This is a genomic window from Fluviicola taffensis DSM 16823 (genome assembly GCF_943372375.1).
Taxonomy (GTDB): domain Bacteria; phylum Bacteroidota; class Bacteroidia; order Flavobacteriales_D; family Crocinitomicaceae; genus Fluviicola; species Fluviicola taffensis_A.
The window spans coordinates 1-57,671 of sequence record NZ_CALRYJ010000009.1 but is presented as its reverse complement, the minus strand read 5'-3'; the positions used below and the strand labels follow the sequence as shown (position 1 = coordinate 57,671).

Annotated in this window: 55 protein-coding genes and 1 tRNA gene (1 of these 56 running past the window's edge); 40 read left to right on the top strand and 16 right to left on the bottom strand. The window is 40.5% G+C overall.

Annotated features, from left to right (window positions below):
• On the top strand, positions 1-292 hold the final stretch of the coding sequence (locus AAG807_RS13340; RefSeq protein ID WP_341904788.1) for an HD domain-containing protein. 965 nt of this gene lie to the left of the window's left edge; 292 of the gene's 1,257 nt are visible here — the last part of the coding sequence; its start codon lies beyond the left edge, outside the window; its stop codon occupies positions 290-292.
• 601 nt (positions 293-893) lie between these two features.
• A complete protein-coding gene (locus AAG807_RS13335; RefSeq protein ID WP_341904787.1) occupies positions 894-1,436 on the top strand; it encodes an SRPBCC family protein in 543 nt (180 codons plus the stop codon).
• Between the two features lie 57 nt (positions 1,437-1,493).
• Here AAG807_RS13335 and AAG807_RS13330 read toward each other — a convergent pair whose 3' ends face one another.
• Together AAG807_RS13330 and AAG807_RS13325 are read right to left on the bottom strand one after the other, a co-directional pair.
• Positions 1,494-1,871, bottom strand: a complete 378-nt coding sequence (locus tag AAG807_RS13330) for a GxxExxY protein (protein WP_341904784.1) — start codon at positions 1,869-1,871, stop codon at positions 1,494-1,496.
• 141 nt (positions 1,872-2,012) lie between these two features.
• A complete protein-coding gene (locus AAG807_RS13325; RefSeq protein WP_341904781.1) occupies positions 2,013-3,752 on the bottom strand; it encodes a T9SS type A sorting domain-containing protein in 1,740 nt (579 codons plus the stop codon).
• Positions 3,753-4,658: 906 nt separating this feature from the next.
• Between AAG807_RS13325 and AAG807_RS13320 the strand changes: the two genes are divergently transcribed.
• The 6 genes from AAG807_RS13320 to AAG807_RS13295 all read left to right on the top strand — a co-directional run bounded on the left by AAG807_RS13320 (position 4,659) and on the right by AAG807_RS13295 (position 9,215).
• Entirely contained in the window at positions 4,659-5,201 is a 543-nt protein-coding gene (locus AAG807_RS13320) for a hypothetical protein (protein ID WP_341904779.1), read from the top strand.
• A gap of 146 nt (positions 5,202-5,347) precedes the next feature.
• Positions 5,348-6,334, top strand: a complete 987-nt coding sequence (locus AAG807_RS13315; protein WP_341904776.1) for a hypothetical protein — start codon at positions 5,348-5,350, stop codon at positions 6,332-6,334.
• An 85-nt stretch (positions 6,335-6,419) separates the two neighbouring features.
• The gene (locus tag AAG807_RS13310; RefSeq protein WP_341904773.1) at positions 6,420-6,746 is read left to right on the top strand and encodes a hypothetical protein; all 327 of its coding nucleotides are present in this window, start codon (positions 6,420-6,422) and stop codon (positions 6,744-6,746) included.
• Positions 6,747-6,828: 82 nt separating this feature from the next.
• Positions 6,829-7,353 (top strand): hypothetical protein, encoded by a 525-nt coding sequence (locus AAG807_RS13305; protein WP_341904771.1) that lies wholly within the window; start codon positions 6,829-6,831, stop codon positions 7,351-7,353.
• Positions 7,350-8,252 carry an IS3 family transposase gene (locus AAG807_RS13300; protein ID WP_341904769.1) on the top strand — a complete coding sequence of 301 codons (903 nt, stop codon included), beginning with the start codon at positions 7,350-7,352 and terminating at the stop codon, positions 8,250-8,252. The genes AAG807_RS13305 and AAG807_RS13300 overlap by 4 nt, the downstream gene beginning before the upstream one ends.
• A gap of 498 nt (positions 8,253-8,750) precedes the next feature.
• A complete protein-coding gene (locus tag AAG807_RS13295; protein WP_341904766.1) occupies positions 8,751-9,215 on the top strand; it encodes a hypothetical protein in 465 nt (154 codons plus the stop codon).
• An 84-nt stretch (positions 9,216-9,299) separates the two neighbouring features.
• Here AAG807_RS13295 and AAG807_RS13290 read toward each other — a convergent pair whose 3' ends face one another.
• Complete coding sequence (locus AAG807_RS13290) at positions 9,300-10,766, bottom strand: T9SS type A sorting domain-containing protein (RefSeq protein WP_341904763.1); 1,467 nt, start codon at positions 10,764-10,766, stop codon at positions 9,300-9,302.
• Between the two features lie 20 nt (positions 10,767-10,786).
• Positions 10,787-11,242, bottom strand: a complete 456-nt coding sequence (locus AAG807_RS13285; RefSeq protein WP_341904761.1) for a hypothetical protein — start codon at positions 11,240-11,242, stop codon at positions 10,787-10,789.
• Positions 11,243-11,538: 296 nt separating this feature from the next.
• Here AAG807_RS13285 and AAG807_RS13280 point away from each other — a divergent pair, with 296 nt between their 5' ends.
• The 16 genes from AAG807_RS13280 to AAG807_RS13205 all read left to right on the top strand — a co-directional run bounded on the left by AAG807_RS13280 (position 11,539) and on the right by AAG807_RS13205 (position 25,185).
• A complete protein-coding gene (locus tag AAG807_RS13280; RefSeq protein ID WP_341904758.1) occupies positions 11,539-12,120 on the top strand; it encodes a hypothetical protein in 582 nt (193 codons plus the stop codon).
• 279 nt (positions 12,121-12,399) lie between these two features.
• A complete protein-coding gene (locus AAG807_RS13275; protein WP_341904754.1) occupies positions 12,400-12,990 on the top strand; it encodes a hypothetical protein in 591 nt (196 codons plus the stop codon).
• A 191-nt stretch (positions 12,991-13,181) separates the two neighbouring features.
• On the top strand, positions 13,182-13,718 hold the full coding sequence (locus AAG807_RS13270; protein ID WP_341904751.1) for a hypothetical protein: 537 nt from the start codon (positions 13,182-13,184) through the stop codon (positions 13,716-13,718).
• Between the two features lie 126 nt (positions 13,719-13,844).
• Entirely contained in the window at positions 13,845-14,207 is a 363-nt protein-coding gene (locus tag AAG807_RS13265; protein WP_341904747.1) for a DUF4180 domain-containing protein, read from the top strand.
• Positions 14,208-14,319: 112 nt separating this feature from the next.
• Positions 14,320-15,102 carry a hypothetical protein gene (locus AAG807_RS13260; RefSeq protein ID WP_341904744.1) on the top strand — a complete coding sequence of 261 codons (783 nt, stop codon included), beginning with the start codon at positions 14,320-14,322 and terminating at the stop codon, positions 15,100-15,102.
• Between the two features lie 21 nt (positions 15,103-15,123).
• A complete protein-coding gene (locus AAG807_RS13255; protein ID WP_341904741.1) occupies positions 15,124-17,133 on the top strand; it encodes a T9SS type A sorting domain-containing protein in 2,010 nt (669 codons plus the stop codon).
• Positions 17,134-17,185: 52 nt separating this feature from the next.
• Positions 17,186-17,392 (top strand): DUF4180 domain-containing protein, encoded by a 207-nt coding sequence (locus AAG807_RS13250; RefSeq protein ID WP_341904738.1) that lies wholly within the window; start codon positions 17,186-17,188, stop codon positions 17,390-17,392.
• A gap of 25 nt (positions 17,393-17,417) precedes the next feature.
• Positions 17,418-17,876 (top strand): hypothetical protein, encoded by a 459-nt coding sequence (locus tag AAG807_RS13245; RefSeq protein WP_341904735.1) that lies wholly within the window; start codon positions 17,418-17,420, stop codon positions 17,874-17,876.
• A complete protein-coding gene (locus AAG807_RS13240; protein ID WP_341904732.1) occupies positions 17,873-18,418 on the top strand; it encodes a hypothetical protein in 546 nt (181 codons plus the stop codon). The genes AAG807_RS13245 and AAG807_RS13240 overlap by 4 nt, the downstream gene beginning before the upstream one ends.
• Positions 18,419-18,431: 13 nt before the next feature.
• Entirely contained in the window at positions 18,432-19,190 is a 759-nt protein-coding gene (locus AAG807_RS13235; RefSeq protein ID WP_341904729.1) for a hypothetical protein, read from the top strand.
• Positions 19,191-19,265: 75 nt separating this feature from the next.
• Entirely contained in the window at positions 19,266-20,237 is a 972-nt protein-coding gene (locus tag AAG807_RS13230; RefSeq protein WP_341904726.1) for a hypothetical protein, read from the top strand.
• 28 nt (positions 20,238-20,265) lie between these two features.
• Positions 20,266-20,856, top strand: a complete 591-nt coding sequence (locus tag AAG807_RS13225; RefSeq protein ID WP_341904724.1) for a hypothetical protein — start codon at positions 20,266-20,268, stop codon at positions 20,854-20,856.
• A gap of 26 nt (positions 20,857-20,882) precedes the next feature.
• Positions 20,883-21,368 (top strand): hypothetical protein, encoded by a 486-nt coding sequence (locus tag AAG807_RS13220; protein ID WP_341904721.1) that lies wholly within the window; start codon positions 20,883-20,885, stop codon positions 21,366-21,368.
• 221 nt (positions 21,369-21,589) lie between these two features.
• Positions 21,590-23,404, top strand: coding sequence for a serine hydrolase (locus AAG807_RS13215; protein WP_341904720.1), 1,815 nt, complete (start codon positions 21,590-21,592; stop codon positions 23,402-23,404).
• A 1-nt stretch (position 23,405) separates the two neighbouring features.
• Complete coding sequence (locus AAG807_RS13210; RefSeq protein ID WP_341904717.1) at positions 23,406-24,215, top strand: hypothetical protein; 810 nt, start codon at positions 23,406-23,408, stop codon at positions 24,213-24,215.
• Between the two features lie 166 nt (positions 24,216-24,381).
• Complete coding sequence (locus AAG807_RS13205; RefSeq protein ID WP_341904715.1) at positions 24,382-25,185, top strand: DUF3050 domain-containing protein; 804 nt, start codon at positions 24,382-24,384, stop codon at positions 25,183-25,185.
• Positions 25,186-25,254: 69 nt separating this feature from the next.
• Here AAG807_RS13205 and AAG807_RS13200 read toward each other — a convergent pair whose 3' ends face one another.
• The 6 genes from AAG807_RS13200 to bioB all read right to left on the bottom strand — a co-directional run bounded on the left by AAG807_RS13200 (position 25,255) and on the right by bioB (position 33,836).
• Positions 25,255-28,317, bottom strand: a complete 3,063-nt coding sequence (locus AAG807_RS13200) for an efflux RND transporter permease subunit (protein ID WP_341904713.1) — start codon at positions 28,315-28,317, stop codon at positions 25,255-25,257.
• A gap of 93 nt (positions 28,318-28,410) precedes the next feature.
• Positions 28,411-29,454 carry an efflux RND transporter periplasmic adaptor subunit gene (locus AAG807_RS13195; protein ID WP_341904710.1) on the bottom strand — a complete coding sequence of 348 codons (1,044 nt, stop codon included), beginning with the start codon at positions 29,452-29,454 and terminating at the stop codon, positions 28,411-28,413.
• A gap of 11 nt (positions 29,455-29,465) precedes the next feature.
• Positions 29,466-30,815, bottom strand: coding sequence for a TolC family protein (locus tag AAG807_RS13190; protein WP_341904707.1), 1,350 nt, complete (start codon positions 30,813-30,815; stop codon positions 29,466-29,468).
• Between the two features lie 49 nt (positions 30,816-30,864).
• A complete protein-coding gene (locus AAG807_RS13185; protein ID WP_341904705.1) occupies positions 30,865-31,485 on the bottom strand; it encodes a TetR/AcrR family transcriptional regulator in 621 nt (206 codons plus the stop codon).
• A 158-nt stretch (positions 31,486-31,643) separates the two neighbouring features.
• A complete protein-coding gene (locus AAG807_RS13180; protein ID WP_341904703.1) occupies positions 31,644-32,732 on the bottom strand; it encodes an 8-amino-7-oxononanoate synthase in 1,089 nt (362 codons plus the stop codon).
• 9 nt (positions 32,733-32,741) lie between these two features.
• Positions 32,742-33,836 carry a biotin synthase BioB gene (bioB, locus tag AAG807_RS13175; RefSeq protein ID WP_341904701.1) on the bottom strand — a complete coding sequence of 365 codons (1,095 nt, stop codon included), beginning with the start codon at positions 33,834-33,836 and terminating at the stop codon, positions 32,742-32,744.
• Positions 33,837-34,011: 175 nt separating this feature from the next.
• Here bioB and AAG807_RS13170 point away from each other — a divergent pair, with 175 nt between their 5' ends.
• Positions 34,012-34,608, top strand: a complete 597-nt coding sequence (locus AAG807_RS13170) for a hypothetical protein (RefSeq protein ID WP_341904699.1) — start codon at positions 34,012-34,014, stop codon at positions 34,606-34,608.
• Positions 34,609-34,682: 74 nt separating this feature from the next.
• Positions 34,683-35,168, top strand: coding sequence for a GNAT family N-acetyltransferase (locus tag AAG807_RS13165; RefSeq protein ID WP_341904696.1), 486 nt, complete (start codon positions 34,683-34,685; stop codon positions 35,166-35,168).
• Between the two features lie 48 nt (positions 35,169-35,216).
• Here the strand turns inward: AAG807_RS13165 and ispF are convergent, their stop codons facing one another.
• From ispF to porU, 3 genes are read right to left on the bottom strand one after another with little or no spacing between them, the layout of a single operon-like run.
• Positions 35,217-35,699 carry a 2-C-methyl-D-erythritol 2,4-cyclodiphosphate synthase gene (gene ispF / locus AAG807_RS13160; protein ID WP_341904693.1) on the bottom strand — a complete coding sequence of 161 codons (483 nt, stop codon included), beginning with the start codon at positions 35,697-35,699 and terminating at the stop codon, positions 35,217-35,219.
• A 4-nt stretch (positions 35,700-35,703) separates the two neighbouring features.
• Positions 35,704-36,972 carry a type IX secretion system outer membrane channel protein PorV gene (gene porV, locus AAG807_RS13155; RefSeq protein WP_341904690.1) on the bottom strand — a complete coding sequence of 423 codons (1,269 nt, stop codon included), beginning with the start codon at positions 36,970-36,972 and terminating at the stop codon, positions 35,704-35,706.
• Between the two features lie 60 nt (positions 36,973-37,032).
• On the bottom strand, positions 37,033-40,902 hold the full coding sequence (gene porU / locus AAG807_RS13150) for a type IX secretion system sortase PorU (RefSeq protein WP_341904687.1): 3,870 nt from the start codon (positions 40,900-40,902) through the stop codon (positions 37,033-37,035).
• A 156-nt stretch (positions 40,903-41,058) separates the two neighbouring features.
• On the opposite strand from porU, the gene AAG807_RS13145 reads away from it, so the two are divergent.
• From AAG807_RS13145 to murF, 3 genes are all read left to right on the top strand, one after another.
• Positions 41,059-42,024 (top strand): type IX secretion system membrane protein PorP/SprF, encoded by a 966-nt coding sequence (locus tag AAG807_RS13145; RefSeq protein ID WP_341904684.1) that lies wholly within the window; start codon positions 41,059-41,061, stop codon positions 42,022-42,024.
• An 82-nt stretch (positions 42,025-42,106) separates the two neighbouring features.
• Positions 42,107-44,119, top strand: a complete 2,013-nt coding sequence (locus tag AAG807_RS13140) for an SUMF1/EgtB/PvdO family nonheme iron enzyme (RefSeq protein ID WP_341904682.1) — start codon at positions 42,107-42,109, stop codon at positions 44,117-44,119.
• Between the two features lie 57 nt (positions 44,120-44,176).
• Positions 44,177-45,460: a UDP-N-acetylmuramoyl-tripeptide--D-alanyl-D-alanine ligase gene (gene murF, locus AAG807_RS13135; RefSeq protein WP_341904679.1), complete on the top strand. Its 1,284-nt coding sequence runs from the start codon at positions 44,177-44,179 to the stop codon at positions 45,458-45,460.
• Between the two features lie 68 nt (positions 45,461-45,528).
• Here murF and AAG807_RS13130 read toward each other — a convergent pair whose 3' ends face one another.
• Positions 45,529-46,650 carry an acyl-CoA dehydrogenase family protein gene (locus AAG807_RS13130; RefSeq protein WP_341904677.1) on the bottom strand — a complete coding sequence of 374 codons (1,122 nt, stop codon included), beginning with the start codon at positions 46,648-46,650 and terminating at the stop codon, positions 45,529-45,531.
• A 71-nt stretch (positions 46,651-46,721) separates the two neighbouring features.
• On the opposite strand from AAG807_RS13130, the gene AAG807_RS13125 reads away from it, so the two are divergent.
• The 11 genes from AAG807_RS13125 (at position 46,722) to AAG807_RS13075 (ending at position 56,130) form a co-directional block, all read left to right on the top strand.
• Positions 46,722-47,792, top strand: coding sequence for an anhydro-N-acetylmuramic acid kinase (locus AAG807_RS13125; RefSeq protein ID WP_341904675.1), 1,071 nt, complete (start codon positions 46,722-46,724; stop codon positions 47,790-47,792).
• Positions 47,793-47,905: 113 nt separating this feature from the next.
• Complete coding sequence (locus tag AAG807_RS13120) at positions 47,906-49,135, top strand: Glu/Leu/Phe/Val dehydrogenase dimerization domain-containing protein (RefSeq protein WP_341904672.1); 1,230 nt, start codon at positions 47,906-47,908, stop codon at positions 49,133-49,135.
• Between the two features lie 86 nt (positions 49,136-49,221).
• On the top strand, positions 49,222-50,424 hold the full coding sequence (gene nhaA / locus AAG807_RS13115) for a Na+/H+ antiporter NhaA (RefSeq protein ID WP_341904669.1): 1,203 nt from the start codon (positions 49,222-49,224) through the stop codon (positions 50,422-50,424).
• Between the two features lie 174 nt (positions 50,425-50,598).
• The gene (locus AAG807_RS13110) at positions 50,599-51,336 is read left to right on the top strand and encodes a MotA/TolQ/ExbB proton channel family protein (RefSeq protein ID WP_341904667.1); all 738 of its coding nucleotides are present in this window, start codon (positions 50,599-50,601) and stop codon (positions 51,334-51,336) included.
• Positions 51,327-51,722: a biopolymer transporter ExbD gene (locus AAG807_RS13105; protein WP_341904665.1), complete on the top strand. Its 396-nt coding sequence runs from the start codon at positions 51,327-51,329 to the stop codon at positions 51,720-51,722. Before AAG807_RS13110 ends, AAG807_RS13105 begins: the two co-directional genes overlap by 10 nt.
• Before the next feature lie 17 nt (positions 51,723-51,739).
• Complete coding sequence (locus AAG807_RS13100; RefSeq protein WP_341904662.1) at positions 51,740-52,486, top strand: hypothetical protein; 747 nt, start codon at positions 51,740-51,742, stop codon at positions 52,484-52,486.
• A gap of 93 nt (positions 52,487-52,579) precedes the next feature.
• The gene (locus tag AAG807_RS13095) at positions 52,580-53,353 is read left to right on the top strand and encodes a hypothetical protein (protein ID WP_341904659.1); all 774 of its coding nucleotides are present in this window, start codon (positions 52,580-52,582) and stop codon (positions 53,351-53,353) included.
• Between the two features lie 77 nt (positions 53,354-53,430).
• On the top strand, positions 53,431-54,378 hold the full coding sequence (locus AAG807_RS13090; RefSeq protein WP_341904656.1) for a hypothetical protein: 948 nt from the start codon (positions 53,431-53,433) through the stop codon (positions 54,376-54,378).
• Complete coding sequence (locus AAG807_RS13085) at positions 54,296-55,627, top strand: folylpolyglutamate synthase/dihydrofolate synthase family protein (protein ID WP_341904654.1); 1,332 nt, start codon at positions 54,296-54,298, stop codon at positions 55,625-55,627. Before AAG807_RS13090 ends, AAG807_RS13085 begins: the two co-directional genes overlap by 83 nt.
• 58 nt (positions 55,628-55,685) lie before the next feature.
• Positions 55,686-55,763, top strand: a tRNA-Val gene (locus tag AAG807_RS13080).
• 67 nt (positions 55,764-55,830) lie between these two features.
• Complete coding sequence (locus AAG807_RS13075; RefSeq protein WP_341904651.1) at positions 55,831-56,130, top strand: GIY-YIG nuclease family protein; 300 nt, start codon at positions 55,831-55,833, stop codon at positions 56,128-56,130.
• 151 nt (positions 56,131-56,281) lie between these two features.
• Here the strand turns inward: AAG807_RS13075 and AAG807_RS13070 are convergent, their stop codons facing one another.
• Together AAG807_RS13070 and AAG807_RS13065 are read right to left on the bottom strand one after the other, a co-directional pair.
• A complete protein-coding gene (locus AAG807_RS13070) occupies positions 56,282-57,235 on the bottom strand; it encodes a transposase (RefSeq protein ID WP_341905060.1) in 954 nt (317 codons plus the stop codon).
• Between the two features lie 19 nt (positions 57,236-57,254).
• Positions 57,255-57,608 carry a transposase gene (locus tag AAG807_RS13065; RefSeq protein WP_341904648.1) on the bottom strand — a complete coding sequence of 118 codons (354 nt, stop codon included), beginning with the start codon at positions 57,606-57,608 and terminating at the stop codon, positions 57,255-57,257.
• Positions 57,609-57,671: the final 63 nt, after the last annotated feature.

Sequence of the window (57,671 nt, the reverse complement as noted above, 5' to 3'; positions counted from 1 at the left end):
CAACCTGCACAAAGTGGAAATCGCCAAGGAACCTTTCAGTCCGGATCGCATTCTCATGGAAAAAGAATTGGTGCGCACACAGTACCAGCTCAATGACGAGGAAATCGAGTACTTCGTCTATTCCGAATTGCTTTCAAATAATGCATACAGTCAGGTGAAACAGACCATTAACCTACTGATGAAGGACGGACAGACGATTGACGTTTCCAAAGCTTCAGACAACCTGAATATCTCTGCATTGGCGCAACCCGTGGAGAAATATTGTTTGTGTTATCCGGTTACAAGGCACTAGAATCAACCGTATTGTTTGACCACGAGGAACACAAAGAGCACAAGGAATTATTTTAATATTTACAAGTTAAGCTCTTCAAAAAACTTCGTGTGCTTCGTGTATTCTTTGTGGTTAATAAAGTTTGTGTTATCCTGTTGCAAGGCACTAGAATCACCCGTATTGTTTGACCACGAGGAACACAAAGAGCACAAGGAATTATTTTATCATTCACAAACTGAGCTCTTCAAAAAACTTCGTGTGCTTCGTGTCCTTTGTGGTTAATAAAGTTTGTGGTATCCTGTTACAAGGCACTAGAATCAACCGTATTATTTGACCACGAGGAACACAAAGAGCACAAGGAAATATTTTATTATTTACAAGTTAAGCTCTTCAAAAAACTTCGTGTGCTTCGCACTTTGTGGTTAATAAAGTTTGTGTTATCCTGTTGTAGGTACTAGAAATTTAATTGGAATGTTTAACTCTCTGTGAAATGGACAATTGCTATTAATAATGCTGAATACACATGTATTTTACTACTATGTTCTTGTGCCCTCGTGCCCTTGTGGTTGGAATGTTTTGTAGATTGAACGGAAATACTCATTTTTACTAAAATTCAAAGCTTATGATGATTCTATGGATTATTCTTGGGGCGATTGGTGGATTGATTGTCCTTGTATTGCTTATTGCTGCTTTTAGCAAGAAAGATTTCGCAGTGGAACGCTCCATCGCAGTCAACAAACCACTACCTGAAACATATGATTTCCTGACTTCACTTGAAAAGCAGAACCAATGGAGTAAATGGGCTAAAACGGATCCGAACATGAAACAAAGCTACATCGGAACGGACAAAACGGTTGGATTCATCTCGAAATGGGAAAGCCAGCACAAACAAGTCGGTGAAGGAGAACAGGAGATCATGAAATTAATCCCGAATCAACGCATTGAAAACGAATTGCGTTTCATGAAACCGATGAAAAGTTTTGCAAACGCTTACTTTACAGTTGCCAGTGAAGGTGACAGCCATACCCGCGTTGCCTGGGGATTCAAAAGCAGAACTCCGTGGCCGTTCAATGCTTTCTTGCTGTTCTTCAACATGGAAAATGCCATTGGAAAAGATTTCGAAGAAGGATTGGGGAATATGAAGAAGATGATCGAGGCGGAGTAATTCCGCTTTTTTAATTTTCACCGCAAAGGACGCGAAGGCGCAAAGTTTTTAAAGTAGCTATAGATTATTGACTACTCTTTGAAGACCATGCTTTAAACGAACTTCATTAAAGTTAATCAGCAAACCCAATTTCAAATTCGTCAATTTCAAATAGGTTAGTGTTTGCGCTACATGCACATCACAGAGTTCCTTTACTGCTTTAAGCTCTACTATTACCTTATCCTGAACAATCAAGTCTAATCTAAGCCCTGTTTCAAGAAAGATCTTTTTATACTTCAACGGAAGATCTACTTGTCTTTCTACTTTTAAACCAATCTCCTTAAGTTCATAATACAAGCACGTTTCGTAAACACTTTCAAGAAGTCCAGGACCCAATTGTGTATGAACCTCAATAGCTGCTCCAATAATAATTGATGATAATTCGTTTTCTGTCATTTTGAATAGTTATTAGTTACTATTCTTAAGATAAGAAGAATTTTTGACAAAAAACTCAACTCTGAGATACAGTGGAAGCGAAATTCAGTTCATATCCTTTGCGCTCTTACACTCTTTGCGGTTTAATTTCAAACACTGCTTTTACTCTTTGATTAGTGCCTTATGCATTGAAACTCCATCTTTCTCCAACTCCACAAAGTAAACCCCGTTCTGTAAATCACTTAACGGAATCGTGACTTGATTGGTCGTTGAAAAATCAATTGATTGCGTTCGGACCACTTCTCCTGAAACACTCAAAATACGCAGATCAACTCGTCCCAATTCCAATCCGTTTTCATAACGCACCGCAATGCTTTCTGTTGCCGGATTCGGGAAAAGAGAAAATTCCGTTTCAGCAAACAATTCCGCTAAAGAGGTCGTATTCGAAAAAATCGTGGATTGCACACTTGTGTTACATCCGTTCTGATCCGTCACCACACAGGTATACGTTCCTGCACACAAATTAGTCGCCGTGGAAGTAGTCTGATTCAACGGATCATTCCATTGGTAGGAATAAGGTGCTGCACCTCCTGAAACAACCACAAAAGTTTGTCCGTTGCACGTTCCATAATCCATTCCGTCGAAAGCATTCACATTCAATACGCTTGTAGCCGGCACTTCGAAACAAACCTGGTCCGTCAATCCGTTGTTATCCGTAACAGTCACACAATAACTTCCTCCCGGCAGGTTATTCACGGTAGCCGTTGTCTGTGAACCCGCATTCGCACCCCACTGATAGGAATAGGGAGCCTGACCTAGATTGGGCAGGACAGTGACACTCGTTCCACCAGTCTGACAAGCGCCTCCGCTCATCGTCAGCGTCAGGTTCAATCCGTTATTCGTCGGGATGGTAGCCGTCATATCCAGTTTCACCGGTAAATGGTCGGAAGAATAATACAGTGCGCGCACCACCGAATCGGGATACTGGGAATTGGTCCCGGAAAGGATGCTTTGATTGTAATGGTTTCCGTCGTTGCCGATTGCCTTGTAAGAAGCTGTGTTGTATTGCAGGAGATTCGCCCCGTTTAATACATTCTGCGAAACGATGATGTGATCGAATCGGTCGTCCAATCCGCCCGTAACACCACAATCTGTGGAACCGCTTACTCGTGGAGATTGCGTATGAATGGCAGCAAAAGAACTATTCGTCGTCCAGTTTCCCGGCATATTCAAAGGATCTTTCAAAAAATTGGTTCCGCCACTCACCAGGTTCTGGTAGCCAACTTCGGTGCTTCGATAAGTATTCAAATCGCCACACACGAACAAGTGACGTCCTTGGGGTCTTCCGTCCAAAACACTTCGCAACAAAGCTGTTTGAGCCGCACGATCCGTCAGATCTGCATTCGCACTCCCCGCTTTCAAATGACACATGAACACTTCAATGAAACAGGTGTCGTGGTGTTGTGGCAAGGTATTGTCGTTCAGGTACAAGATGTAGTGATTGATATCGCGAATCCCTGTGGGAATTTTGCGTTGCTCTTTCAAAGTCAGCTTAGCTGAATTGTAGAACAACATGTTTTGCAGGTCTCCACCGTCGGAATTCACCACAAAAGCCGCACGTTGGTAATGCGTTGTCCCGAATACGTTCAATGCGCGTCTCAGGATACTGTCGCAACCCGCTTCCGTTTGGATCTCACACCCCACAAAAATATCGGGCTTCAGGTATTGCATCGTCTTGCGCAAAGAATCCGACCGGTTGGGAAGGTTGACATTCCCCGAACCGCAATCGTTTCTTCCGTTGGGGAAGTTCAAGAGGTTGTAGGAAACAATGCGAAGCGGAACGGTTTGTGCTGAAGCAGCGATTCCAAATACCATCCAAAGAGCAAACAAAGCGTATTTCATGGTACAAAATTACAACGGAAAAGCGGTCGAAACCAGTATTAAACAAGCAAATATTGGGTAAATCGGTTTAGTTGACACGCTTTTTTATCTCCCGCTGATTGCGCAGAGGACGCGGATTAAAGTCTCCCCCTTTGGAGCCTGCCTGTTTGCAGTCAGACAGGGGGGATTAAGGGGGAGGATATTCAAAATCATGCCTCCCACGGAAGAACACAGACGAACAACGCTTGCGCCGTAGCTTGTGCCGCCGCTAAAGCTTTGGCGACATGCGGTCAGCGAAGGAACACGGATGAACGCAGTTTATTTTTACCGCAATGGAAGAGCGCAAAGTTTTGGTAATCATCTTTGCGCCTCCGCGTCCTTTGCGGTTAATTCATCCTTCTTGTAGGTTCACTTCGCCACACTTGCCCCCCTTCCTCGTTTCACTTGTGGGTGTATCCGCGAATGGTCACTACCCTATTTCGGCTTACTTTCAAGTCGCCCATGAATGCTTGTGGGGTTATCTTCTCTTGGTTGTGGATTAGCTTCCCCCTTGGGAGGGGGACTGAGGGGGAGGAAGATGGGACTCATCTCTCACTTGTAGGGTTACACACGAATGCTTGCAGTTCTTCTCCTCGTTAGTTGTTGGGGCATCTCTTTCCGGTTGCACCCCGAACTTCTCTTACTTGCGGGATCACACAAAAGTGGTTACAGGGCTATCAATCATTAGTTGTGCGGCTTACTTACTTTACTGAGAACCTTGTTTTTGAATTTTTCATTTTGCATTTTGAATTCTTCTAACTACTTTGTGCACCTATAACTGAAACACTATTTAACTGATGAGCGCAAATTCCCTGGAAAATTATTGGATTGTTAGTTGTAGATTGGTTTTCGGATTATTTCAATCTTATCTATAAATATCAAACTACTATGAAAAATTTTATTTTATTCCTTACAACCTATTCTCTATTATTTTCATGTTCCCCATCTCCGGAGAAAATTCAGGAAGATATTAATAAGAAATACTTAGATCAAGCTCAAACTTATATTCAAAGTAAAATTGACAAGGCAAATAAAGATGAAGATGTCACTATAGATAGTTTTAGCAACTTGGAAATTGACTCTACGATTATTTTATCCTCTCAAATGGTAGAGCGGATTAAGATGCAACCACTTTGGGAAAAATACAATCTGGAAAAAGAGTATTTTGATAAACTTTTAGAAATCAACAAAAGATTTGCTACTGCACCGGATAAAATGACTATTGCCTCAAGAGATAAATGTCAGGAAATAATCGACAGCTTGCAACGTTGGGAAAACAGAGCTAATTCTTTATCCAAAAAAGATACCATGGGGTTTGCAGTTCAATTTGAATATGATTTAAAACAATCTGATGGCGTTTCATTGAAAAATCGTCAATATATCATCTACTTTGACAAAAACCATGACATTAATGGAGATTGGAATGATTAGATCAAAGACTACAAAGCACTAAACTGAAACACTATTACTGATGAGCACAATTCCCTGGAAGTTTATTGGATTGAGTTGTGGATTGGTTTTCGGTGTGAAAAATAAATAATGAAAAATTTGTTTTTGTACAAGTTAAAAACACATTTATGATTGATAACAAACCACTTGAAGAACAAGCTGAAAATTATATAAAATCGCAATTACTAAAATTTGATTTCAATGTTCTAAAACCTTCTTTTGATAAAAAGGGAAGTGACTTAATAATTGTTGATAATATTGAGAAACAAAATATTAGATTAATAAAAGTACAAAGCAAAGGAAGAAAAATAAGTACAAAATCTACTAATGTAAAAATTCCGAAAACTTATGTCCAAGATGATTTCATTTTGTTTATTTACACGATTGATAATCATAAAAACGAAGCATGTTTTTTGTTTCTGCCAGATGATATGAAACAATGGAAACTTAATGGTAGTGATTTCGTTTTATCCTTCAACGAGAATAAAGTCCTAACAAAATATTTTAAGGATAAATTGTTAAATCAAATTTTGGCAAACCAAATAAAGCAGTTGTTGTCCAAGACTGAAATCATGGAATATACTTCTATTATTATAGACGGTATTTTCTTAGAAAAAGCAATAATTACAACCACTCAGACTTTTCAAAAAATATGGCCAGATAAGAATCTTATCAAACCAAAATTGAATGAAATAATTGAGATTATTTTGAGTCAATATGACCGTTTTAAATCTGAGAAAAAAGGTATCAATTGTTATCTAATTATTAGCGATTCATTTAATCTTGAAAATTATGTAACAATAGATACCTCAAAACAAACGTTCAATACATCCAATGGGAATCAAGTTAGGACTTTCATAAATAGGACTAATGAGATAATTGCATTTGAAGTAATTGAACAGATTGAAAGATTAGTCAATAATCATAACTTAATTTTAGTTGCTGATGATATCATTTATGAATCTGAATTGAATAGATTTAAAGACAATGGTACTGAGATGATACTTATCAAAATGAATGGGGATTGTGGAAGTAATATGTTTGTTCATTACAAATGGGGAGATATAATGTATTCAATCGGAATAGCAATAGGATTAGAAAAACATGAATTATAGATTTCTCGCCTAAGCTGAGCAAGCAACCTGTCCCGACGCTTTGGGATCTTGCTCGTGCTTGTTAGAATTTCCTTAACTTTCCCTCATGTTCTTCAACCTCTTCAAAAAGCCAAAAGAAATCAAACCTCATCACAGGGAAGAATTGCTGCGGATTATTGAAATGGTCAAATCCACTGTTCATCCGGAAACGGAATTGATCTATTCCTATTTTGAAAGTGTGGACGAATTATTGAAGGAACTCGATGAGTTATCAGAAGAAGTTAAAAAGGGAGAACTGAACTCTTTAAATACGCTCTCCATGCACTTTGCTCCCACTTCCGGTTTTCAGGAATTATCCATGCAAAACGGCTGGTCGAAAGAATACTTGAAATTGGCAGATCAATTTGATAGTATTCACAATAAGTACAAGTAGAACAACTTGCTACTATTCTAGCGCGAGCAAATTGTGCTGAATATGTCTCGTCCTAGAATAGCTATACACAAAAACAAAGTGTATGGAAAAAGGAGAAAAACAAAAAGTAGTTAGTCGATATTCTCGAAAAACTATTTTAGAAGCAGTTCATTTAGTAGAATCAGGAGTCTTGCGCCGCGAAATAATTACGCGTTTTGGATGTGCGGAAGTTACTCTTGGAGAATGGATGAAGACTTATGGTTCACAAACTTACCATCAAAATAAGCGCAGGGTTTATTCTAAAACAGAGAAGCGATCCATTGTAAATGCTGTTAGAAATGGGATGAGTCTACAGGAGGTTCAGATAGCTTATGGGTTAAAATCTACAAAGCTTATTGGTTCTTGGGTTCGTCAATTTGAATCAGAAAAGTTCGATCTTTGTGTATCAGAAGAAGTGATGGCAAAGAAAAAGAAAGAGCAGGAACCCGATGATGTAGCAGCGCTGCGTCGAGAACTTGAGCTTGCCAAACTCAAGATCGAGGCTTTGAACACACTCATCGATGTTGCAGAGGACCATTTAAAGATCGATATCAGAAAAAAGTCTGGTGCCGGGCGGTCCTCGAAATGAAACGGAACCATCCCCGTTTGGGGATTGGTCTTCTGTGTCGACTGCTTGGCAAAACGCGCCATGCCTATTATGATCATTTATGGCGAAAAGACAATACGATTATTAAGGAAGATATTGTATTGCAACTGGTTCACGAGTTTCGTTCTTCACTCCCCAAGCTTGGAACAAGGAAACTGCATCACATGCTTGAGCCCCTACTCAAAGAACACAATATTGCTATTGGCAGGGATTATCTTTTTGATCTGCTACAGGATCACAAACTACTTATTCGTCAGCGGAGACGAAAGGTGATTACGACCAACTCACGACACTGGATGAAGAAATACTCCAATCTTGTTAGAGACTTAAAAATCACCCGCCCCGAACAAGTGTGGGTCAGCGACATCACTTACATCCGAATGGTGAACCAATGGGGCTACTTAAGCCTGATAACGGATGCTTGTTCGCGCAAGATTATGGGGTGGTGCTTCCGTCCCGACATGGAAGCAAAGGGCTGTATAGAGGCACTGGAAATGGCTTTTAAGAACAGGATCTACAACGAGCCATTGATCCATCATTCTGACCGTGGTTCGCAATACTGCTCGAAGAACTACGTTGGAATGCTTATTAAAAACAACGTGGCTATCAGCATGACAGAGAATGGAGATCCGTATGAAAATGCACTGGCAGAACGCATCAACGGCATCCTCAAAGCGGAGTTTAATCTTTACAACAGTCAGGCTGGCTTCGAGCAAACAAAATTGTTAATACAAAAAAGTATCAATGCTTATAATCAGCTCAGGCCACACAGTAGTTGTGACTTTCTTACTCCCGATAAGGCACATTTACGAGAAGAACAATTACCCAAAAGGTGGAAGAACTATCGTAAAACTTTTAACTTTGACAAACAGCTTGTATAGCTCCATCGGGACTAACAATTACAACTGTATAATAACATCAGGATTTAATTAATAACCTGTATAGTTATTTTAGGACGGGTCAATACAACTGTATAATAACATCAGGATGAGACACACCCCACAGATCAAGTATAGATAGAGCATGGATAAAGCATGGATAGAGCGTCTTTTGTACTAATTTTTAACATCTCAACTTTCGATGACAAATTAATGCAGCTTATACAAATCTAAATCGGCGATTTGGTGAACAAGATCGGGCACCTGTGCAGAAAATGACGGAAAATTTCTCATCCTGTTTGAGGAGGAACGACGAGTTTTATGAGAAATTTCGTCATAACCTGCTAACAGGTCGATTGGTTTACCCACGCCTAGACCTTTTTGGCTCCACCTTTTTGTGGCAATGACAAAAAGGTGGAAATTATGCTGAGAAGGTTTTTTATAAATTTGCAGAGGATATAATCATCCTGCACTTTCTTAATAAAATCCTAAATTAGCCCCATGCAACGCGTATTCATCCTTTTTTTGCTCATTTCCCTTTACAGCTGTAAGTCCGACAAGGAAAAGAACCTTCTAAAAGAAGAATCCGTTAAAGAGATCTCACTGGAAAAAACCAACTGGTACAGTCAATTCTACCATTATAGTAATTTCTATCATTTCGGGATGGATGGACGCGGGTATTCGGATGACGGTCAAACTGCCTGGAGCTGCCCGATTGATTGGAAGTCCAAACATATTCCCGGAAACAAGATTCTCTATGGTGGAAAGGAAAAATTCCGTTACGAAATCAAAAAGGACACTTTGACCATCAACTATCTCAATCAGGACCTAAACAGCCGCGTTTTCATTTACCGCAAAAAATATGGGAACTGGATAGCATTGAATAGTTATACTTATGGATCTGAAGTGTTGAAACAGGGAAAGCGTAAGGAGTTTTTTGATGAACGTTTCGAAATTCAAAAATAATTCATCAATAAAAATCTTCGTGTGCTTTGTGCTCTTAGTGGTAAATAAAAACCACGTAGAGCACCAATAACCACACCTTCCCAACTATTCAATCACCAACAAAGAAGCACTCGACTTTCCTAATTCGTCCGTACAACGGATAAAATAAGTTCCATGACTTACCGCACGGCAATCCACATTCACCCCACCTTCCAGGTAATCGAAAGGTACTGCCTGCACTCTTCCGACCTGATCGATCAATTCCACTGAAGTGATTTTAATGTGATCGTTTTCAGTAACAAAAGCAAATGCCTTCGTCGGATTGGGCGAGATTTGGTATTTATTGGTCATGGAATGGTTCACCGAACGAATCTGGCTAAATTCATACTGACCATTGTTATCCACCTGCATCAACCGGTAATAGTTGATCCCTTCAACCGGAGACTGGTCTGTAAACGAATAATTGTGTGCCTCCGAACTGGTTCCTGCACCTTCAATTAAACCCAGTGTTTCCCAAACCAAACCATCTTCCGAACGCTGAACAGCAAAATAATCATTGTTTGTCTCGTTTTCGGTCGTCCAACTTAAACGGATCTCATTTCCGGCAGATACCGCATCCCAGGCAGAAAATCCAACGGGTAAAACAATCGCACAATTCGTGGTCGCTGTTCCACCTGCATTTGTCACACTGATATTTTGAACCGTGTTGGCGTAATTCGTCACCAACAACACATAAACTTGTCCTGCAACCGTTCCTGCAATATTCACTTGTTCTACAGCTGCGGAGGAATAAGAACAATCAGAAGGAGCTGCATACGAATTACAAGCAGCAGTTCCAGCCGCAACACTCGCAAACGGTCCCCAGATAGCAAAATCCACATCCGAACCTGCTGTAATATCTACTGTTAACGTTCCCGGAGTAGCAATTTCCAGGTAATACCAACTTGGATTCGGTGAGGTAAACAAACATCCGTAACTATTACCCGGATTCACCGTACTTGCGTCAGCTCCACCCGTATTTGCCGTAAAAATGATCGGAGAACCCGAACAAATCGGAGTCTGAACAGTACAAGTGGTATTCCCTCCCGGCGGAGCAGCCACAGAAACACACAAATCAAAGGTTCCTGTTCCACCACCATATTGCCAAAAACGAATGAGATAGGTAGCACCCGGAGTCAAACTCGCGGAGCTAATTTGTGGCATTAATCCCACATCATCATCACTACAACTGATCTCCGTGAAGCTTCCACAAGTTCCGGAATACAAAGCCATTACCCCATCTGATATGGATCCTGCCTGCGTCTGAATCAAAACGGATCCCGAGGCCGGAGCAGTGAATTGGTACCAAACATCCGGTCCCATGGAACCACAAGATGGCGTTCCTCCGTTAGCAGCATTGGTTTGTGCAGTTGCACCGGCAGTTGTACTGGCAGTGAATGTACAACTGGCACCAACGGCGATAGAAGGAGCCGAGAGGACACCGGCTGTACACGGAGTATTGGATTGACCGTAAGTGAATTTTAGAGAAATTAGAGTGTAAGCTAGTAGTACAAGTAATTTTCTTGCTTTCATGAGTTGTAGTATTTGACGTATTAATGTGGGTAGTTCGCGATATCTTCTACTGTTAAATATTCTCCGATTAAAATCAGAGCTTCATAAGATTGATACATGGCCCGACGCTCTTCGGTCATGGTTTGAAATTCACTTTGCTTAATGATCTTAACATCCGGATGGAAAGCGCGCCAATTTTTGATCAGTTGTGCATCTTCCTCTTTGATTGTAGTCTCTTGGGAAACTTCCACCGACTTTTCAAGCCGATCGTAAGCCATTAAGTCATCGAAAGTCAGTTTATCTTTATAGATAATCACTTGATCTTTTAATTTGGCCTTGAAATCAGAACTGAGTTGATTGTAGTTTGCCTCAGAGAAAATAGGAACCGAAGGATGAGTAGAAACCCAGGTGACAATTCGGGAGTCATGTTGTCCAAACACTTCATTATAAGAAGTTTGGAGACACAAAACACACGCAAGTAGTATGTACTTCTTCATTCGCAAGAGCTGTTATGTCATTAATGTAGTGTGACCAAATTGCTAAGATTATTTTAAACGGATTTCGCCTTTCGAATATTTACCAAGAAACATTTTTCAAAATGGACTTCAAAGCGATTTTATTTTCTTTCAATACCTGTTTAAAGAAGATTTTCGTTCTGAAATCCCATAAGTTTCACTTTCCCGGTGGTCCATCTAAAACCGCTACGCGAAAGCAATTACTCAGCTAAGATGCAAGACTACAAAGCTTACAAAGGAAAATTCCTTAACTTAGATCATTCAATAAAAATCCTGCAATGCACATCAAACTTGTTTCAATCGCACTTCTTTCAATCAGCATCCTTTCCTGTACCCCAAATGAATCGACCGAAGAAGCCAAAGCGGCCGAGCGGGCAGAATTATTGAAGGATCCCGAAGGTGTCAAACAAACGAAGCCCGATCTGTTGGCAACTGTCCCTTTCAAAAAAGTACCGGTTGTTGATTCCACCAATTTCGACAATTTCAATGGGGAGGATAAACTTTCAAAAAAGCTCGTATCCAAATTACAGTTGAAAAGCATCGATCCGAACTATCAAAACTTTCATTCGAGATACCGCATCGCACTTTCAACCGATATCGACTTGCTGGTAGTAACATTGGCGGCAGAGAATGAACTAAAGACTTTTTTGATTTCCTACCGAAAAGATGATTACGAACTGATTGACAAAGTGATGATCTCGTATGACGAAATAGCAGAATCTGCATTCCGATCTGTTGGGAAAATCACCAACGATGGAATTGTGGTCACGAATTACAATTATATGGGTGAAGAACCGGTTGTTGATGTGAAGAAATACCGCATCGATAAAACCACCGGCAAGTTCCTGTTAAAGAGCTAAAGCTCCGAACAATTCCCCTCTATTTTTTTACCACTAAGGACACGAAGATCACGAGGATAGTATAACTATTATTTGAACACACCCAGAAAACATTTCTTCGTGCTCCTTGTGCTCTTTGTGGTTAACATCGAATCCTGCAAAGTAATTAAACCGCGAAGCACACCAAGACCACGAGTAAATAATTCATACAATGCGTGAAAAGAAAAAAACCTCGTGTCCTTTGTGTTCCTTGTGGTTAAAATAAAATCGTGAAAACCGCAAAGTAATTAAATTAGAAGCATGCAAAAAGAACTTCATCCCTGGAACTGGTTTGCACCGGAGAACAGCAAAGCCCTGATCGTCGGAACCTTTCCTCCTACTACCCGAAACTGGTCTTTCGATTTCTTTTATCCGAATAAGAACAACCAATTCTGGAAAGTCATTTCGCGGATCGCTGGAGCAGAATTGCACTATCCAACCGGAGAACTGGCGGTTGAAGAACGGAAAAACCTCTTGCGGAAATTACACGTAGCCGTCACCGACATGGGACTGCACATTTTGCGAAGCGACAACAGTTCGTTGGATGAAAACCTGAGCGTGGTAGAATACATGAACATCTTTCAGATCCTGGACGAGAACCCGACTATCCGGAAAATCATCTTCACCAGCAGCTCGGGTAAGGAAAGCGCAGCACGGTGGTTCAATCAATTTCTGGCAACCAGGGAAATCACCCACCGATTCCCAACCGGGAAGAAACCACTCAAAAGTTCCATGGAATACCAGGGAAGAACGATCGAACTCGTGGTTCTTTATTCGACTTCACCCAGAGCAGCGAACCGGATTTCATTGGAGGATTTGGTGGAACTTTACAAAAACGAGATCCTTTTATAACACTCTTTTCGCACGCTGATCACGCAGATTCACGCAGATTCACGCAGAAAAAAATAGGTTTCTTAATTTTAACAATAACAACATCTATGGAAATCTATAAATCTGCGTGCTTATTTTAATCGGGGTTAGCAGATTAGCATGGAGAACTTTATTTAATTTTATCCTTTTACATTTGTGAGATAAACTAACCGATGAAAAACCTCAAAGAACGTATCTTAGCCTTTGCCCTCATCAGCTCTTTTGCATTGAGCTTTTTAGGTTATGTACTGATTCGAGGTGCATTACGCAGTTTTGACAATTATGTGAGTTATATCATGCTTGCAATCGGGATAGTTTGTATTCTTCTGTTTGTGATTGTTTTGTTGATAGCCCTTCGTTATTCCAGGAAAAAAAAGAAAAGCGATGAACAGGAGAAATTAAACATCCTACAATACGGAACACCATTCAAAATTGACCTGGATTCCATTCGGATCAAAAGCAATAAATGGGAAGACTCGCATTTTGTGCAAAGTTTGGGAGGTGATATCGAATTCAAGAAGGAAAACATCCAGACTATCCTCGAGTTTGAAGTGGAATTGAATGGGGAAAAGAAACAATTCCAGTGGTCCTCGCACCTGGAACCTAAAAGCCTGGAAATGTATTTTGCTATTCAGAAGGAAACAAACCTCTACCTGGATCCCGCAGATCATTCGAATTTCTATCTGGATTTGAGGTTTATTGAAAACTAAGATACTTTTACAAAAAAACTTTTCTCCCGCTGATTACGCAGATTCACGCAGAAGTATTTTTTGAATCTTACAGTAACCAATAATCTGCGAAATCCGCGCCATCTGCGGGCAAAAAAAAAGAAACGCATGTATATCGAATCACACATTATCAACAATATCCAAATAGCAGAAATCACTTCTGAGGAAATCCTCATCGAAAAGGAAGAAGACGGATTGGATCTGCTCGGGAATCTCTATTACCAGGGTTTCGACCGCATCATCGTTTACGAAAAGAACATCGCTCCGGCTTTCTTCGACCTGAAGAACGGAATGGCCGGTGAGATCCTTCAGAAATTCTCCAATTACCGCGTCCGTTTGGCAATCGTGGGAGATTTCTCCGCATACACGGGTAAAAGCATCACCGATTTCATGTATGAAAGCAACCAGGGGAAACAGGTAAACTTTTTGAAGTCGCTGGAAGAAGCGCTGGGGAAATTAGCAATTGATTAGTATGATCCCCGGAAAGCCAATAAATGGGATTAAAAGGAAGTCATAGAAAAATTGCGCCATTTACAAAAAAAATGTATTTTCACATTATTGAAATCACTTAAATCTATTCATTATGTTCAAAAACACCTTAACAATTTTCTTGTTGACATTAGCTGTTTCATCAATAAGAGCGCAACCCTACAACCAGTTTAACACCAGTTACGGTTACATCCAACTTGGTCCCATGAATACGGATTGGGCTCACATTTACACCGATCGTTCCAAGTTTATTCTAAACAAACCGATCTACAGTTATGACGGAACTTTTGCTTCCTACAATACAAGCAATTTGAACTTTCAAACCAACTTGACATCGCGAATGACCATCCTTAACAGTAATGGAAATGTGGGTATCGGATTGACAACACCAGCCCAAAAACTTCATGTAAACGGAGATGGTCGTTTTGACGGGAAACTCTATGTGATTACGAATCCTGCAGCTGATTGGGATTACGGTCTTGCTGTAAGTGCTAACCGAGATAAAACCAAAGTACTTACTGTTACTCGTGCTCAAACTGGAGCCGACCTGTTTGTTGTTTGGGGCAACGGTGTGGTCAATACTAAAACCCTCTATTCCGAAGAGATTGAAGTTCGATCAGATGCTATTGGAAGCTATTGGCCGGATTATGTTTTTAAATCCGATTATAAGCTAACTCCAATCAAAGAAGTTGAATCTTACATCAAAGAGCATTCTCACCTTCCTGATGTTCCTTCGCAAGCCGAAATCAGTAAAAACGGTATCAATGTGGCAGAAATGGATGCAATTCTCTTGAGAAAAGTGGAAGAGCTTACCTTGTATATTATTAAGCTTGAAAAAGAAGTTGAAGCTTTAAAGGAAGCTAATCAACAGAAATAAGTCCAATTAATCTTCTGACTCATGAAATTATGGACTTTTTTGGTGACCACTCTGCTAATCACCACCAACTCAATATCGCAGACTGCTCAATCTAATGAGTATGTTTCTATTAAAGGGAAAAAATTCGAATTGAATGCTCAACCCTTTTTTCCTCTAACTATAAATTATGCCGTGGATATTGTTCATGACAATAGCAACAACCTTTTTATCGCTCCTCACAATGGTTATCGGGATCCTATCGGTTATTCCGGAACAAATCAAGCACAGTGTTTCCAATCTGTTCTCAATGACTTCATTACGATTAAAAACTTGGGATTTAATTCTATAAGACTCGTAGGTCTTGGATTTGGAGCTGCAAAACCATGGTATGAGACAAACAATTCTACCTATCCTGCAATTGTCAGTTATGACATTAACCTGAATAATGCGTTGATGACTCCTACCAATGCACCGTATACAGAATTATTCGGGTTGATTCAACAGGTACTTGATGCAGCAGAACAGGCAGACATAAAGGTAGAATTACTGGTTGGATCAAAAGATTTTGATTACGACCCTATATTACCTTTGTACACCAGTTATTTAGCCTCTGTTGCAACTCACTTTGCTGATAATGCAACGTTATTTGCTTACGACTTTTTTAACGAACCGCTGTATTTTGCGTCTCCATCAAATAACAAGACTCAGGTATGCGAAATCGTAAAATCCTGGAACAATGCCATTAAAAATCATTGTAATCAATTAACAACGATAGGTTTAGGAACATCCTCAGAAGTCTTTAAATGGGATCCGGGAATGTTAAACCTTGATTTTCTTTCCTTTCATCTCTACACGCAATTCACTAGTAGTCTGGATGACGTCAAACGTCAGATCAAGTGGATTGGCGAAACTTCAAAAATCCCTTGGGTTATCGGTGAGACGGGCTTTTCAGCAAGTGACGACCCTAATCTTCCTGGAATGGGAACACTTGCTTTCCAAAAGACATTCGCAAAAACAACGATGGAAATGGTTCGTGATTGCGGCGGTGCAGGATACTCTTGGTGGCAATACGCTGATATTGGATGGGGAGCTCCAAATAGTGCTTTTGGAATTATTGACAGACATGGTAATCTAAAGCCTGTAAGCACAGAATTTGCACTGTTTGATCCATTTACTATTGGAACAAGTTGTGCTATGTCAACAAATTACTATTCTGTTCCTGCAACCGGATCCTATATTCTGGACGGATATATTTTAAGAAGTGGGTCCTATCCAATACCAAATGCTTTGATATTAGGTCGCGATGCAAATTGGAATATCGTAGCAGAAGGATATTCTCGTTCTAGTGGTGCTTTTAGATTATTTTCCAATACTCCTGTAACACAAATAGATGTTGCTTCACCCAGAGGATTTCCGAAACATGTATCCAGTGTATATAATAATATGCAAATCTTTCTTACCCAGTACGCTCCTTCCTTTGATTTGACATTGAACACGGGTGGAACAATTGTAACCAATGCTTATGAACACATTCAGGCTGATAACAGTATAACCGTGTCTTCATTGACAATACAAGGAAATGGCACGTCTGGTGGGCTGTTAGATATGAATGCAGCAAATGCAGTTCGCCTGAATTCAGGTTTTATTGCTCAAAAGGGATCACGAGTGCATATATACAACAAGCCGGCAATACCAGAATGTAACTACTTTGTAGGAAGTAATATTCCACCATACGTTCAACCCAACAATAAGGTGGAGCAACCGTATTGGGGATGGATCTCAGAAGAAAACAATTTATCTCTTGAAGAGAGTGAATTCAAGGATGTCACTATTAGCCCGAATCCAAACAATGGAGTTTTTCAAGTCTCAACAAATGGAGACGTTACTATTGAGAAAATTACGATTGTAAATAACTTGGGACAAACTGCACTTGTTTTGAATAATCCGGGAAACATTTCGGAAATCGATATTTCCAGATTTGAATCAGGAGTATACACAGTACTGATTGTTTCTTCAAGTAGTGTATTTAAATCAAAGATCATTAAGAATTAAATTTGACTACATACCAAAAAACTCTCCGTGTAAATACGGAGAGTTTTTTGGTATGGCTTTCTTCGACCTGAAGAACGGAATGGCCGGTGAGATCCTTCAGAAATTCTCCAATTACCGCGTTCGTTTGGCAATCGTGGGAGATTTCTCCGCATACACAGGTAAAAGTATCACCGATTTCATGTATGAAAGCAACCAGGGGAAACAGGTAAACTTTTTGAAGTCGCTGGAAGAAGCGCTGGGGAAATTGTCCATTGGGTAAATTCTTAATTTAGTAAACTTAAATCATGACTAAGGAAATAAAATATATCGAATTGAAATCTGGATTTTCAGATAATGGTCCGGCATGGATCGCTGAAGTGGAATTTTCCAAATCCGGGCAAACGGTTTATTTCAACGATATGGCATTGAAAAAACTGAAGAACACCGGCATCAATTCGAATCACTTTGACATTGAAACTGGAGATGAATATTGGATTTCCGGAGTAAAGCGAAACGGTCAAGACAGGCATTGGGCTGGCGGCGGAAAAATCATGCTGGATGAAGAAATTGTAGCCGATTACCTCAAACTAGTCGATTTCACAATCATCAATGACAGACATTTTGAACGGATTCAATTGAACAAGAAGTTTGACAAATCGCGCTTTAACGAACTGGAAAACTCCACACTGGAAGGACAGCCCGGAATCACACATTATTCTCAATGGTATTGGGACAATAACCGAAGAAAATTAATCTGCGAATGAAAAGAGAATGGAATAGAAAACGGGTGGATTTAATTATCTTGTTAATCTACATAATCCTTTTTTCGATGGCAATGCACATTGCAGGATCATTCAACAGAAAGCATCACGATCAAACACCGATTGCAGATAAATTAATGAATCCTTTCCATTACCTCATGTCCCTGGTATTAACATTGATCTTCCTGTCACCGTTCTCATTCTACTTTAAGAAAGTTCCAAAAAGATTGGCAATTGATGCAGAATCAGGGAAATTGCAAATCAAAAAACGCAGCAGTACAAAACCCCTCAATTTTGATCTCAACCGCATTACTTACTATTCAGAAAGCACAAAGTTCTTTTGCATTTTAGAAATTTACAGCGAAGTAACCACTTCCCGCGGAATCACCATGAACAAACGTTTCACATCCATAGTAGTGCCTGCATTTGGTTTTTCCTGGAACAGAAAGGTAATCAAAGAGATTACAGAGTACCTGAAAGAACTCCACGTACAGGTAGAAGAAAATCCTCAAAAAAGGACGATCTGGGAACATATTTACAATTGAGTAAATTCATGTTATGAAATCAATTTACTACCTCCTTATCGTTTTAATTAGCTGCTCTTGTTCAGGCGAACCGAAAGAAGTTCAGACCAAAGAAAAGACCGAAAAACCAACTTCTGAAATTCGGAATGAGAAAATCTCTTCCAAACCGGAAGAACTCCAAATCCATTCAACGAAATACTGTATTGTACCTATTGACGAAACCTCGGAAGATGAATCATTGCAAGCATTTGTTTCCAAATTAAAAGGTATTGTCAAACGAAAAGACTTAGCTGGGCTTTTGAACTGTCTGGATACCGGAATTGTAGTGAGTTGGGGAGGTGGAATGCACGGTGTGGAAACTTTCCTGGAAGAATGGAAACTGAATAAACAACCGAAAAAATCACCTCTCTGGGTTAAAATGAAACACCTTCTTGAATTAGGAGGGGCATGGGAAGATGACAAAAAAGAATTTCGATTCCCTTATGCACAATGCGACCGTTTTTTCCAAAACATGGAGTTTGATTTTGACTGGTATGTAACGGCTGTCTGTATTTCATCTAAAACCAATGTCTATCAAAGACCACTTCCAAATGCAGAAAAGACAGCGTTACTTTCTTATGAGGTTGTTCAAATCCTGGATCGTGGAGCTGATTTTATTAAAATCCAAACCATCGATAAAAAAGTGACCGGTTTTGTAAAAAAAGAGCAACTTGTCCTTTCCGCAGATTCTTACCCCATTCTGGAAAAAACAAACGGCGAATGGAAAATTGTCAGTTTTGCACCTTATGATTGAAAAAAGATCAAACCATAAAAACCAATATCATTTTCTTATTTTTACCAAGTATTTTAAACAACCAACTGAATAAATATGAAAATTAGTTTATCCTTAACTACCGCTATCCTCATCTGTTTCACTTCAATTGCACAAGAAAAAATCACTTACAAACACTGTAATTGTGTGGATGAGATTGAAACATTGAGTCCCAAACCCAACGGAAAATACACCCGTACCTGCGATTCAAAAGTCGTTGAAACCGGAATTTTTCTAAACGGACAAAAAGACGGAGCGTGGAAATCTTATAGCACAGAAGGAACTTTGATCAAAATGATTCACTATTCCAATGGTATATTGAACGGTGACGTACTTTTCAATTATAACAACGGTAAAAAGAAACTCTCAGGAAGTTTTACAAACGGTTTAAAAAACGGTCCTTGGGCATTTTACTCCGACGAAAGCAAACTCCAATGGGATGCTACATACGACCAGGGAAAACCAATTGGTATCACCAATGTCTATGACAGAAAAGGGAAAAAGCCTGTTATTTCTTTCAATTTCGATACAGATTCGTACATTAGAAACGATCCGAATTTCTCACTTCATGACAAAGAACCTAGCATTGCACAAGAAGCCACTTCTGGAGGTTGGTTCGTGTTATTAGTTCCTAAACCAACTGGAAAAACTGACAATCAAGAAAATACAGATTCCCAATTATTCATGAGCATGTTGGAAATCCCTTCAGAATATTTCAACACTTATTTCAAAGGACAATACAATATTCATGTATCATTTGAAAATTACGGTGTAAAAACTCTTTCTGCAGAGCGCGGAATGCCGACGAAGGAAAATATTCCGGTTTTTGCATTCCCTGTAATGACAAATGATCCTGACCAACTAAGTAGAATTGAACCGCAGGAGTTTTCACTGTTCTTACTTGACTCCAAAATAAAAGAAGCTTTCTCTATGATCCAGCCATGGCAGATCAAAAATGGTGACCTTGATTTCGTGTTCATCTACGTTATTAATGAAATAGGTGGAAGAGAAGCATTCGATAAAGAATAACCGAGGATTGGAATATCATTACTAACTGATGACCAAACAATGGATTTCTTCCAATAAAGATTCTGTTCTCATTTTCGAGGATCTACTCTATTATGGAGAATTGGAAAAAATGGACAACGGTGAGATTTTGGATCAGCAAGAGATCTTAAGTAAACTCGATTCCATTCCCCTATCCTATTTGAAATTGATTGAGATTGACCATAACAAAAAGACATCGACATTGATGTATGGCAAAAATTCCGATCTGACCGTTTTCATTCAATGGGAAAATCCGGTTTTCATAAAAGAGTTCCAGGAGTTCATGTTAAAACAATTTCCCGGATCATGGATTCTTCCTCAGGAACAAAAAGTAAGTTCCACGACTAAAAAACCTATGATTGCAATGGTTGTGATTCCTATCGTTTATTTTATTGCTTTGGCTATAGGAACGGATCACGTTTATTCTTCTTCAAACTCAAGAAAAGGAGGAGAAGCACTTATTGCCTTACTGCAGGCTCTTGCATCTATGGGAGTTTTCAATTTAACGTTATTATTTGGCAGCCTTTTTCTTATTGCACTTTTCGCATTATTCAGAGCAAGGAAAAAGAGTTCCCATATTACAATCATTCAATTAAATTAAAATTTCGAAAATTTTGACTATATTGAATGATGAGGAAAAGTCATATCATCCCCATCTGTTATTTCGTCACTGCTCTGATTTTTGGTGGATTTGCCTGGTTAGAACAAACCGAAGGTCTGGATATCGTTTTTAATGAGACCTATGTCGTTGTTCCAAAAAGCGTTCTTTGGTTGGTCCTTGGAGGTCTCTTTGTTTTTTTCGCACTGATTGCCCTAACCTTTGAGCTCTACCGAAAACCGATGAACAAGTACCTTTTTGCGACTCATTTTTTATTGACAACCGTCAGTTTGGTGATCCTCTATCATTCTACCCAACATCAGGAAATGCCACCGGCAGCAACTGCCGATTACAGCGTGATCGATGACATCCAAAATCAAGATCAACCGGAAGAAGCGATCGATTGGATTACTTATGCATTTTACATGATTGCGGGCGCACAGATCATTTTCGTATTGAATATCATTGCTTCCATTATCAGAAGCCGGAGACAGTCATTACAGGATCCGAAATAACTTTTAACCACTAATTACACGAAGAGCACAAAGTTCTTATGTAACACGTGCTGGTGATTCCAAAATATCCGGGGTTCTCTCAAGAAGGTGACTAAATTCACATCTGTGAGAAAGAAAACAATGCCTCGTGTGCCTTGTGCTCTTCGTGGTAGGTTTTAACCACTAAGTACATAGGAGCAAGAAGTTTTTCTTACATTTACTTTCAGATTAAAATGTAGATAATGAAACAGATCCTTACCCTTTTGCTGACCGCTACCCTGGTCTCTCCTGCAATTTCCCAATCAAAAGAAAAGAAACCGGACTTTGCCAAGCGACTTTCAGGTGTGGAGAAAGAATTGAATCAGGTACTTGCAGACCAAAAAGTGGCCGGTTATTCAGTTGCCATTGTTTACAAGGACCAAATCATCTACTCGAAAGGTTTCGGATACCGCGATCTGGAAAATAAAAAACCGGTTACTCCGAATACCTTGTTTGCAATCGGTTCATCCAGTAAGGCATTCACTGCTGCCATCCTCGGTCAGCTGGAAAAAGAAGGAAAACTGAAACTGGACGATCTGGCTACGACTCATCTGCCTCAATTGACTTTCAAATACGATTACATGAATACCGGAATCACGATTCGCGACATGATGTGTCACCGTACCGGACTTTCCCGTTTTGACTATTCCTGGTACCTTTTCAATACAAGTAACCGGGATAGTTTGATTCAGCGTGTGAAATACATGGAACCAAACGTAAAGCTTCGTGAAAAATGGCAATACAACAACTGGATGTTCCTCGCTCAGGGAATGATTGCAGAGAAAATTACGGAGAAAAGCTGGGAAGACAACATACGGGAGCGTTTTTTCATTCCACTAAAAATGACACACAGCAACACCGATATCAAAACTACTGAAAAAGATGCGGATGCTTCTCTTCCATATACTGTTGATGAAGACTTTAAAATCAAAAAAGTTCCTTATTACAACATCAATGGAATGGGACCTGCAGGAAGCATCAACTCCTGTGCAAACGACATGGGAAATTGGGTTTCTGCTTGGATTATGGGAGGTCAATTCAACGGAACTGAAATTATTCCCGGCTCTTATCTCAGAGAAGCTTCCAGTTCTCAAATGGTGGTTGCGGGCGGACAACCAAGAACCCATGCCGACATTCAATTCAGCAATTACGGATTGGGTTGGTTCCTGGAATCATACCGCGGACATTTTTTGGTAGAACATGGCGGTAATATCGATGGATTCTCTGCAAACGTGGCATTCTATCCTACCGATTCAATCGGAATTGTGGTTTTGACCAACCAAAACGGTTCTGCTGCAACAAGTATTGTACGCAACATCTTATCGGATAAATTATTTGCATTGAACCCTATTCCATGGAATGCCGATGTGAAAAAACAGAAGGAAGAAGCAATGAAAATGGCTAAAAAAGCAGAGAAAACAGAAGATAGTTTGCAAGTGAAGAATACCCATCCTTCTCACCCATTGGCTGATTATGCCGGTCTATACGGAAATCATGCTTTTTCAGAGTTTACGATTACCTTCAAAAATGACACACTCTTTACTTTCATCGGAGGAGAAAAAGCTTGGCTAAAACACTACCATTACGATGTATTCGAATTGAAGTCATTGGAAAAAAACGAGCATTCCGACGGAATCGATGAAAATCATTTCTTAATTAACTTCGGAACTGCAAGCAATGGAAAAATTGAGTCGGTTTCCATGGAAATGGACGAACCGGATAAAGAAACGATTTTTACCCGTCAGGCAATCAAAGTAAATCTTTCAGGCAATGATCTGAACAAATATGTCGGTGAATATGATTTGGAAGGTCAGACCGTGAAAATCTACCTCAAAGGAACAACTTTGATGTTGTTGGTTCCGGGACAGCCGGACTATGAGACGGTTTCTGTAGGAAACGACACCTTCAATCTGGCCATTGCAAAAGGGTACAGTATCCAATTTAAGGTTGAAGATGGCAAAGCAAAAACAGTCACTTTCATTCAACCGAATGGAAATTTCACGGCGAAACGCAAATAAGATGATTCGACTCCCTGCTGTCATATTCCTTTTTTTCCTAAGTGGAAATCAATGGGTTTCTGCTCAGGAAACAAAGATGGAACAATACGAACAGGAACTCGTTCAGATTTCTGAAAAAGTGGATGCTGCACGCTACGGAGATAGTGATTCACTCACATACTACAGCGATCTATTTTCGCACAAACTCTATTCCTTGCTTTCACGCGTATATGGAACCATGAAGTATCCTTTCAATCTTTTGAAAGAAGAACACGTTTGTGACATTTCAACTTCCAAAGACGGATTGTTCCGCATCTATAGCTGGGATACGCAAACAGGAGGAACCATGCACTTTTTCAAAACCATTTATCAATACAAGGTCAATGGAGAAGTCCGCACGAAAATGTGCGAATTGAACGAAGGGGATCCTGGTTGTTTTTACTCTGAAATTTTCACCCTGAAAGCCAAAAAGAAGACCTATTACCTGGGAATTGCGAATGGAATCTATTCTACTAAGGACGTCAGTCAATCCATTCAGGCATTTGAATTGACAAATACCGGGGTAAACGACACCATCCAGCTGATGAAAACTCCTGATGGAATGAAGAATTCACTCGACCTTTCCTACGATTTTTTCAGTGTGGTTGATCGTCCTGAACGACCGGTCGCTGTAATCAGGTACGACGAAAAGAAAAAGATCATTTCGATTTCCCTGATCAATGAGAAAGGAGAAATCGTGCCGGGTTATCAATACTATGTGTTCAACGGAACCGGTTTTGAGCCGAAATTGACTGAAACGAAAGGAAAATCTAAAGGCACTCAATCAAACTAACTCCACATCTTTTTTCAATGGATATTCAACTCATTTCCTCTTTATTTTAAGGGGAATTTTTAGCTTTACAACGAGTATTATACTGAAGAAAAATGACAAAAGAACTTTGGCTTAATTTGCCTGCAAAAGCAAACTAATTCTAGTTGAACTAACATAAAATGAACTTATGACTCAAGAAATCAAAAAAATCCAAGTAGGCTTGGAAAAAGTCCGTGAAGAAGTAGTTCACCATCCGAGCTACCATGCCATTCAATCCATTGAAGACATCCGTATTTTTATGGAACACCATATTTATGCGGTTTGGGACTTCATGTCGCTTTTGAAAGCCCTCCAAAATCAATTGACTTGCACACAGGTTCCCTGGTTCCCGGTGGGTTCTGCCGAAGTACGTTACCTCATCAATGAAATCGTTTGTGGTGAGGAATCCGATCTGGCTTCGGAAGAAGATGTGAAAAACGGAGACGGAATTCGCAAAAGTCACTTTGAATTGTACCTCGAGGCGATGGAACAAACCGGAGCTTCAAGTGCAGGGATTGATGCCTTATTCAGCCTGATCCAACAAGGTAAATCAGTTGAAGAAGCCATTGAGTTGGTTTCCATTCCGGAATCTGCCAAACGTTTCCTTCGTTTCACATTTGAAGTGATCGCAACGAAAAAACCGCATCTGATTGCAGCTGTATTCACTTTTGGAAGAGAAGATTTGATCCCGAATATGTTCCACAGCATCGTAAGTGATCTGAATGCCAAGTTCCCTACACAATTGGAAACATTCAAATTCTACCTGGATCGTCACATTGAAGTGGATGGAGAACATCACGGACATTTAGCATTGCAGATGGTGAGCGAATTGTGTGGAAACGACCCGGTGAAATGGGAAGAAGCCGAAAAGTACTCCATCAAGTCGCTCGAAATGCGCAAGCAATTGTGGGATGGAGTCATGGAAGAGATTCAAAAACATCAAATGGCTTAGATACACACTGTAAAAAGGTTACCCATAAAAGAAGGGGCGAAAAATTTTTCGCCCCTTCTTTTAAAATCATTAAATCTCTTCAACCTTTTTCATTTCTATTTTCGGTGGAATCAATCGATAGACGATTGGTGTTACCACACGAGATAATAAGGTCGAACTGATCAATCCTCCAATCAATACAATTGCCAAAGGCGAAATCAATGGATTGGTGGAGATTGCAATTGGGATCAGACCTCCGATTGCAGTGAGCGATGTCAATACGATCGGTAAGAAACGGACTTCACCTGCTTCACGGATTGCTTCATCCAGGGTTCTTCCCTCTTCCCGTAAATGGTTTGTGAAATCAACCAACAAGATAGAGTTCTTCACCTCGATTCCCGCCAAAGCGATCAATCCGATTACCGCCACGAACGACAAGGAATTTCCCGTCATCCAAAGTGCGATCACCGCTCCCACAATTCCGAGAGGAATAACGGATAATACAATCAGGGTACTCTTGAAAGTCTTGAAAAGCAGAATCAACACCGCAACAAACAAGAAAACGGTAATGGTGATAATGGTATTGAATCCGCCGAATGATTCATTACGAGATTCGTATTCACCTCCCATCACGTAGGAATAACCTCTTGGAAGCTTCTTCTCATCCATTTTTGCAATGACTTCCTTAATCAGGTTATCTACCAAAACACCTTTTTGAGCAAAAGCACTGATTGAAACTGTTCGCACCTTATTGTAGTGATTGATGAACAGTGGAGAACTTTCCAATTCCAAATGTGCAATCTGAGAAAGCAAAATAGCTTGCCCTTGTTGATTATTGATATACAACTGATTGAATACCTCCAAAGTAGCACGTTCCCCTTTATGGGTTGTTAAAAGCATGGAAAACTCATCGTTGTTTTCATCTGAAAATGTTCCCAAGTCCACTCCTGCAATTGCCAAACGGACCGTTCTGTCAATATCAACGGTGTTTACTCCCAAAGCACGTGCTTTTTCTTTCGAGATCACCAATTTGAAATCTGATTTCAGGTTACTCACCGGATTGTTCACATACATCGTTCCCGGAATGGATTTCAAAATATTTTCCACCTCTTGACTCAACTTACGCAAACTATCCAAGTTGTCTCCCGAAAGTCGCACTTCGACCGGAGCAACTATTGGCGGACCTTGTTCAAAGTTCTTCACTTCGATTTTTGCTCCCGGATATTCATTGAAGATGAAGCGCAAATGATCTGCAATTTCCTGCTTCTTGTCTGCTCCCGTATGTTTTTCCAATTGGACAAAAATCTGAGCGAAATCACTTCGTTCATTTTCCTGAACGACATTATAATAAACCGGAGGATTTCCTTTTCCAACATTCGCAGCGTAATATTCCACTTCCGGGATTTTACTCAATTCTTTCTCCACATATTTTGTAATCTCATCGGTGCGTTTCAAATTCGTTTGTAAAGGCGCAGAAACATTCACCATGAATTGAGGTTTTTCGGAAGCTGGAAACAAGCTAAATCCGATTACGGGAAACAAAGCCAAGGAACCAACAAAGATTGCCAATGCCACTGTCAAAGTGATCATCGGTCTTTTTAATGCCTTATCCAACAATACGGAATAAGTTCCTGAAATGGCTTTTTGAAGTGCTCTCAGGAAGATGTTTCCATCGTGTTGTCCTTGGTGCTGTTTCAACAAACGACTCGATAAAAACGGGATAATTGTCAAAGAAACGAGCATGGAAGCCAATACACTTGCAATCACCGCCATTGGAAGACTGCGAATGAAATCTCCGGCTACTTCAGGTAAAAAGACCAAAGGAAGAAAAGCAATGATCAAGGTAACGGTACAACCCACAACCGAAAGTCCGATTTGCTGAGTTGCCATTAAGGTTGCGTCCATCCGCGAATGTCCTTCACGAAGCCAGCGTTCGATATTCTCAACGACCACAATACTATCGTCGACCAATAATCCGAGTGCGACAACCAATCCGACAATACTCAACTGATTGATATTGTATCCCATCACATTCAGGAGAACCAATCCGATTGCCAATGAAAGCGGAATCGAGATCATCACGACCAAAGAAGCTCTTCCACCTAAAGGAAGTAAAGTAATGGCAACCAGTAGAATCGCAATTAAAAAATCAATTCCCAATCCACCCAAACGATCATTGACATTATCTCCCTGATCAAAATGATTCACCAAGTCAATATTCGAAGGAATATGCGAGTCAAATTCATCCAATACTTTTTGATACTTCTTTTGCGTTTCAGAAATATTGAATCCTTCTTTTTGGGCTGCTGTAACAAACACACAGCGATGACCATTCAAACGAGTGATGTGTTTTGTCTCAGAAAAATCGTAATACACTTCCGCCACATCTTTTAGCGGGATTGTCTTTCCTTCCGAGGCATAAACAATGGTATTGGCAATTTCCTCCAGAGAAATATAATTCCCACTGGTTTTGACATTCAGTGACTTGGTTCCAACATCGATACTTCCTCCGGGAATGTTTGCAATTTCACTTTGCAAGGTTCCCACAATCGCATTCAAAGGCAAGTGAATTTGAGCCAATTTATCCGTTCTTAAATCAATCCGAACTTGTTCTTCCGATAACCCGTGAATCTTTACATTCTTCAATTCGGGAAGTTTTTCCAATTCTTCTTGTAAATCTTCGGCTACCCGTTTCAAACTTTTCCGCGATGCATTTTCACTGATTAAAGCCGTTTGAATCACATTTACGTCGGAAGCTACCAGTTTCTTCACCTCAATACTCAGAATCTCATCCGGGAGTTCCGAACGCATTCCGTTCACTTCCCGTGTTAGTTCCTGAAATTTCTCATTGACATCCGATTCATACTTGTATTCCACCGTTAGAATCGCCACACCATCCTTGATTTGTGTTTTGATGCGTTTGATGTTTTCTAAGCTGTAAATCTGTTTTTCCAGCGGTTTCACAACCAACTCTTCCATATCCGAAGGACTGGTTCCCGGATAAATCACAATCACAGGAAACATGGGGGAATTGGTAGCAGGATCCTCACTTCGAGGCATGGTCAAAAGCGTATTCACTCCTAAAGCGATCGCCATGACGAACAACACCAAGGTAAATTGGTAGTTGCGTACTGCGTATGTTGCTATTTTCATCTATCTATTTTGTTTCATCATTTTCACCTGGTCAACCACTACATGCGAATCGATCAGTTTGTGAGCTGATACTATCGAAAGCAGTGGGTTCTCTTATTTTGACGAGATAACCGACTGTTCGTTCAGGTAGGGTCCGCCGGAAACAATCACATACTTGTATCCTTCCAAACCTTCCCCTATTTCCACTACATCCTGATTCAGGTTTTCAATCTTCACAGGAACTTTCTTCACCGTTTTCCGGTCATTCGAAACAAAGACAAACCCATCGTTTGCATTCCCGTCCAACAAAGCCTCGTAAGGAATTTTCCAGTTCTCGGAAGTTTCGGAAAGTGAAATCGTCGCTTTTCCAAAAACACCACTAGCCAGACCTTCCGGTAATTTCCCCTGGATCTCGAGTTCCACGGTAAACGTTCCGCTGAATGGGTCGATACTTTCCGATTTACGGGAAACTTTGGCTTTCAGGTTTCTATTCTTGAAAACGTCTGCCTGGATTTCTGCTGCATCTCCTATGTGGATCTGACTCCACTGACGGTCGCTTACCCCTACTTTCAATTTGAAGGAACTCGAACCGGCACCGTTTGTTTGAAAAACAGGTGTTCCACTACCTACCAATTGTCCTTGATTGGCCATTTTGCGCAAGATAAATCCGTTTGAAACAGCTCTGATCTCCGCATATTTCAGGTTGAACAAAGCCGACTGTACTTGTTCCTCAGCCACATCGACTGCTGTTTGTGCATTTTGTAATTGTTCCAAAGTTGCAAAACCTTCCTTCTGCAAATTCTTCGCACGGTCCAGATCGCGTTTGGATTTTTCCAATCCCAATTTAGCCTGACTTACTGTTGCTCTGACCAAAGTGAGATCCAAGGTTGCCAACAATTGGCCTTTACGAACTTTATCGCCTTCCTTGACATACAACTTCTGGATGATTCCTCCGGATAAAAAAGACAAATAGGTCTCGTCATCTGTAGTAAATTGTCCTGAAACATGAATTTCTTCTGTCGAATTCATTGCTTGTAACGATTCCAATTTCACAGGAATCACTTCCACTTTCGGAATTTCGTTTGTGATCTTCTCCTTCGAACCGCAAGAAGCAACCAAGAAGGAAAGAAAAAGCGCCGGTATTACTAATTTTTTCATAATCGAATAGTTTATTGATTGAATTTCAATGGATATGTTGCTGCTGCTCGCTCAAGTTCGGCTAGCGAACTCAAGTAATTCTGATATTGGATAAGGACAAACAGTTCAGCGTTGGTTACCTGATTGGAGGCATCAATGAATTCCAACTGACTGGTTAATCCTTCTCTATTTGCACCTGAAACCAGGGCGAAATATTCTTTAGAGGCTTCTAACTGAACCTTAGCTGTTTCCCAATTCTCTTGCGCATTTACTACATTCCGCAAAGCCTGGGTGCGCTGTAATTCCAATTGCTGCGAAACTTGATCCAGCTGCAACCTGGCATTCTCCACCTCGTATTTCGTTTGTTTGATTTGCTGTTGATTTCGGGAGCCATTGTAAATCGGAATGGAAGCCGAAACACCAAACATATAATAAGCCGATTTTCTGCTCACTTCCCAGTTGGTACCTTGTGAACCCAGATCCAAAAAAGCATTGATTTTCGGAACCCAATAGTTCTTGTTCATTTTCAAAACAGATTCCTGAACTTCAATGGATTGATTGATTAATTGAATCTCTTCACGCTCCGATTTCTCTTCCAATTGCGGGTTAGCAGTTGAAGCTTCCTCCAAAATAATTTCCGTGTCCAATGGTCTGTTGATCAGGAAATTGAAATACGCCTGTGCATTCTTTAACTGATTCTTAGCCGTTGAAATGGAGGTATTCATCTTCATCAACTCTGTTTGAGCTTTCAGGAGATTCACTTTCAATCCTTTCCCTTGCTTAATCAATGCTTCATTCAATTCCACATTTTGAACCAGTACTTTTTGATTGGTTTCATATACAGAAACGGATTTCGAAGCCATGATTACATTATAGTAAGCCACTTTGATGTTCTTCACCAATTCGCGGGCATACACTTGCATATCCAAGTTACTCAATTCCACTTTTTGTTGTTGGATTCGCTTGTTTGCGTAGATATCCATATTCAACAAGGGAACTGAAGTCCGGATATAGGTATCGTAGAAATTGTTCGGTAAAAAGTTGATTTGCTGATTCTGAATTTGTGGAAAGGCATTCGTTCCGGTCATCTGGTTCAAGGTCGAATAAACGGGATTCAACATATCACCCACAGGAAGTTCCGAATAGCGACCTCCTTCCGCAGTGGTGTAGGAAGCATTAAAATTGACGGATGGCAGGAAATTGCTTTTTGCCGTGTTTAAGGTCAGAAGTGCCTTTTCCAATTGGATCGAGCGTTGTTTGAGAACCAGATTGGAATCCAGTCCTTGCCGGATGTATTGCTCCAGTGCTCCCTGCGACCAAGCTTTAGTATGAAGGAACATACTTGCTGAAACCGCAACCAGAAGGGTTATTTGTCGTCTCATAATAATCGTTGTTATTTAACTAAACAGTGTTAAGTAATTATTAAAAAAATTAGCGCCCGAACGCGTCCAACAATTTTAAGAACTCAGTAAAAGCCAAATCAACGATTTGTTCACTCTTTTCTTCGTCCAAAACTTTGCAACGACCGCGGTCGTATAAATTACACATTCCATGCAATGTTGCCCACAACATATAAGATCCGGCTTCTACATCAGCGAAAGGAAGATATCCCTGATCCATGCATTGCTGAACGGAATATTTCAACCCATCAAATGTGCTCACTCCCTCCTTCCAAACTTCATGATCTTCATCCAGCTTATTCATAGGTGATTTTTGCACGAACATCAAATCGTAATAATCGGGATGATCCATCGCAAACTGGATGTATACACGTCCCATCGCTTTGATCCGTTCGAAAGGATTTTCAACCAGGTTAAGCACCTCCATTTTGCTTCCCAATAATAAAAATCCTTCGGAATGAAGTGCGAACAGAATTGCATCTTTATCCTTGTAATACAAATAAATCGTTGTGGGGCTGTATTCAATTTTCTGGGCAATGGAACGAATGGAAGTCTGGTCAAAGCCTTTTTCCAAAAAGACCTCACGAGCAGCTGTGAGGATGCTTTTTTGCAACACGTCTCTTTCTCTTTCCTTACGTTCGTTAATTCCCATTTTAAATATTGAATGGTGCAAATATACTTAACACTGTTAAGTTTTCAAATTTTATTTCAAAAAAATGAAAGAAAAATGCTAGAACCTTCTATTTCCTATAGTAAATGCGTGAAGGTGGTGGACACTTCACTAGGTGATCTATGTGTACTATTCTGGTTTTATTCTAACAAAAGAATCAATCGATCAATCTCTTCTTCGGTGTTGAACGCATGAATACAAATACGCAATCTTTGGGAACCTATTGGAACGGTTGGGGGTAAAATGGCTTTCACCGCAAATCCGGCATCCTGTAATTGCTGTGCTTTTAGCTTACACGTTTCCAAATCGGAAAACTCAATAATCTGTATTGGAGAATGCGGAGAACTTAATGTAGATTGTATTGTATCGGAAAAACGAGCGATATTCCTTTGTAAGCGCTTTCTGAGCCCTTCTTCTTTACTTTGTTCAATTTGATGCAGCAGATGCTGATACATTCCTTCCGGAAGCGCGGTTGTATAGATGAATGAACGGGCAAAATTGATCAGGAATTCCCGCACCTCATCAGAACAACACACAGCTGCACCATGAGCACCGTATGCCTTCCCAAAAGTAAATAGCCGAATAAAAACAGAATCAGCGATCCCGAGTTCCTGACACAAACCTCTTCCCTCTTTTCCAAAAACACCTCCCGAATGTGCCTCATCAACAATTAACAAAGCTCCGTACTCCTTGCACAAGTCAGTTATTTCAACCAGAGGTGCAATGTCTCCATCCATACTGTAAAGTGATTCCACTGCGACGAAAATGGTTCCTTGTGCCATCGCTGAAGCTATTGGCGACATGTGATGTGCTTTTTCCAATTTCTTCTTCAAATCGGAAACATCATTGTGTCGGAAGGAAAAGGAATTGGCAAAACTCAGTCGGATTCCATCCCGGACAGATGCATGAACGAATTCATCGTAAATAATCGTATCTCCCTTTTGAGGAAGGGATGAGAACAATCCCAGATTTGCATCATAGCCTGAATTGAAGATCAATGCAGCTTCCGACTCAAAATGACCGGCAACTTGCCTTTCAACGTTTTCAACGACTTTTGAATTCCCTGAAATTAGTCTGGAACCACTGCTCCCTTTCAGTTCAACCGGATGGGCGATGCGAGCCAATCCCAAATAATCATTCGACCAGAAATCGATGGGATTATCAAACGACAAAAGGGAGCGCAAACTCCCTTTCTCTTTTCTATCTTGTAAATTGCGTTGAAATTTCAAAGTCAATCTTTAGGAAACAGTCACTTTTCGCGGAACAAATCCTGCGGATGCAACCTTCGCATCTGCCAATTCTTTCGCTCTTTGAGCCTCTTTTTCTTTTCTAGCTTCAATGATCGGATCCGGCTTGGAAACCGGCTGTTCACCATCTGCAAAAGCTTCTTTCGGGATCAACCCCAAAATGGCGAACATCTCTTTATCTTCATTGAACTCCGGATTTGGAGTCGTCAATAATTTATCTCCTGCAAAAATGGATCCTGCTCCAGCCATGAAACACAAAGCCTGGCCTTCCATCGTCATTTTTGTTCTTCCTGCCGATAGGCGAACGACAGATTCAGGGAATGCAATTCGTGTCGTTGCAACCATGCGAATCATTTCCCATTGTTCAATCGGCTTTTGGTCTTCCAAAGGAGTTCCTTCAACAGCAACCAATGCATTAATCGGAATTGAATTCGGTGGTGTATCCATTTCCATGTAGCTCATCAATAAACCAACACGGTCTTCAATTGCCTCTCCCATTCCGATAATTCCTCCGGAACAAACGGTGATTCCCGCTTTTCTTGCATTGTCAATCGTATTCAGACGGTCTTCGTATTCACGGGTAGAAATCACATCTCCATAAAATTCTTTGGATGAATCCAGGTTGTGATTGTAAGCAAACAGCCCCGCATTTTTCAAACGATGTGCCTGATTTTCATTCATCATTCCAAGCGTAGCACAAACTTCCATTCCAAGATCGTTCACTGCTGCAACCATTTCGATTACATTGTCAAAATCCTTGTTATCGCGCACTTCTCTCCAAGCTGCCCCCATACACAAGCGGGATGAACCGTTTGCCTGTGCATTTTTCGCCTGTTCAATCACCGATTCAACAGTCATCAATTTGTGAGCCTCCACATCCGTATGGTAGCGCGCTGCTTGCGGACAATATCCACAATCTTCCGGGCAACCACCTGTTTTGATACTCAACAAGGAAGACATTTGAACTTCTCTTGGATTATGAAATTGACGATGTACTGTCGCTGCTTCGAAAACCAATTCCAACAACGGCTTGTTGTACAATTCCAATAGACTTTCTTTCGTATTATATGCTGGGTTTACTTTCATGTGTAATTCTTATGGCAACAAATATACGAAGTCTACCGAAGGTGGCTATTACTTGGCTTTTGAAATTATGAACAGAGAGTAAACAACCGTTGAATTGATTCACTCAGAAATATGCAGGAAAATCAATCTATTTTATGGAAACTGGCTTTTACGATCATCTCCTTCAAAAGACAATATGAAAAATCCATTTCGCTTTCCATTCATCCTTACCATTTTTTCACTGACCTTTTTGAGTTGTAAGACCACAAATACCAACAATGCGCCAGAAGCTTTTTCGCAGACGAACGTTTTACCTGATACCTTATACGATTGCCAGTTAAATGGAAATTTAAGCAAGGAAGAAAGGCGAACTATTTCGTTCTTCCGGATAGCGAAGAAAATCAAACTCATTTCCTTTTCACAGAAAGTAGTTCACAGTACTCCGATAGACAAGCATCTGATTGCATCCAACTATCTAAAGGACGAAATCACCTTAACAGAAGATCAGATTGACCGGTTGACAGAGATCCTTTACAACTACAATTTCTCAAAAGACCTGAACTCAAGAACAATTACACATGGAGATTGTTATGAACCAAGGCATGCCATTGTCTTTTTGAACAGTAGTGACAAAGTGTTCGGATACTTTGAGTTCTGTTTTGAATGCAAAAATCATAGAACCTTCCCAACAAAAGAGAATATCGGGGAATATTGCCCCACCAAGTATCTGCTGATTGCCGATTTCTTTAAATCAGTCGGAATCACCTTTTTTGAAGAGCAAGAAGAAGAGTGATCACTGCTCTAATGCTTTTTGAAAATACTTCTGCCGCTCATTTTGTGTAATTTTAACCGGAAAATGAAAATGACATGAGCCAACCTCAAGTAACCATCCGGAAATACGAAGCATCCGACAGAAATGCATGCATGGAAATGTTCCTTACGAATGTCCCGAAGTATTTCACCGAAGAGGAAGTGAATGAGTTTGACCGCTTTTTAGCTAAACTGGAGGATCCGGAAGTTTCTGACAATCCATTCTACTACGTAATGGAATTGGACAACAGAATGATCGGTTGCGGTGGATTTGGTGAAAAGGACGGAATCGACGGGATCCCTTCCATCACGTTTGTTTGGGGAATGGTTCATCGCGATTACCACAAAAAAGGGTTCGGTGAAGAACTTCTGCGGTTCCGTTTGGCAGAGATTAAAATTCAATTTCCAAATTGGAGAGTAATCCTGGACACCACTCAATTTTCATACACCTTCTTTGAAAAGTATGGATTTAAAACCCTAAAAATAACCGAGAACGGTTACGGGGAGGGAATGCATCGGTATGATATGGTTTTAGAGGGATAATAAGACATTCGAATTTTAAGATGTCAGTACTTCAAATTGTCATAAATCTTAAAGTCCTTTCGAAACCAGGCAAACGGCATAAGCTTTCACAGCTTCGCCCGCTCCGAATGAATCCACTTTTTCGTGGGTGGTTGCCTTGATGGAAACACGGTCTATTTCCACTTCCAGCAGTTCGGCAAGAATGGTCTGCATTTCAGGAATATGCGGATTGACTTTCGGTTTTTCCAGAATCACCGTTGCATCGATATTGACTACTGAGAATTGTTTTTCCTTGATCAGGGTCATGACATTCTTTAACAGGATCTTGGAATCGATTCCTTTGTATTGCGGATCGGTATCTGAAAAATGAAATCCGATATCCCGAAGATTCAAAGCCCCGAGTAAAGCATCGCAAATAGCATGAATCAGCACATCTGCATCCGAATGACCAACGGCACCAAATGAAGAAGGGAGCTTTAACCCTCCCATCCAAAATTCCCGTCCTTCTTCCAAACGATGAACATCCACTCCGAAACCGATCCGAATGTCCATTGTTCTATTCCGGTTTAGCGTCGTCGTCGTTTACTCTATCACCCAAAGTGAAGCGAAGTGTGAAACGCATCGTATTTGCCAAAGGATTATTTCTTTTCAATGCTGCCAGGTAAGAGAAGTCAAAACAGAAGATGTTGTACTTGAATCCAACTCCCATGGTGAAAAACTGACGACCTCCTTTGGATACGTTTTCGTAAAAATATCCTCCGCGAACTGCAAAAATATCATTGTACCAGTATTCCAATCCGGAACCGATCATGATCTCACGCATTTCCTCGCCGAACTTCGACCCTTTTTTTACTTTGTAAGTTCCATCTCCATTGTCAATCGGATCACCGTTGGCATCTGTTTCAACTCTTCCCGGAGCATCGTAGAATGATTGCATCATACCAGCGATTACACCTACATCGTTGCTTTTTCCGGAAATCAGTGTGGTAGTTCCATCGATATCTGCATAAACCGCAGGAGTTGGAACCAATAGTTTGGAAATATCCACACTTACCGTCAAGCTGTTGTATTTGTCAATTTTTGCGGTATACGCATTTCCAATCTTCAATGTCGTCGGAAGGAAATCTCTTCTTGCATTTTCAGAATAAGCAACCTTATTACCGACGTTTGTGATCGTAACTCCCAATGAGTAAATACCGTTTACTTTAAACCAATTGATATCCTCTGTTCTATAAGCATAAGAGATATCTGCAATACCTGCAATTGCTGCTTTTGTTTCAGTTCCCGCAGTAACCAAACCACCTGTCAGGTTGGAATAAGCAAATTTTCCATTGATCCCGATACTGTGTTTATCCGCCAGCTTAAATGCATAAGCCAATGTCAATTCAAACTCATTCGGTTTGAATTCGCGAATATATCCACCGGCAGCGTCCGTGAAAGTAATTTCTCCTAAACTGAAATAACGCAACGCTCCACCGATGACATGTCTGTCACCTACCCGTGCATAACCTGAAAGGTATGAAAGGTGCATATCGTTTGTCAATTGTCTTAACCAAGGCGTGTAACTAACTCCAATTTCCGATTTGGACTTGGAGAAATTCAACATCGCTGTATTCCAGATAATTGAAGAGGAGTTCGGACTTAAAGCCGTACCCGCATCCCCCATTGCTCCGGAACGTGAATCAGGATTGATACCCAAGAAAGGCAATGCCGTCGTGATGGTATTCAATTGGATATCATTTTGTGTAACTCCTTGTCCACCCGGTTGAGCGAATGAAAGATAGCTAACAAAAAGAGTGAAAATCAATATTTTATGTGATAACATGAATCTATTTCAGTTTTAATTGTGACAAAAATACGCAAAACTAGGACTTTTATTGTGCAACTATCTCAAAAGAACTAATTTTTCCATCTTTTGAGCTTTTTTGCCATCCGGCATCGTGACTTTTAGTTGATAAACATAAACTCCCTTAGCTAATTGGTCTCCAAAATCATCTTTACCATCCCAAGAAATCCCTTCCACCCGGAAGCCACTTGTCGGCACCAATTGATTGATTGTTTTTACCAATCGACCGGAAACAGTATAAATATTGATCTGAGTTTCCAAAGATGCACAAGATTGATTGTGTTCATACATGAACGTCGTATGTGTGGTAAACGGATTCGGATAATTCAAAACGTGATCCAATTGGACATCCTGATCTTCAGTCACCGTAAATTCCAAACGAACGGTACTTGAATTATTGTTCACGTCCCACATTTTGACATCCAGGGTATGTTGACCCACTGCCACATTGCGGAGCGTATACTGAAGCTTCCCGTCCTGATAACTATCCAAATTTGATTTGTAATACTCATTCAGAACAATCGGACTTCCCGTATTTCCATCCAATACTGCGGTGATATCGTGTCCGATTCCGTTCCCAACCGTGTTGATCCCATTCTCATCATGCGCCTCAACTACCAACAAAGGATTGGAACTGGCGATACTTCCATTCACAAAGGAATCGTCATTCAAATAGATCTTCAATTCCGGACCGACATTATCAACCGGAGGATTTGGATTGATACCTCCTACAACAAAGGTACTATCCCAGCCATCAGCATCAACTACTTTATTATCGGCATAATAACTGATCTTCCCTCTTCCATAATTAAAATCTATATCCTTGGGAACTACAAACTCAAATTTAAAATCCCCGTTCGTAACCGTTGCTCGACCTTTATACAAGGCATTCTTTTGCGTTTTAAATGAAATGATCGGTGAATCCTGGTCATTTCCTAATGTCTGAACAATCTTAGGCTTATCGAAAATCGTAGGAGACAATACCCCATTGAAAGACGTCAGCTTGTTTCCGGAATTGTCTTCCAAGTGTCCGACAATATGCATTTTTGTAAGTGCCCGAACTGTATCTGCTCCATTTGAAATGGCTACATGATTAATAGAATCGGTAACAATCTTCCATTTAGGCAGACAAATTTTCAAGGCAGGATCTCCGATCAGGTTAAAACATCTTCTGTTATCCGAAGAACCCGAAGAATTTTTGGTTCTTCTCATGATTTCCCCGAAAGGAAGCGGATCAAAATTCGCATCGCGTTCAATCACATGTGTAAACAAACTTGCCACTACCACTGTATTGATTGAAATATAAACAGACCGGGTAGTTGTCATCAATGCAATCGATCCTCCTTTCGGATTCAAGGAGATCAACTCTCCGATCGATTCTCTGGAAGGATCATCAAACTTGGTGAACTCACAAGTAGCAGTAACAAACAATCCCATTCTATTCAGGTTTGTCCAGGCATTTACTTGCGGAATGGTAATAATTCGTTCCTCTGCTGCTCCTACCTCACCACCGTGACCAATGTAGTTGGTGATCAGACTCCCTCTTTCGACACGGTCCGTTATAGCATTCAAAACATCCGGATAACGATGCCCACCTGTTGTGGACACTTGTGTATACGCGTCGGAATAAATTTTCTCGCAATTCATTTCGTTTGCAGAACCTTGAACCTGGTTAAAAGCAGGCTCTGCGTCTGCAGTTACGAATGAACCACCTTGCTCGTCATCCGTAATATTGGTATAAACCTGTCTCCAGTCCCCGAACATATTTGCAGTTTCTCCAATGCAACAGCTGTTCGGATCATTCGATATGATGGGCGAATTGATTCCATTCTTCAGGTAATGTTCGATCTTATCCACTTGGGTCTGAGCATGCGTGGCATTTGAAATCAACAAACGTCCGACACCGATATCCATCAAATCCAATCCACTGATCGATTCATTATTATCCAACAATCCAAAATAATCATCCGTCACCAAAGCTGCTATATGATCTTCCGAATTCAAGTATTCATAAGTCGGAATCATGTAATTATTTCCTGCTACGCGATTTTTAGGATCGTAAGTTGCATCACCGAACAGACAAAGGTATTTGGGTTGCAATGCCACATTCCCTCCTGCGCGTTCATAGAACATTTTTACAAATCGTCTGATTGCAGTGGCATCCTGATTTCCCGAGGAAAATTCATTGTATACCTGCTCAATATCCACCACCACAGTTGACAATCCATTCGCCTCATGCAAATTCCCTAATCGAACCGCTTGATTCAGGAATTGTTTCGGGCTTACGATAATATAATCGTATTGTCCCAAAGCATGTAAATCCTGGTTATCCACTTGCTTCACAAAACCCGGCTGTCCAAAATTGGTCTCATTAAAGACCACAAACTCACGTAAGGTATCCGTACTCTGTTTGAATGAAAAGATTCCGTTGGATAAAGTTCCTTCGATAAGCTGAGGATTCGTTTTTGAACTCACATCCCACACATGATTGACCGACGTCATTCCGGAAACAGTAAACAAACTCACATTTCCAACTCCAACAGAGTTCACATCCCTGAAAAGCATGAAATTGCCATAAAATGACAAACTTCTTCTTCCAACGATCTGAATGAAATCCAAATATGCTCTTACGGAAGCATTCACCCTAATCAAGGTATACCCCAACTCAATGGATGATGTTGACGGATTAAAAGAAAAAGTTGTCGCATTTCGAATATAATCTCCACCGGTAGAACTCAAGGGCATACTATTCACCTGGTTTCCGTTGTAAGTTACTTGAAAACTATTCCCTGATGTATTGGCATTCGTAGCAGTTGCATATTTAACCTGAATAGGAGTTCCCGGGTCAACACCAGGAATATTAAATTTGAACGATTGCGTCAATGTCGCATCAAACGACTCACCATACCAAACCTGTCCTCCTTGCACCAAATTAACCAACTCATTTTCATGAATATCATAATAGGTATAGGAATTCACTGTTTGCGTTGAAGGTAAAGGAGATTCAGGAAGATTTTGAATTCGAAGCGGTAAATCCGTTTCATCGATGTGAATGAAATAGGTATTCACAGAACTATAGATGTGCTGATTTCTATTAAAATTGGTTCCCGTACCGCGATCCCATCGATTTGGTCCGGCACCGAAAAACAAGAAATATTCCCCTTCATCAAAAGTGGTATCTGCGTTACCTACAAATTGAATGGAGTTCTTTTTCAGATCATCACGATAAGGGTCACTGTTCAATTCAGATAGTCTTCCGTCAGCATTTCCGTACAAATTGATTGTTTTCGGATCCAAATTATCCACATCCAATCCCATATCCTTGAAGAAAGCTTTGTTTAACTGGAAAATCCCGTCATTCGATACCGTGATCTTATACCAGGCACCACTATTCAATACCGAACTGGTTGCATAGCTTTTCAATTGACCGGAATAAGAAGTTGCTGCGCCTACTGGAGTCACCCGGAGTTTATACGAAATGATTTTTTCGAATCCGGATGGGGTGAGTATATAAGGTATACATTTTGAATTCAGGTAATTCTCATTTCGCGACTTGGAAACTTTCGCTTCAATCTGTGCCGAATTCGGAATTTGAACCTTGATTCCATTCAGATAATTTTTCTCATAAGAGCTAACAACCTCCGTTTTCACATCGATAATTGCCACCTGATAACTGCCCGATTTGAACTTTTGCTGAAAGGAATGCGCGGGAAGTTGATTTTCAAAATCATCTCCTTCAATGAATGGAACCATTGTTTTGACGCCATTAATCGTCAATTCTTTCGGTTCTCCCCATTGAATTTCCACAGAAACATCCTGAGCCACAGATGAATGCCCTATCAAAAGCAAAATGATGAGTTTGTAATATTTGTTAAAAATGTAACTTGCTTGTGTTTTGTCGTTTTTCATAGCACAAAATTCGAAAACTAGATGAATGTTCAATCAAACGTATGAATTCTTTTTTTATTTTTGTGTTTCGGCGATTTAGTTGTAACCATTGTATTTTTTTTTCGTAACATTGGCAAACCAATGCTACAAATTTAGCTTGAAAATATTCTTAACCGAATGAGAAATATTAAACTATTAGCGTTTGTTGGATGCTTATTTGGCTCGTGTCAGTTATATGCACAAGACCCAACTTTTACGCAGTTTTACGCGAACCCCTTGTACCTGAACCCTGCTTTTGCCGGATCTCACGGATGTGCTCGTTTTTCTATGAATTATCGAAACGAATGGCCTAGTCTTTCTGGGAACTATGTTACCTATAGCGCATCTTATGACCAATACTTCAAAAACATCTCGGGGGGGATTGGAATTTTAGCTACTCATGACATGCAAGGTCAGGGTACGATTAACACATCTATGTTAGGCTTAGTTTACTCTTACCACTTGAAAGTAAATAGAAAGTTTGCGATGCTTTTTGGCGTTCGAGCTGCCTGGTACCAGAAATTTTTGGACTGGGATAAATTGACTTTCGGAGATATGATTGATCCTAGAAGAGGTTTCATTTACCAAACCGGCGATTTGAAGCGAGGTGGTTCAAGAGGTTTCTTTGATGCATCAGCTGGATTTGTAGGGTATTCGAAACATTTCTTTTTTGGTGGAGCAGTTCACCATTTGAATATGCCTAATGAGTCTGTAATTATTGGTAATTCACCAATGCCTATGCGATTTACAGGACATATCGGTGCTGAAATTCCTCTAGGTGGTAAATCCAAGTATAACAATACAACTTCCATCATGCCGAACATCATATACCAATACCAACAAGGTTTCCAGGAAATCAACATTGGTACATATATCAAATATGGTGCTTTCAATGCTGGTGCATGGTTCAGAAACAGAGATGCGTTTATCCTTACAATTGGTATTACGACTCCTTCTTTCCGAATCGGCTATAGCTATGATGTTACAGTTTCGAGATTAAATAATGGTGTTTCAGGTGGTTCACATGAAGTTTCATTAGGTATCTATACCAAGTGTAAAGGTCCTACTAAAACGTTCAAAACAATTTCTTGTCCATCATTCTAACTATTTTTTGTAACCTTTTGTTGATAATCCGTTTATAAACTTAACTTTGGTGTCCCAAAAAAACGAAAAACAAACCAAGCATATGAAAATGTTGCGTTTATTTATCTTAGCAGTTGCAGGTGTTGCAATAGCTTCATGTAGTCGAGATTCATCCTCTAACACAGGATGGGATTACAACAATGTACAGCATGGAGGCTTTCAAAAAGTTCCGTTTGTAGATCAGGAAACTGGTCCCGGACTGATCTTGGTCGAAGGTGGTACATTCACAATGGGTATGGTCGAACAAGATGTTATGTTTGACTATAACAATCGTCCAGCTCGTGTAACAGTTTCATCCTTTTATATGGATCAGACTGAGGTTACGAATTTCCACTGGTTAGAGTATTTGTACTGGATTAAGAGATCTTATGAAAAGTACAACATGGTTTATCGCAATGCATTGCCGGATACGCTTTCTTGGAGAAGTCCTTTGGCGTTCATGGATAAATATGTCGATTATTACCTGCGTCACCCTGCATATAGAGATTACCCGGTTGTTGGTGTATCTTGGATTCAGGCAACAGACTATTGTAAATGGCGTACCGACCGTGTGAATGAGTACATTTTAATCCGTGAAGGCGTTTTAGGATGGGATATTGATGCAGCAGATGCAGAAACATTCAATACAGATGCTTATTTAGTAGGTCAATTCGAACAAGACGAAGAGCTTGGTGGAAGAAAATTAAAAGATTTGGATCCATCCAATAGAGATGGTAAGAAATTAGGTGAGCGTATCGTTCGTATGGAAGATGGAATTCTTCTTCCAAGATACCGTCTCCCAACTGAAGCTGAATGGGAATACGCAGCTATTGGATTAATCGGAAACCTTTCTGAAGGAACTGAGGTAATCACTGAGCGTCGTCAATATCCTTGGAATGGTCACTTCGTTCGTCAGGACAATAAAGAATTTACAGGTGCGATCCGCGCTAACTTCGTAAGAGGTAAAGGGGATTACATGGGGGTTGCCGGTCGTTTGAATGACGGTGCGGACGTAACAGCTCCGGTTGAGTCTTTCTGGCCGAATGATTATGGTTTATACCACATGGCGGGTAACGTTTCCGAATGGGTTATGGATGTTTACCGTCCGTTGACTTCTGAAGATTACGATGAGTTCCGTCCATTCCGTGGAAATGTATTCCAAACGAAAGTTTTGAATAACGATGGAATCGTAGAGCAAAAAGACCAACAAGTAATGTACGATGTTCACGGTATGAAAGAATACCTGAATGCTTTCGAACGGGTACGTTACCAACGTGTATCTGCAGCGAATCACGATCCGAACGATTCAATCATTCCTTCTGGAGTTCAAATGCACAACAAAGCTGAGTTCCGTACAAAACGTGGAGTTGCTCCGGATGAGTACTATGTTTCTCATGGAAAAAAGAAAGACTCTATCGAGTTAGCGCTTATTGCTGAAATCGGTGCTGTATTAGACAGAGCAATTCTTGACAAGAATGATAAATACGATATTGAAGCATCTTCTTTGGTTCAGGACGAAATTTTCGAGGGAATTTTCGCTGAGCGTACAAGACAAGGTCGTGATGAGGAATACTCTTTCGAAATCATCCCTATGCTTCGTGAAGGATTCAATCAGTTTATCATTGGTACTCCAGGAAAATTGAAATACAGAAATGTAACTGAGGAAGAGAACATCAGTCGTTTGAACTACCGTAAAGATGATTACATCGATTACTTGGATGGTGATATTGAAAGTTCCATTTACTATGACAATGACGATCGTAAAAACGGAATCAATGAGGCAACTCGTGATCCACATCTGATCATGTACCAAAACGAATACGAAACATACGATTTGAATGGTACTCCAATCAAACCGGAAGATAGAACATCTTGGCCAACAACTTTGATCTCTGATAAATCAAGAGTTTACAAAGGTGGTTCTTGGAGAGATCGTGCTTATTGGTTGAATGCTGGATCTAGAAGATTCCTGGATGAAGACCAATCTACATGTACAATCGGATTCCGTTGCGCGATGGATCGAGTTGGAAGCCCGGTAGGACATAACTACGGTAAAAAGAAACAAAAGAAAAAATAATATTCACCTATTAATTGAAGCCCCGATAATAAAACTGTCGGGGCTTTTTTATGAACCATGGAAGCACTATATACCGTATTTCAAGCTAGCACGGGTGTAGAAACAGACACACGCAAAATCAAAAAAGGATCCTTATTCTTTTGTTTAAAAGGAGCTAATTTCGATGGGAATACCTTTGCCGAAGAAGCAATCAAATCAGGTGCTCTGGCAGCAGTGATTGATAACCCGGAATACCAGATTGAAGGAAAAACAATTTTGGTAGAGGATTCGCTGCTTGCGCTCCAGAACCTTGCAAGACATCACCGCAATCAATTTCAAATTCCCATCATCGGAATTACCGGAAGTAATGGAAAAACAACCTCAAAAGAGCTTATTTCAGCCGTATTGGCTACTCAATTCCAGGTTCATTTCACCCAAGGGAATTTCAATAATCACATTGGTGTTCCGCTAACCCTTTTGCAACTGACCCAAGCACATGAAATTGCCGTCATTGAAATGGGCGCAAACAAACCCGGTGATATCAAGGAACTGGTCGAAATTGCTTTACCAACTCATGGCATTATCACCAATATCGGGAGAGCACATTTGGAAGGTTTCAAATCATTGGAGGGTGTCATTAAAACCAAAACCGAATTGTTTGACTTTTTAGCTCAGCAGAAAGGTCACATCTTTGCAAACAAGGAAGATGAAACAATCACCCGTAAACTTCCTTCAACGACGCATAATCATTTCTACAACGCCCCAACCGAATTAGGAGGTTCACTTCTGAAACTAACTCCTTTGGTTGAAATGGAATGGTCCGAACCGAATTACTCAAGTCCTGCGATTCATACCAATTTGGTGGGAGAATACAATTTCATCAATTTCCTGGCGGCAATCCGCATCGGAAGATTCTTCGGAATCAGTCCTGAGAATTGCAACAAAGCCATTTCCGAGTACAAACCAACGAACAATCGCTCACAGGTCACTAAAACGGAAAGAAACACCCTGATCGTGGATTGCTACAATGCGAATCCGACCAGTATGCGCTCTGCCCTATCCAGTTTTGCGAAAATAGATAATCATGCGAAGATTTTCATTCTGGGAGATATGCGCGAAATGGGTGAAGATGCGCCAATGGTTCACGAAGAAGTCATTCAACAAACAATCGACCTGCGCTTAAGTGGTTTCTTTATCGGTGAAGAATTCCTGAAATTCAAAGGAACACATCCGAATGCGATCTTCCTGAAATCCACCGATCCTTTGATTGAGCATTTCACCAATAATCCTCCGTCCGATTTACTCATTCTGTTGAAAGGATCGAGAGGAATTTCGTTGGAAAAGGTGATTCCCTATTTATAAAATTGATAAAAAAAAGTCGGGGCGAAAAATTTTTCGCCCCGACTTTTTTTATGGTGTTATCCGACTAATTAATCAGCCAAAATATTTCTTGAAATAACAATCTTTTGTACTTCAGAAGTTCCTTCGTAAATCTGAGTGATCTTCGCATCGCGCATCAAACGCTCCACGTGATACTCTTTTACGTATCCGTAACCTCCATGAATCTGAACAGCTTCAACCGTTTGCTCCATTGCCACTTTCGAAGCGTACAATTTAGCCATTGCTGAAGATTGGTCGAAGTTTCTACCTGCATCTTTATCAGCAGCAGCACGATAAACCAACAAACGGGCAGCTTCAATTTCTGTAGCCATGTCTGCAATTTTGAATGCTATTGCCTGGTGCTTGTAAATCTCTTTTCCGAATGCCTTGCGTTCTTTCGAATAAGCAGTTGCCAATTCAAATCCTCCGGCAGCGATTCCGATACGTCCACCGGAAAGCGTTTTCATCGCGAATTTGAAACCGAATCCATCTTCACCGATACGATTCTCTTTCGGAACCTTTACATCCTGGAACATCAATGTATGCGTATCACTTCCGCGAATACCCAATTTATCTTCTTTCGCTCCAACGATGAAACCTTCCATTCCGCGTTCAACGATCAATGCGTTAATTCCTCTGTGACCCAATTCAGCATTGGTTTGAGCAATCACAATATAAGTGGAAGCAGTAGAACCATTTGTAATCCAGTTTTTCGTACCGTTTAACAAATAGTAATCTCCCATATCGATAGCTGTCGTACGTTGAGATGTAGCATCTGATCCAGCCTCAGGCTCAGACAAACAAAAAGCTCCGATTTTCTCTCCTTTTGCAAGGGGAACCAGGTACTTCATTTTTTGCTCTTCGTTACCGAATTTCTCAATCCCCCAACAAACCAGGGAATTGTTCACTGACATACAAACCGAAGAAGAAGCATCTACTTTGGAAATCTCTTCCATCGCAAGTACGTAGGACATCGTGTCCATACCTCCACCTCCATACTTCGGGTCAACCATCATTCCTAAGAACCCAAGTTCACCAAGTTGCTTCATTTCTTCAACAGGAAATTTTTGATCTCTATCTCGATCTATCACCCCAGGTTTTAAAACGTTTTGAGCGAAATCACGTGCAGCTTCTTTTACCGCTTTTTGTTCTTCTGTCAATTCGAAATTCATCTGTATCGCAGTTTATTTTATATTTGTTTCAGGAGACAAATGTACCTATAAAAACTTAATTTTCGTCTTTTATGAATTCATTCAAAATAATCGGCTTAATGTCAGGCACTTCGCTTGATGGGGTCGATGTAACTTATGCAACATACACGAAGATTTCTGAGAAGAACTGGGAGTTTATCATTCATGCGTCCCACACCTTCCAATTTCCTGAAATACTGCTTTCTAGCTTACATGAAGCAAGCAAATTGTCCGGATCACAATTGGCAACTTTAGACCATGATTTGGGAGAGTTTTTCTCCTCTTCAATCAATGAGTTCATCGAAGATAAGGGGATCATACGAAACGAAGTGGATGCCATTGCTTCTCACGGTCAAACTATTTTCCATCAACCTTCACGTGGATTTACAACTCAGATTGGGAATCCGGCGGTGATTGCCGTAAGAACAGGAATCCGTACAATTGGTGATTTCCGCACGAAAGATGTACTTTATCACGGACAAGGAGCTCCTTTAGTTCCGATCGGTGACCAATACCTGTTCGGATCGAAAGCGGACGGATTTATCAATATCGGTGGCTTCGCAAACATCAGCTTTGAAGAAAAAGGAGTTGTCCGGGCTTACGATATCTGCCCGGCGAATCTACCAATGAACAAATTGGCTCGGGCAAAACACCTGGATTACGATAAAAATGGCAATCTGGCTCGTGAAGGGGAATTGAACTATTTCCTGCTCGATTTACTGAACAGTCTGGATTATTATCAGGAAGAAGGTCCGAAATCATTGGGAACGGAATGGCTGGAACAACATTTCTATCCTCTGCTCAAATTTGATAAAGATATCGAAATCAATCTGGCAACCGTTGTCGAACATATCGCTATCCAACTAGGTGAAATCTGCACCAAAAAAGACCTGAAACGAGTAATGATCACTGGCGGAGGTGCAAAAAACACCTTCCTGATCGAACGCTTCAAACGGTATTACACCGGAGAAATCATTTCTGTGGACAGTGAACTCATTGATTATAAGGAAGCTTTGATTTTTGGACTCTTGGGCGCACTCAACCTGAACAACGAACCCAATTGTCTTTCAAGCGTTACAGGCGCTACAAAAAATGTAATCGGAGGAGTTCATCATTTACCGTAAGATTCCTATTCTATCAAAAGATTCCCAGAGAATTCATCGTTTTTTCATTCTGAAAGAGCAATAATTCCTACTTTTGTCACTCAATATTTGAATGATCCAACGAATAAGTTAACATGAAAGATTTACTTCACAAGTTTGAAAATAAGCGCCCGGAAATCGTTTTCGAGTGGAAAGATGCTGAAACGGAAGCAGAAGGATGGGTGGTCATCAACTCCTTGCGCGGTGGTGCAGCTGGTGGAGGTACCCGTATGCGTGTCGGTTTGGACAAACGTGAGGTAGAAAGTCTTGCAAAAACAATGGAAGTGAAATTCACTGTTGCCGGACCTCCAATAGGTGGAGCTAAATCCGGAATCAACTTTGACCCGAAAGATTCGCGTAAAGAGGGTGTTTTGAGACGTTGGTACGCAGCTGTTACTCCACTTTTGAAACATTACTATGGAACAGGAGGAGATTTGAATGTGGACGAAATTCACGAGGTCATTCCAATTACGGAAGATTGTGGAATCTGGCATCCGCAAGAAGGTGTCTTTAACGGACATTTTCAACCGAGAGAAGCTCAGAAAATCAATCGTATCGGTCAATTGAGACAAGGTGTCTTGAAAGTGATCGAAGACCCACAATACAGTCCGAGCGTACAAAAAAAGTTTGTTATCGCTGACATGATCACCGGATACGGTGTTGCTCAGTCAGTAGCTCATTACTATGATATTTGGGGCGGCGACCTGAAAGGAAAGAAAGTCATCGTTCAAGGTTGGGGAAATGTAGCTTCAGCCGGAGCTTATTATTTGGCTCAATCGGGTGCTAAAATCGTTGGGATCATTGACCGCGTTGGTGGATTGATCAATGAAAACGGATTCTCTTTGGAAGAGATTAAGGACTTGTTCCTGACTAAAAACGGGAACGAGATCATTCACCCGGATTTGAAGTCGTTTGACGAGATCAATGCGAAAATCTGGGATATCCAGGCAGATGTTTTCATTCCTTGTGCTGCATCCCGTCTGATAACACAAGAACAGGTTGATCGCATGATCAAATCCGGAGTTCAAGTTATTGCTGCAGGAGCAAATGTTCCGTTTGCAGATAAGGAAATTTTCTTCGGACCAATTGCGGATTATGCAGATAATCACATCTCAGTTATTCCCGATTTCATTTCCAATTGTGGAATGGCACGTGTTTTTGCTTACCTGATGAGTAACGACCTGAAGGAATTGACTGATAAAGGAATTTTCGAGGATACAAGCAAAATCATTGGCGACGCTTTAAGAAAAGCACACGCTGCAAACTCATCCAAAACAGGAATTGCAAAAGCTGCATTTGAGATTGCGCTGAACCAGTTAGTATAATGTAGTTCAATTGTTCAAAAAGTAAAAAAGTTCAAGTTTTAAAACCTTTGAACTCTTTGAACATTTGAACGTTTTGAACTTTCAAAATGGCAAAACAAAGATCAGATAATAGCGTATTCAAAAAGTTTTTTGAAAGTGAGAAATCAAGTGGTTTAGTGCTGATCGCATTCACCATTCTGTCTCTGCTATTGGCTAATTCTTCGATCAAACATTCCTATACCGAATTTTGGGAATATTCCCTTGGTGGGATGAAAATCGAACATTGGGTCAATGATGGTCTGATGGCTGTTTTCTTCCTATTGGTTGGACTGGAACTGAAACGTGAATTCCTGGTTGGCGAACTTTCTTCCCTTAAAAAAGCCACCCTTCCGATCTTCAGTGCATTAGGTGGAATGTTGATTCCTGCAGGAATTTTCGTATTTGTAAACCTGGGCAAACCAACTGTTTCCGGCTTCGGGATTCCCATGGCAACAGATATCGCTTTTGCTTTGGGAGCACTTTCGCTTTTGGGAAATAAAGTTCCACTCTCTATCAAGGTTTTCCTGACAGCTTTGGCTGTAATTGATGATTTGGGTGCAATTGTGGTCATTGGAGTCTTTTATACCAAAACCATTTTCTGGTTGAATTTTGCCATCGCAATCGCCATTTTTGGAACACTCCTGATCCTGAACAAGCTCAAAATCACTTCACTTCTAATCTATGTCCCGCTGGGAATCGTCATGTGGTATTTCATGCTTCATTCCGGAATCCATGCTACGATTACGGGAGTTCTCCTTGCCTTGGCGATTCCTGCATTCAGTAAAAACACGAAGACCGAATCTCCTTCCCATCGACTCCAGCATCTGCTCCACTACCCTGTTCCATTTGTCATTCTGCCATTGTTTGCTTTGGTAAATACAGCAATTGACATTGGTCCGAATTGGGATAAAGCATTGTTCAGTGACGCCAGTTTGGGAATTATCCTTGGACTTGTACTTGGAAAACCGATTGGAATCATTGTTTTTACCTGGATTTCCATTCGTTTCAAATTTGCAGATAAACCGGCGGGAACGACCTGGAGTCAGTTATTCGGTGTTGGTATTCTCGGAGGAATCGGTTTCACCATGTCGATTTTCGTCACTATTCTGGCTTTCACAGATAAGGAAATCATCAACGATTCCAAATTCGCCATCCTGATTTCCTCCTTATTAGCAGGTTTAATTGGCTATCTGTGGCTAAAAGCGAGTTTCAAAGACCGACCTAAAACAAAAAAGCCTCAAAAAGCGCGTTTAAAGGGGTCCTCAAATTAATCCCCAACCTGTAACCAAATCTTCCTCTGCGAGTTATTGAAAGTAGACACGCGAATCGCAAAAATCCAATCCCTATAAACAAAATGCTGTGAATATCTCTTTATTAAAAGGGCAAATCATCTAGTATTGGGGCGTATTTTTGGAAATTGATTCATGTATTCATTTATAAACCAGATGAGAAAAGCAGCAATATTTACAATTTTATTTTTGGCAACTCCACTATTGAGTTTAGCGCAAGTCGTTAGAGACAGTATTCCGGAAGCTGAAAAAGCAGCGAAAGCAGGTGAAAAGATTACGGCATTGGAATTCGTAATGAAGGGTGGTGTTTTCATCATTCCGATCATCATCTTGTTGTTCTACACCCTGTATGTTGTGATTGAGCGCTACCGTTACATCCGTCGCATGTCCGTGTACAATTCGAATTTATTGAATGACATCCGAATGAACCTGGAGAAAGGAAATATTCAGGATGCTTTGAATCAGGTTCAACGCGACCAAAGCGCTTACGGATCAGTAGTTGCAGAAGGAATCCAGACTATCGGACGACCGGTTTCTGAAATCGAATCCAACATGGAAAAAGTTGCCAATATCGAAATCGGTAAAATGGAAAAAGGAATGGGGATTCTGGGATTGATCGCAGGTATTGCTCCAACCTTCGGTTTTATCGGTACGATTGCCGGGGTAATCAAAATCTTCTACAACATCTCGATTTCTGAAAACGTGAGTATCGGAAATATCTCCGGAGGTCTCTACGAAAAGATGATCAGTTCCGGAGCCGGTTTGGTTGTAGGTATTATCGCTTATTCCGCATACCACATTCTAAATGCGATGATCGATAGCTACACCTTGAAAATTCAATCAACCAACTTAGGATTTATCAACATCATTCAACGTCCGGGAAAATGGCAATAATTCGCAAAAAACGCTTCCATGCCGGGGTAGAATCCTCGTCCATGAGTGACATCATGTTCTTCTTGCTTTTGTTCTTTTTGATCATCTCTACATTGGCAAATCCGAACGTGATTCAGGTTCCGCTTCCAGATGCAAAAGACACGGGAGTTACAACTACACAACATTTGACTTTAACTGTCACAAGTGATAAAAAATATTACCTGGACAAGGAAGAAGTCACTCCTGAAAACCTGGAAGTAAGATTATTACAGGAAACAAAATTGCGAAAAGATGAAACCGTAGTACTTCGTCCTGCGTATGACTTGGATGTGCAGGAGTTGATAGACTTATTGCAACTTGGATTGAAGCATCAATTGAAGTTTGTAATTGCTACCAAAGCCGGGTAATATTAAATTCAGGAAATATGTCCATTCGTGTTGAAACAGAACAAACTTACGGGATTAAGGATCGTAAAATTGCCGGGATAATTGCATTCGCGGCTTTTGTATTGTTAGCAACTCTGTTTGGTTTCATTGGATACCGTATTTCGAATCCTCCATTACCAAAACAAGCACCATCTGAGGAAATGACACTCATTCCTCTCGACCCACAGATTTTGAACCAAATTCAGAAAGGTGGTCAAGCCGGAACTCCTGCCAAGGCGGAAAAATCACAGATCACTCCTGAACAAATGGAACAGATCCTGACTCAACAGAGCAGTACTTCACATTTGAAATCGGGAAAATCCGATATCACCAATACGAATACCCCGAATAATAATCCTTCAAGTGCACAACATGTGAGTGACAATCCATTCGCAACCGGCGGGATCAATGGAGGGAAATACAGAGGGAAAAATTTGGAAGGGATGCGCGATGATCAGATCAGTGAGTCCAAATCGACAGAAAAAGTAACTCGTTTTTTGGTTAAAGTCCCGAATACAGATAACATTAAATCAGACGAAAACTGTAAAATCGTCTTAGCTGTTTTAGTAGACCCGAATGGAACCATTATCGGGAATCCGACCGTTGTAAAAGGTAGTTCTACAACCAACAATACGGTTTTGGTCAATCAGGTGATCAGCTCGGTTAAGAATCAATCCCAATTCAACAAAGCAAATGTGACAAAGAATATGAAGGAAACAATTACGATCCATATTATCGCGAACTAATTTGCTAAAAGTCATTAAAAAAATGAACTATTCCGGTCTTGAGTGGTAAATTACAAGGTAACTGCGAATAGGAAACAATAAAAATTAAAGAACATGGAAGAATTTGGTTTGGAAACAGAAAGAACTTACGAAGTAAAAGATCGTAAAGTTGCCGGAATCATCGCTCTATCTGCGTTTGTATTACTGCTTGCTATTCTCCATTTTCTTGGATACCGCATTCCTACACCTCCACTTCCCGAGCAATTATTGTACAAGGACATGGAAATGGAGTTAATTGCTGTTGAATTACAGGAATTACCGACAGGAACGGGTGGTGGTGGATCCGGAACTCCGGCAAAAGTGGAGCAATCCGATAAAACACCTCCTCAAATGGAACAAGTACTGACACAACATAGCAGCAATACGCATGTGAAGTCGGGAAATTCCAACATGACCAATACAAATACTCCGAATAACAATCCTCCAAGCGGACAACACGTTAGCGACAATCCATTCGGAACGGGTGGAAGCGGTGGCGGAAGCGGTTCCGGGAACGGACATGGAATCGGAAATGACGATGGAAATGGTACAGGTCCGGGATCAGGAGGTGATGGATCAGGAGGAAATGTAAGACGTTACTTGGTCGAAGAGCCCAATACAACCAATATCAAATCAGATGAAAACTGTAAGATCGTCTTGTCTGTTCTGGTTGATCCAAGTGGAAACATCATCGGAAAGCCAACCTTCGTAAAAAGTAGTTCCACAACAAACGATATGGTTTTGATAAACCAGGTTGTGAATGCTGTTAAGAATCAGGCGCGATTCAATAAAATCGATGGTTCGAAGAACATGAAACAGGCGATTACCATTCGCATTGTAGCGAACTAGTTTTCGTTAAAAGTGGTTTAAAAAAGGAATTTCTTCATTTTTTACTTGTAGATTTAAACTGGTTTACAAAGAGGTTTATGTTATTCGTATATATTCTATTTATACTCATTATTATTTTTTCACTCTACCAATATGTAGACAATAGTGAATGGGAGGAATTTCATGCGGAAAATTTCAAAACGATTTTCGAACATCGGAATAAACGCTACGGAGCGTACCAGATCAGAAACCGGCAGCCTGCTATTATGTCGTATGTGCTCCTCGGATTGGTTTTGGTGGGAGTCATTGCAGTTTATGCCAAAACAATTGTAAACAATTACGAAGGTCTGAACTCTATGACATTCAGTGATGTTTCAGATACGACCCAGTTTACACTAAACAATAAAGATGTAGAAGAGACTCCTCCAGCCCAGTTCAATTACCAGGGAGAAAACGGAGACGGCCTTCCTGAAGCAAAAGACGGCGGTGAAATCCGGGAAGACCGACCGGAAACAACCGATCCTTCTTCCAAACCGCAATCAAAACCCGAACAAACGAAACCGCGAACTCCGGAAGAATCCATCCAGGATTTTGAGAAGAAGCAATTCGAAATGGCGGGTGGTGCTGCTGAAAGGGAAAAGATCCAGAAAGAAATGGAGAAACGCCAGAAAGAGCGGGAAGAAAAGAAAAGACAGCAACAAAAACAGGAAGGCGGAAACGGTGGAAACATCGGAAATAAATCCGGGAAGCAAGGAAAAAATTTGGCAGAATGGGATGTGAACGGACGCAAACCATTGCAAGACGACCCGGATTACATCAAAATTCCAGGATACATGTGCGGAAGATCCGTTACAGCAACAATTGTTGTAAAAGTAAAAGTCAACTCCAACGGCGATGTCTATTGGGCACAATCACTCGCTCCGGCAGATGCAAATCCATGTTGTGTGGAACAAGCCCTTAATTATGCTAAAAAATCGCGCTTCGAATATTCCGAAAAACCTATCGAAGAAGGAACAATTACCTATTCTTTCAAACCGCAACAATAATTCCATGAATTATCCGGAAACCATCGATTGGTTGTTTCAACAATTTCCAGCTTACCATAATTTAGGTGCACAAGCTTATAATCCGGGATTAAAAAACATCGAAGAGCTAAGTTCTTTTTTCCATAATCCGGAAAAGGAATTGCGCTTCATTCATGTAGGAGGAACCAACGGAAAAGGTTCGGTTTCGAACATGCTGGCATCCATCCTCACGGAAAGTGGTGAAAAGGTCGGATTGTTCACTTCCCCTCACCTATTCGACTTCACAGAGCGAATCCGCATCAATGGTGCAACAATCGACGAGCAATTTGTGATTGAATTTTGCGAAAAAGTAAGAAATCATTCCTGGAATATTGAACCTTCCTTCTTCGAGATCACGTGGATGATGGCCATTCAATACTTTCGTAAGCACCATTGCTCCATCGTAGTGGCTGAAGTTGGTCTGGGAGGTCGATTGGATGCAACGAACATCATACAACCACTTATTTCCGTCATCACCAACATCGGATTGGATCATGTGAATATATTGGGTGACACCCGTGCTAAAATCGCTTTTGAGAAAGCCGGGATCATCAAACCAAACATTCCGGTTGTACTCGGTGAGGTCGATCCGGAAACATTTCCGGTTTTTGAAAGCGTTTCCACAGAACTGGATGCTGAAATCATACTTCCCCAAAAGGATGGATTCTTGCCGGAAGGGATCATCGGTTATCAGGTTGGAAATTACCACATCGTTTCCGCAGTTTGCGATCACCTGGAAGCAAACGGATTTTCCTGCGATCAACCAACACGTGAAAGCGGAATTAAAAACCTGAAGCAGAATACCGGATTCTTTGGCAGAATGGAAGTTATTTCGACTTCCCCATTGACCATTGTGGATTGTGCACACAACGCAGAAGGAATCCATGCTCTCTTTGATTCTATCAAAAAGTGGAACAAAGGAACGCTTCATTGCATTTATGGAACCAGTTCGGATAAGGATTTGGATGCGATTTTGGATGAATTTCCGAAAGATGCCCAGTTTTACTTCACCACTTTTGCCAATCCAAGAAGTGCAAGTTTGGAAGATTTACAGGAAAAAACAGATTCACGGGTAGAAAAAAAACAATTTTTTAATTCTCCGGTAAACGCATTGTCAAAAGCGCAAGATTCTGCAAACAAAGCGGATACGATTTTAATTTTCGGTTCGTTCTTTTTAGTCCACGATTTTTTTGAAGTTTTTTTTCAAAAAGGTCTTGCAGAAAAGAAATAATGCCTTATATTTGCACTCGCGTTTGAGAAGCAACGGTAACTCAAAAAACGCGAAGTATGGGGGATTAGCTCAGTTGGTTCAGAGCGCCTGCCTTACAAGCAGGATGTCGGCGGTTCGAATCCGTCATTCCCCACCACCATGAAAGTAAAAAAAGCCTTGCAAATTTTGCAAGGCTTTTTTATTTGTAGAAACTCACACTATTCATGTTCTACTCTTACATCCTTTATTCTAAGTCAACGGATTCATTTTACAAAGGCTCAACCCAAGATGTTCAAGAACGCTTGAGAAAACATAATGGAAAGTTTGAAAAGGCAACACAATTTGGAGCGCCCTGGATATTACTCTGGTATATTGGAAAACCAACTAAAGGTGAAGCTCAAATTCTAGAATACAAACTCAAGAACTTATCACGAAAGCGCACATGCGATTTCATGCTAAAATACAATGAAGGAGTCGGCGGCCCTGACGAATTGCTTCTTATAAAGCAATTGTCAGGATACTGACCGTAGCGTCAGCATTCGAATCCGTCATTCCCCACAAAAAGTTCAGATGAAAGTCTGAACTTTTTTTTTGCCCTATACTCTCGCCTCCAACATCCTGCTTAAAACGGATCAAGACCAAATTGGATCAAGGATCAAGACCAAATTCTGGGGACTAAGAATAAATTTGGGTTAATCGGAATAAAAAATATTGGATGTCCCTAACACCTCTAAATTGTGATCTGAAAGCCTTGATTTTGGCATTGAAAGATTCAGCGGCGGCATTTGTACTTCGGTTATCAAAGTAATTAAGTATTGTTTTGTAATGATTTTGGATTGTTCTAGATATGGAGTTGAAAGATTTAAAACCAGCTTTAGTTACTTTTTCATGCCATTTAGCCAATTTGGTGTAAGCGTAAATTTTGTCTTTGGTTTGTTCAAAAATACCTTTCAGTTGTTGTGCTAGTTGATAAGCTATTTGGATATCCGGATAGAGATAAAACAATATTTCAGCTCGTTGTTTTTGGTTCCTGGTCCATTTAGAAGGCTTTTTATAGAGCACATATCTGCCTCTTGCTAATAGTTGCCTGATGGTATCTCCGTTTTCAAGGATTATGGGATGGTAGGCTTTCTTTTGTCTGCGAGCTTTTTCAATCGCTTCATTTTCTACATCAAGGGCTTCCCATCGATGCTTTACGCGAAGCTCCTGAACGGCTTCCAAAGCTAGTTTTTCGACATGGAAACGATCTGTAACAAGCACAGCGTCTGGAAAGTTTTTTTTTGCAATCAAATTCATGCTTCCAGCCATATCCAGAGTTATTTCTACTACCTTTTTACGAAGCTTTAGTGGAATTTTTTGAAGTATTGTTGTAATGTATTCGGAGTTGGTTCCGGTTATGATTGCCACAATAGCACCTTGTTTTCCTTTGGCTGCTTTATTGGTGATGATGGTGTAAAGTTCCCCTTGAGAAAGGGATGTTTCATCCAGAGATAAATGAGTTCCAATATTGTCCGTAAAAAGCAAATACTCTTTTGCATGAGCAAGCTGTTCCCAGTTCCTAAAATCACTTAACCAATCCTTATGCTGTCGTTGTAGTTTCTTACCGTTGACACCATAAAATGAACCAATAGCATGGCAGTTGAACGGCTTAGAAGCGACTGATTTGTTTTAAAAAAGAGGCAAACTCATCGGTCATGCGAGTACCTTTAGCAACGATATTCCAATCTCTCTGAATAATCTCCTTGGTGCTCTTATCAGTCCATCTTCTGCGCTTTACATGCAAAAAAACATGTTTACCTCTGAGAGGAAAATCCTGAATCGTAATTTCATCATGGAATCCTTTAGAGATTAATTCTTTATGAATATGCTCTGTTGGCGGTTTATTTAATTCTTCAAAGTAAAGATGTAGCGTTTCATTTTGCTTTTCAACTTTCATTAAGTCAAAGAAATCAACCAATAACTCTGGAAGTACCAGTTTCAATAGTTCAATTTGTGGATCCAATCGCTTTTTTTTCCAAAGTTCTAAATTCTATTCAAATTCCTCCCCAACTTTTGAGAATGATCC

Bases quoted from the DNA above. Each gene is read 5' to 3' on its own strand.
- nhaA (WP_341904669.1), top strand. From the start codon at position 49,222: ATGGCAAAACAAAGATCAGATAATAGCGTATTCAAAAAGTTTTTTGAA.
- bioB (WP_341904701.1), bottom strand. From the start codon at position 33,836: ATGAAAGTAAACCCAGCATATAATACGAAAGAAAGTCTATTGGAATTG.
- AAG807_RS13130 (WP_341904677.1), bottom strand. From the start codon at position 46,650: ATGAATTTCGAATTGACAGAAGAACAAAAAGCGGTAAAAGAAGCTGCA.
- AAG807_RS13275 (WP_341904754.1), top strand. From the start codon at position 12,400: ATGCAAAAAGAACTTCATCCCTGGAACTGGTTTGCACCGGAGAACAGC.
- AAG807_RS13240 (WP_341904732.1), top strand. From the start codon at position 17,873: ATGAAAAGAGAATGGAATAGAAAACGGGTGGATTTAATTATCTTGTTA.
- AAG807_RS13120 (WP_341904672.1), top strand. From the start codon at position 47,906: ATGAAAGATTTACTTCACAAGTTTGAAAATAAGCGCCCGGAAATCGTT.
- AAG807_RS13170 (WP_341904699.1), top strand. From the start codon at position 34,012: ATGAAAAATCCATTTCGCTTTCCATTCATCCTTACCATTTTTTCACTG.
- AAG807_RS13220 (WP_341904721.1), top strand. From the start codon at position 20,883: ATGATGAGGAAAAGTCATATCATCCCCATCTGTTATTTCGTCACTGCT.
- AAG807_RS13190 (WP_341904707.1), bottom strand. From the start codon at position 30,815: ATGAGACGACAAATAACCCTTCTGGTTGCGGTTTCAGCAAGTATGTTC.
- AAG807_RS13305 (WP_341904771.1), top strand. From the start codon at position 6,829: ATGGAAAAAGGAGAAAAACAAAAAGTAGTTAGTCGATATTCTCGAAAA.
- AAG807_RS13075 (WP_341904651.1), top strand. From the start codon at position 55,831: ATGTTCTACTCTTACATCCTTTATTCTAAGTCAACGGATTCATTTTAC.
- AAG807_RS13295 (WP_341904766.1), top strand. From the start codon at position 8,751: ATGCAACGCGTATTCATCCTTTTTTTGCTCATTTCCCTTTACAGCTGT.
- AAG807_RS13250 (WP_341904738.1), top strand. From the start codon at position 17,186: ATGGCTTTCTTCGACCTGAAGAACGGAATGGCCGGTGAGATCCTTCAG.
- AAG807_RS13165 (WP_341904696.1), top strand. From the start codon at position 34,683: ATGAGCCAACCTCAAGTAACCATCCGGAAATACGAAGCATCCGACAGA.
- AAG807_RS13085 (WP_341904654.1), top strand. From the start codon at position 54,296: ATGCTAAAAAATCGCGCTTCGAATATTCCGAAAAACCTATCGAAGAAG.
- AAG807_RS13215 (WP_341904720.1), top strand. From the start codon at position 21,590: ATGAAACAGATCCTTACCCTTTTGCTGACCGCTACCCTGGTCTCTCCT.
- AAG807_RS13280 (WP_341904758.1), top strand. From the start codon at position 11,539: ATGCACATCAAACTTGTTTCAATCGCACTTCTTTCAATCAGCATCCTT.
- AAG807_RS13105 (WP_341904665.1), top strand. From the start codon at position 51,327: ATGGCAATAATTCGCAAAAAACGCTTCCATGCCGGGGTAGAATCCTCG.
- AAG807_RS13270 (WP_341904751.1), top strand. From the start codon at position 13,182: ATGAAAAACCTCAAAGAACGTATCTTAGCCTTTGCCCTCATCAGCTCT.
- ispF (WP_341904693.1), bottom strand. From the start codon at position 35,699: ATGGACATTCGGATCGGTTTCGGAGTGGATGTTCATCGTTTGGAAGAA.
- AAG807_RS13265 (WP_341904747.1), top strand. From the start codon at position 13,845: ATGTATATCGAATCACACATTATCAACAATATCCAAATAGCAGAAATC.
- murF (WP_341904679.1), top strand. From the start codon at position 44,177: ATGGAAGCACTATATACCGTATTTCAAGCTAGCACGGGTGTAGAAACA.
- porU (WP_341904687.1), bottom strand. From the start codon at position 40,902: ATGAAAAACGACAAAACACAAGCAAGTTACATTTTTAACAAATATTAC.
- AAG807_RS13195 (WP_341904710.1), bottom strand. From the start codon at position 29,454: ATGAAAAAATTAGTAATACCGGCGCTTTTTCTTTCCTTCTTGGTTGCT.
- AAG807_RS13245 (WP_341904735.1), top strand. From the start codon at position 17,418: ATGACTAAGGAAATAAAATATATCGAATTGAAATCTGGATTTTCAGAT.
- AAG807_RS13090 (WP_341904656.1), top strand. From the start codon at position 53,431: ATGTTATTCGTATATATTCTATTTATACTCATTATTATTTTTTCACTC.
- AAG807_RS13225 (WP_341904724.1), top strand. From the start codon at position 20,266: ATGACCAAACAATGGATTTCTTCCAATAAAGATTCTGTTCTCATTTTC.
- AAG807_RS13290 (WP_341904763.1), bottom strand. From the start codon at position 10,766: ATGAAAGCAAGAAAATTACTTGTACTACTAGCTTACACTCTAATTTCT.
- AAG807_RS13125 (WP_341904675.1), top strand. From the start codon at position 46,722: ATGAATTCATTCAAAATAATCGGCTTAATGTCAGGCACTTCGCTTGAT.
- AAG807_RS13095 (WP_341904659.1), top strand. From the start codon at position 52,580: ATGGAAGAATTTGGTTTGGAAACAGAAAGAACTTACGAAGTAAAAGAT.
- AAG807_RS13140 (WP_341904682.1), top strand. From the start codon at position 42,107: ATGAAAATGTTGCGTTTATTTATCTTAGCAGTTGCAGGTGTTGCAATA.
- AAG807_RS13255 (WP_341904741.1), top strand. From the start codon at position 15,124: ATGAAATTATGGACTTTTTTGGTGACCACTCTGCTAATCACCACCAAC.
- AAG807_RS13315 (WP_341904776.1), top strand. From the start codon at position 5,348: ATGATTGATAACAAACCACTTGAAGAACAAGCTGAAAATTATATAAAA.
- AAG807_RS13230 (WP_341904726.1), top strand. From the start codon at position 19,266: ATGAAAATTAGTTTATCCTTAACTACCGCTATCCTCATCTGTTTCACT.
- AAG807_RS13300 (WP_341904769.1), top strand. From the start codon at position 7,350: ATGAAACGGAACCATCCCCGTTTGGGGATTGGTCTTCTGTGTCGACTG.
- AAG807_RS13145 (WP_341904684.1), top strand. From the start codon at position 41,059: ATGAGAAATATTAAACTATTAGCGTTTGTTGGATGCTTATTTGGCTCG.
- AAG807_RS13285 (WP_341904761.1), bottom strand. From the start codon at position 11,242: ATGAAGAAGTACATACTACTTGCGTGTGTTTTGTGTCTCCAAACTTCT.
- AAG807_RS13335 (WP_341904787.1), top strand. From the start codon at position 894: ATGATGATTCTATGGATTATTCTTGGGGCGATTGGTGGATTGATTGTC.
- AAG807_RS13310 (WP_341904773.1), top strand. From the start codon at position 6,420: ATGTTCTTCAACCTCTTCAAAAAGCCAAAAGAAATCAAACCTCATCAC.
- porV (WP_341904690.1), bottom strand. From the start codon at position 36,972: ATGTTATCACATAAAATATTGATTTTCACTCTTTTTGTTAGCTATCTT.
- AAG807_RS13200 (WP_341904713.1), bottom strand. From the start codon at position 28,317: ATGAAAATAGCAACATACGCAGTACGCAACTACCAATTTACCTTGGTG.
- AAG807_RS13210 (WP_341904717.1), top strand. From the start codon at position 23,406: ATGATTCGACTCCCTGCTGTCATATTCCTTTTTTTCCTAAGTGGAAAT.
- AAG807_RS13325 (WP_341904781.1), bottom strand. From the start codon at position 3,752: ATGAAATACGCTTTGTTTGCTCTTTGGATGGTATTTGGAATCGCTGCT.
- AAG807_RS13185 (WP_341904705.1), bottom strand. From the start codon at position 31,485: ATGGGAATTAACGAACGTAAGGAAAGAGAAAGAGACGTGTTGCAAAAA.
- AAG807_RS13320 (WP_341904779.1), top strand. From the start codon at position 4,659: ATGAAAAATTTTATTTTATTCCTTACAACCTATTCTCTATTATTTTCA.
- AAG807_RS13235 (WP_341904729.1), top strand. From the start codon at position 18,432: ATGAAATCAATTTACTACCTCCTTATCGTTTTAATTAGCTGCTCTTGT.
- AAG807_RS13205 (WP_341904715.1), top strand. From the start codon at position 24,382: ATGACTCAAGAAATCAAAAAAATCCAAGTAGGCTTGGAAAAAGTCCGT.
- AAG807_RS13330 (WP_341904784.1), bottom strand. From the start codon at position 1,871: ATGACAGAAAACGAATTATCATCAATTATTATTGGAGCAGCTATTGAG.
- AAG807_RS13100 (WP_341904662.1), top strand. From the start codon at position 51,740: ATGTCCATTCGTGTTGAAACAGAACAAACTTACGGGATTAAGGATCGT.
- AAG807_RS13260 (WP_341904744.1), top strand. From the start codon at position 14,320: ATGTTCAAAAACACCTTAACAATTTTCTTGTTGACATTAGCTGTTTCA.
- AAG807_RS13110 (WP_341904667.1), top strand. From the start codon at position 50,599: ATGAGAAAAGCAGCAATATTTACAATTTTATTTTTGGCAACTCCACTA.